The organism is Intestinimonas massiliensis (ex Afouda et al. 2020), from assembly GCF_900626285.1.
In the GTDB taxonomy this organism is placed as follows: domain Bacteria; phylum Bacillota; class Clostridia; order Oscillospirales; family Oscillospiraceae; genus Flavonifractor; species Flavonifractor massiliensis_A.
In genome coordinates this window covers 1-57,671 of the sequence record NZ_LR131148.1, presented here as the reverse complement: position 1 = coordinate 57,671, position 57,671 = coordinate 1, and the positions used below count along the sequence as shown (strand labels likewise).

At 61.6% G+C, this 57,671-nt stretch carries 51 protein-coding genes and 1 pseudogene (1 of these 52 running past the window's edge); 1 reads left to right on the top strand and 51 read right to left on the bottom strand.

The window, feature by feature from the left end; all coding sequences use genetic code 11:
• The 44 genes and pseudogenes from E0E41_RS16130 to E0E41_RS15920 all read right to left on the bottom strand — a co-directional run.
• A protein-coding gene (locus tag E0E41_RS16130; RefSeq protein ID WP_130870929.1) for a glycosyltransferase crosses the window boundary here: on the bottom strand, nt 1–736 show its 5' portion. 359 nt of this gene lie to the left of the window's left edge; the window shows 736 of its 1,095 coding nt (coding positions 1–736); it begins with the start codon at nt 734–736; its stop codon lies off the left edge, out of view.
• A 112-nt stretch (nt 737–848) separates the two neighbouring features.
• The gene (locus tag E0E41_RS16125) at nt 849–1,823 is read right to left on the bottom strand and encodes an NAD-dependent epimerase/dehydratase family protein (protein ID WP_130870928.1); all 975 of its coding nucleotides are present in this window, start codon (nt 1,821–1,823) and stop codon (nt 849–851) included.
• A gap of 1 nt (nt 1,824) precedes the next feature.
• Nucleotides 1,825–3,144: a nucleotide sugar dehydrogenase gene (locus tag E0E41_RS16120; protein WP_130871289.1), complete on the bottom strand. Its 1,320-nt coding sequence runs from the start codon at nt 3,142–3,144 to the stop codon at nt 1,825–1,827.
• On the bottom strand, nt 3,144–4,256 hold the full coding sequence (locus tag E0E41_RS16115) for a glycosyltransferase family 4 protein (protein ID WP_130870927.1): 1,113 nt from the start codon (nt 4,254–4,256) through the stop codon (nt 3,144–3,146). Before E0E41_RS16115 ends, E0E41_RS16120 begins: the two co-directional genes overlap by 1 nt.
• Nucleotides 4,253–5,113 carry an NAD(P)-dependent oxidoreductase gene (locus tag E0E41_RS16110; RefSeq protein ID WP_165450595.1) on the bottom strand — a complete coding sequence of 287 codons (861 nt, stop codon included), beginning with the start codon at nt 5,111–5,113 and terminating at the stop codon, nt 4,253–4,255. Before E0E41_RS16110 ends, E0E41_RS16115 begins: the two co-directional genes overlap by 4 nt.
• 56 nt (nt 5,114–5,169) lie before the next feature.
• Nucleotides 5,170–6,000 (bottom strand): aldolase/citrate lyase family protein, encoded by an 831-nt coding sequence (locus E0E41_RS16105; RefSeq protein ID WP_130870925.1) that lies wholly within the window; start codon nt 5,998–6,000, stop codon nt 5,170–5,172.
• The gene (locus E0E41_RS16100; protein WP_130870924.1) at nt 5,933–6,676 is read right to left on the bottom strand and encodes a sugar transferase; all 744 of its coding nucleotides are present in this window, start codon (nt 6,674–6,676) and stop codon (nt 5,933–5,935) included. Before E0E41_RS16100 ends, E0E41_RS16105 begins: the two co-directional genes overlap by 68 nt.
• On the bottom strand, nt 6,676–8,547 hold the full coding sequence (locus tag E0E41_RS16095) for an S-layer homology domain-containing protein (RefSeq protein ID WP_130870923.1): 1,872 nt from the start codon (nt 8,545–8,547) through the stop codon (nt 6,676–6,678). Before E0E41_RS16095 ends, E0E41_RS16100 begins: the two co-directional genes overlap by 1 nt.
• Nucleotides 8,548–8,565: 18 nt before the next feature.
• Complete coding sequence (locus tag E0E41_RS16090; protein ID WP_130870922.1) at nt 8,566–9,258, bottom strand: hypothetical protein; 693 nt, start codon at nt 9,256–9,258, stop codon at nt 8,566–8,568.
• 55 nt (nt 9,259–9,313) lie between these two features.
• The gene (locus tag E0E41_RS16085) at nt 9,314–11,251 is read right to left on the bottom strand and encodes a polysaccharide biosynthesis protein (protein ID WP_242623852.1); all 1,938 of its coding nucleotides are present in this window, start codon (nt 11,249–11,251) and stop codon (nt 9,314–9,316) included.
• 8 nt (nt 11,252–11,259) lie between these two features.
• Nucleotides 11,260–12,903 carry an ABC transporter ATP-binding protein gene (locus E0E41_RS16080; protein WP_130870920.1) on the bottom strand — a complete coding sequence of 548 codons (1,644 nt, stop codon included), beginning with the start codon at nt 12,901–12,903 and terminating at the stop codon, nt 11,260–11,262.
• 14 nt (nt 12,904–12,917) lie between these two features.
• The gene (locus E0E41_RS16075) at nt 12,918–14,267 is read right to left on the bottom strand and encodes an S-layer homology domain-containing protein (protein WP_130870919.1); all 1,350 of its coding nucleotides are present in this window, start codon (nt 14,265–14,267) and stop codon (nt 12,918–12,920) included.
• Between the two features lie 6 nt (nt 14,268–14,273).
• On the bottom strand, nt 14,274–14,762 hold the full coding sequence (locus tag E0E41_RS16070) for a S24/S26 family peptidase (RefSeq protein WP_130870918.1): 489 nt from the start codon (nt 14,760–14,762) through the stop codon (nt 14,274–14,276).
• Nucleotides 14,755–15,036: a PqqD family protein gene (locus E0E41_RS16065; RefSeq protein WP_130870917.1), complete on the bottom strand. Its 282-nt coding sequence runs from the start codon at nt 15,034–15,036 to the stop codon at nt 14,755–14,757. The genes E0E41_RS16070 and E0E41_RS16065 overlap by 8 nt, the downstream gene beginning before the upstream one ends.
• Nucleotides 15,037–15,054: 18 nt before the next feature.
• On the bottom strand, nt 15,055–15,786 hold the full coding sequence (locus E0E41_RS16060; RefSeq protein ID WP_130870916.1) for a CpsB/CapC family capsule biosynthesis tyrosine phosphatase: 732 nt from the start codon (nt 15,784–15,786) through the stop codon (nt 15,055–15,057).
• Nucleotides 15,783–16,580 carry a CpsD/CapB family tyrosine-protein kinase gene (locus E0E41_RS16055; RefSeq protein ID WP_130870915.1) on the bottom strand — a complete coding sequence of 266 codons (798 nt, stop codon included), beginning with the start codon at nt 16,578–16,580 and terminating at the stop codon, nt 15,783–15,785. Before E0E41_RS16055 ends, E0E41_RS16060 begins: the two co-directional genes overlap by 4 nt.
• A complete protein-coding gene (locus tag E0E41_RS16050; protein WP_130870914.1) occupies nt 16,577–17,368 on the bottom strand; it encodes a YveK family protein in 792 nt (263 codons plus the stop codon). Before E0E41_RS16050 ends, E0E41_RS16055 begins: the two co-directional genes overlap by 4 nt.
• A 36-nt stretch (nt 17,369–17,404) precedes the next feature.
• Nucleotides 17,405–18,559, bottom strand: a complete 1,155-nt coding sequence (locus E0E41_RS16045; protein ID WP_130870913.1) for a nucleotidyltransferase domain-containing protein — start codon at nt 18,557–18,559, stop codon at nt 17,405–17,407.
• 13 nt (nt 18,560–18,572) lie between these two features.
• Complete coding sequence (locus tag E0E41_RS16040) at nt 18,573–19,268, bottom strand: hypothetical protein (protein ID WP_130870912.1); 696 nt, start codon at nt 19,266–19,268, stop codon at nt 18,573–18,575.
• The gene (locus tag E0E41_RS16035; protein WP_130870911.1) at nt 19,268–19,450 is read right to left on the bottom strand and encodes a hypothetical protein; all 183 of its coding nucleotides are present in this window, start codon (nt 19,448–19,450) and stop codon (nt 19,268–19,270) included. The genes E0E41_RS16040 and E0E41_RS16035 overlap by 1 nt, the downstream gene beginning before the upstream one ends.
• Before the next feature lie 14 nt (nt 19,451–19,464).
• Entirely contained in the window at nt 19,465–22,710 is a 3,246-nt protein-coding gene (locus E0E41_RS16030) for a hypothetical protein (RefSeq protein ID WP_130870910.1), read from the bottom strand.
• Between the two features lie 38 nt (nt 22,711–22,748).
• Complete coding sequence (locus E0E41_RS16025; RefSeq protein WP_130870909.1) at nt 22,749–23,435, bottom strand: prolipoprotein diacylglyceryl transferase family protein; 687 nt, start codon at nt 23,433–23,435, stop codon at nt 22,749–22,751.
• An 86-nt stretch (nt 23,436–23,521) separates the two neighbouring features.
• The gene (locus E0E41_RS16020; RefSeq protein ID WP_130870908.1) at nt 23,522–24,565 is read right to left on the bottom strand and encodes a type IV pilin protein; all 1,044 of its coding nucleotides are present in this window, start codon (nt 24,563–24,565) and stop codon (nt 23,522–23,524) included.
• A 31-nt stretch (nt 24,566–24,596) separates the two neighbouring features.
• Nucleotides 24,597–25,631 (bottom strand): CHAP domain-containing protein, encoded by a 1,035-nt coding sequence (locus E0E41_RS16015; RefSeq protein ID WP_130870907.1) that lies wholly within the window; start codon nt 25,629–25,631, stop codon nt 24,597–24,599.
• Nucleotides 25,628–26,275: a hypothetical protein gene (locus E0E41_RS16010; protein ID WP_130870906.1), complete on the bottom strand. Its 648-nt coding sequence runs from the start codon at nt 26,273–26,275 to the stop codon at nt 25,628–25,630. The genes E0E41_RS16015 and E0E41_RS16010 overlap by 4 nt, the downstream gene beginning before the upstream one ends.
• Entirely contained in the window at nt 26,272–26,658 is a 387-nt protein-coding gene (locus tag E0E41_RS16005; protein WP_130870905.1) for a type IV pilus modification PilV family protein, read from the bottom strand. Before E0E41_RS16005 ends, E0E41_RS16010 begins: the two co-directional genes overlap by 4 nt.
• 14 nt (nt 26,659–26,672) lie before the next feature.
• Nucleotides 26,673–27,365: a hypothetical protein gene (locus E0E41_RS16000; protein ID WP_130870904.1), complete on the bottom strand. Its 693-nt coding sequence runs from the start codon at nt 27,363–27,365 to the stop codon at nt 26,673–26,675.
• Nucleotides 27,362–30,163, bottom strand: a complete 2,802-nt coding sequence (locus tag E0E41_RS15995; protein WP_130870903.1) for a hypothetical protein — start codon at nt 30,161–30,163, stop codon at nt 27,362–27,364. The genes E0E41_RS16000 and E0E41_RS15995 overlap by 4 nt, the downstream gene beginning before the upstream one ends.
• 82 nt (nt 30,164–30,245) lie before the next feature.
• Entirely contained in the window at nt 30,246–31,001 is a 756-nt protein-coding gene (locus E0E41_RS15990; protein WP_130870902.1) for a prepilin peptidase, read from the bottom strand.
• 86 nt (nt 31,002–31,087) lie between these two features.
• Nucleotides 31,088–31,513 carry a type IV pilin protein gene (locus tag E0E41_RS15985; RefSeq protein ID WP_130870901.1) on the bottom strand — a complete coding sequence of 142 codons (426 nt, stop codon included), beginning with the start codon at nt 31,511–31,513 and terminating at the stop codon, nt 31,088–31,090.
• A gap of 103 nt (nt 31,514–31,616) precedes the next feature.
• Nucleotides 31,617–32,834, bottom strand: a complete 1,218-nt coding sequence (locus E0E41_RS15980; RefSeq protein ID WP_130870900.1) for a type II secretion system F family protein — start codon at nt 32,832–32,834, stop codon at nt 31,617–31,619.
• A 27-nt stretch (nt 32,835–32,861) separates the two neighbouring features.
• Entirely contained in the window at nt 32,862–33,911 is a 1,050-nt protein-coding gene (locus E0E41_RS15975) for a type IV pilus twitching motility protein PilT (protein ID WP_130870899.1), read from the bottom strand.
• The gene (locus E0E41_RS15970; protein WP_130870898.1) at nt 33,908–35,617 is read right to left on the bottom strand and encodes a GspE/PulE family protein; all 1,710 of its coding nucleotides are present in this window, start codon (nt 35,615–35,617) and stop codon (nt 33,908–33,910) included. Before E0E41_RS15970 ends, E0E41_RS15975 begins: the two co-directional genes overlap by 4 nt.
• A gap of 173 nt (nt 35,618–35,790) precedes the next feature.
• Nucleotides 35,791–38,541, bottom strand: coding sequence for an S-layer homology domain-containing protein (locus tag E0E41_RS15965; RefSeq protein WP_130870897.1), 2,751 nt, complete (start codon nt 38,539–38,541; stop codon nt 35,791–35,793).
• 24 nt (nt 38,542–38,565) lie between these two features.
• Nucleotides 38,566–39,477, bottom strand: coding sequence for a zinc-ribbon domain-containing protein (locus E0E41_RS15960; RefSeq protein WP_242623876.1), 912 nt, complete (start codon nt 39,475–39,477; stop codon nt 38,566–38,568).
• A gap of 36 nt (nt 39,478–39,513) precedes the next feature.
• Nucleotides 39,514–39,705 (bottom strand): annotated as a pseudogene (locus E0E41_RS19185) (zinc-ribbon domain-containing protein); the annotation flags it as partial.
• A 387-nt stretch (nt 39,706–40,092) separates the two neighbouring features.
• The gene (locus E0E41_RS15955; protein ID WP_130870895.1) at nt 40,093–40,935 is read right to left on the bottom strand and encodes a tyrosine-type recombinase/integrase; all 843 of its coding nucleotides are present in this window, start codon (nt 40,933–40,935) and stop codon (nt 40,093–40,095) included.
• Nucleotides 40,936–41,067: 132 nt separating this feature from the next.
• A complete protein-coding gene (locus E0E41_RS15950) occupies nt 41,068–42,234 on the bottom strand; it encodes a pyridoxal phosphate-dependent aminotransferase (RefSeq protein WP_130870894.1) in 1,167 nt (388 codons plus the stop codon).
• Between the two features lie 11 nt (nt 42,235–42,245).
• Nucleotides 42,246–42,689 (bottom strand): ACT domain-containing protein, encoded by a 444-nt coding sequence (locus tag E0E41_RS15945; protein ID WP_130870893.1) that lies wholly within the window; start codon nt 42,687–42,689, stop codon nt 42,246–42,248.
• Between the two features lie 15 nt (nt 42,690–42,704).
• Nucleotides 42,705–44,006 carry a phenylacetate--CoA ligase family protein gene (locus E0E41_RS15940; RefSeq protein ID WP_130870892.1) on the bottom strand — a complete coding sequence of 434 codons (1,302 nt, stop codon included), beginning with the start codon at nt 44,004–44,006 and terminating at the stop codon, nt 42,705–42,707.
• 19 nt (nt 44,007–44,025) lie between these two features.
• Nucleotides 44,026–44,598, bottom strand: coding sequence for an indolepyruvate oxidoreductase subunit beta (locus E0E41_RS15935; RefSeq protein WP_130870891.1), 573 nt, complete (start codon nt 44,596–44,598; stop codon nt 44,026–44,028).
• Between the two features lie 3 nt (nt 44,599–44,601).
• Nucleotides 44,602–46,344 carry an indolepyruvate ferredoxin oxidoreductase subunit alpha gene (gene iorA / locus E0E41_RS15930; protein ID WP_130870890.1) on the bottom strand — a complete coding sequence of 581 codons (1,743 nt, stop codon included), beginning with the start codon at nt 46,342–46,344 and terminating at the stop codon, nt 44,602–44,604.
• 151 nt (nt 46,345–46,495) lie between these two features.
• Nucleotides 46,496–48,076, bottom strand: a complete 1,581-nt coding sequence (locus E0E41_RS15925; protein ID WP_242623851.1) for a sodium:solute symporter family protein — start codon at nt 48,074–48,076, stop codon at nt 46,496–46,498.
• 15 nt (nt 48,077–48,091) lie between these two features.
• Entirely contained in the window at nt 48,092–49,729 is a 1,638-nt protein-coding gene (locus E0E41_RS15920; protein WP_130870889.1) for a class I adenylate-forming enzyme family protein, read from the bottom strand.
• Between the two features lie 296 nt (nt 49,730–50,025).
• On the opposite strand from E0E41_RS15920, the gene E0E41_RS15915 reads away from it, so the two are divergent.
• Nucleotides 50,026–51,318 carry a cation:proton antiporter gene (locus E0E41_RS15915; protein ID WP_130871287.1) on the top strand — a complete coding sequence of 431 codons (1,293 nt, stop codon included), beginning with the start codon at nt 50,026–50,028 and terminating at the stop codon, nt 51,316–51,318.
• A gap of 51 nt (nt 51,319–51,369) precedes the next feature.
• Here E0E41_RS15915 and E0E41_RS15910 read toward each other — a convergent pair whose 3' ends face one another.
• The 7 genes from E0E41_RS15910 to E0E41_RS15880 all read right to left on the bottom strand — a co-directional run bounded on the left by E0E41_RS15910 (nt 51,370) and on the right by E0E41_RS15880 (nt 57,414).
• The gene (locus E0E41_RS15910) at nt 51,370–52,077 is read right to left on the bottom strand and encodes a YoaK family protein (RefSeq protein WP_130870888.1); all 708 of its coding nucleotides are present in this window, start codon (nt 52,075–52,077) and stop codon (nt 51,370–51,372) included.
• 113 nt (nt 52,078–52,190) lie between these two features.
• Nucleotides 52,191–52,733, bottom strand: coding sequence for an NADH peroxidase (locus tag E0E41_RS15905; protein WP_130870887.1), 543 nt, complete (start codon nt 52,731–52,733; stop codon nt 52,191–52,193).
• Nucleotides 52,734–52,864: 131 nt separating this feature from the next.
• Entirely contained in the window at nt 52,865–53,455 is a 591-nt protein-coding gene (locus E0E41_RS15900; protein ID WP_130870886.1) for a toprim domain-containing protein, read from the bottom strand.
• Complete coding sequence (locus E0E41_RS15895) at nt 53,456–53,887, bottom strand: toxin-antitoxin system antitoxin subunit (RefSeq protein WP_130870885.1); 432 nt, start codon at nt 53,885–53,887, stop codon at nt 53,456–53,458.
• A gap of 1 nt (nt 53,888) precedes the next feature.
• Entirely contained in the window at nt 53,889–54,926 is a 1,038-nt protein-coding gene (holA, locus tag E0E41_RS15890) for a DNA polymerase III subunit delta (RefSeq protein WP_130870884.1), read from the bottom strand.
• Between the two features lie 12 nt (nt 54,927–54,938).
• Nucleotides 54,939–57,206, bottom strand: coding sequence for a DNA internalization-related competence protein ComEC/Rec2 (locus E0E41_RS15885; RefSeq protein ID WP_130870883.1), 2,268 nt, complete (start codon nt 57,204–57,206; stop codon nt 54,939–54,941).
• Nucleotides 57,199–57,414, bottom strand: a complete 216-nt coding sequence (locus E0E41_RS15880) for a helix-turn-helix domain-containing protein (RefSeq protein WP_130870882.1) — start codon at nt 57,412–57,414, stop codon at nt 57,199–57,201. Before E0E41_RS15880 ends, E0E41_RS15885 begins: the two co-directional genes overlap by 8 nt.
• Nucleotides 57,415–57,671 lie beyond the last annotated feature (257 nt).

Sequence of the window (57,671 nt, the reverse complement as noted above, 5' to 3'; positions counted from 1 at the left end):
GAACCAATGCCTGTTCTGCATCACTTCGCATGGAGCCATCTCCGACCCATAGCAGTCTGGCCTCTGGGACGTGCTCACACAAAGCCTTGAATATAGAAACAACACCCATCGGGTTTTTTGCCCGGGAAATATTTCCCACTGTTCCAATAACCAACGCTTTGCCTAAAGACAGCTGATTTCTGACCGCTTCCGCCAGCTCTTGACGAAAGTGAAACTGCTCCGTGTCTATTGCATTGTTCAGCACAGTAAAGTTCCGGTGAGGAAACAGCCACTCTCCTGCCGGTTTGGAACAAGCTAGACAATAATCAGCATGCCGCTCAGCTCGTTTGCAGAATTGAGCTTTGAGCCATCCGCTTCTCCGGTCCCGCATAGCCGCTGTGCTGTGGGAATGGCCTACAGTAATCCGGCCCAATCGCCTGGCCTCCTTGAAGTAGACGGCACTGATCGTATAATAATGGCCATGGATAATCCGGTGTTCCGGATGCGCTTTCAGATGCTGGCGCCACCATTGGCAGTAGGATGCGTGATTATAGACACGATATTGGGGAGCTTCATAGATCCGACCACCCAGCGCCCGAATCTCCGGCTCAAAGGCTCCGACCCCCGGTCCATGCTTTACGAAGTCGAACTGTACTTTGTCCTTATTCATCCTGCGGTAGAGATTCATACACATATTTTCTGCCCCACCGCGGTCTAAGCGCGAAAACACGCATAAAATACGGATTGGTTCTTCCATTTCTTGTCCCTGTTTTTTATTTAGCCTAAATCTATTACCAATTTTTACAAACAGCCCAGTCTATACCAGAGTTTACGCTGAAGCAAAGTCCAATTTCCTGACCAGTTTTTTGCTACAAATTCTCCTTATACCACGCAATAGCGGCCTGGATACCCCGCTGGAAGTCCCAGTCCGGGTCATAGCCCAGCAGCGCCCTGGCCTTGCTGATGTCGGCGTTGGAGTGCTTGATATCGCCTGCCCGGTCCGGGCCGAAGTCGGGCTCCACCTCCACCCCCAACGCCTTGGTCAGGCCGTGGTAAATATCGATCAGATACTCCCGGCCGCCGTAGGCGATATTGTAAGCCTGTCCGGCAGCCTCATGGGAGGCAAGGCAGGCTTTCAGATTTCCCTCAATGGCGTTCTCAATATAGGTAAAATCCCGGCTCTGACGCCCATCCCCGTTGATGGTGGGGCGCTCGCCGCTTAAAAGCAGTTTGATGAATTTGGGAATCACTGCCGCATAGGCTCCATCCGGATTCTGCCGCCGGCCAAATACGTTGAAATAGCGCATACCATAGGTATCCAGGCCGTAGTGCATGGTATACTGCTTGGCCCACTCTTCCGCGGTCCGCTTGGTCACCGCATAGGGGGAGAGCAAATTTCCCTCCCGGCCCTCCTTTTTGGGCAGGTTGGGCTCGTCGCCATACACTGAGCTGGAAGAGGCATAGACAAATTTCCGTACACCGTTCTGACGGGCAGCCTCCAACATATTCAGGGTACCCATGATATTGTTGGCGCAATAAAACTGGGGCATCTCAATGCTCCGGGGCACACTGCCCCAGGCCGCCTGATGGAGTACATAGGTCACTCCCTCACAGGCCTTCATGCAGGTAGCCGGATCCTTGATATCCCCTTTGAGAAACTCGTAGTTGGGGTGATTCAGGAACAGATCCACATTGGCCTGCTTTCCGGTGGACAGATCGTCCAGGCAGCGGACCCGGCAACCCATGTTCAGAATGGCCTCGCACAGGTTGGAGCCGATAAAACCAGCCCCGCCGGTCACCAGGAACAGGTCCTCCCGATTAAATTTCAGATCCCGATAGCCCATGTTACAGCCTCCAATAGCGGTAGCCCGCCGCCTCATATTCTTTCCGCTCCAGCAGGCCCTTCAGGTCGGCCAGCACCTTCCGGTCGTTTTTCCCCGGCTTGAACATACCGCCGATTTCTTCCATGGTCAGCCCGGTGAAAGCCTCGTGGGCCACCGCCAGAATCACGGCGTCACAATCCACCAGCTCATCCATGCTGTGGAAAGACACGCCGTACAGCCGCTCCGCCTCATCCGCGTCGGCATAGGGATCGGAAACAAGTGGTTGAATGCCGTATTCGTTGAGTTCCTTCACGATGTCAATGACCTTTGTGTTGCGGGTATCCGGGCAGTTCTCCTTGAAGGTAAAGCCGAGAATCCCCACCTTGGCGCTGCGGACAGGGACATCCGCGGCAATCAGCCGCTTGACCACCTGCTCCGCCACATATTTGCCCATATCGTCATTGATGCGCCGTCCCGCCAGAATGACCTGGCTGTGATACCCCAGTTCTTCCGCCTTATAGGTCAGATAATAGGGGTCCACGCCGATGCAGTGCCCGCCCACCAGGCCGGGGCGGAAGTTCAGAAAATTCCACTTGGTCCCGGCGGCTTTCAACACGGAGAGGGTATCAATACCCATCTTGTTGAAGATAATGGACAGCTCGTTCATAAAGGCAATGTTGATATCCCGCTGGCTGTTCTCGATCACCTTGGCCGCCTCCGCCACCCTGATGGATTCCGCCCGGTACACCCCGGCCTCCACTACCAGACCGTAGACCTTTGCCACAGTGTCCAGGGTCTCCTCGTCCATGCCGGAGACGATCTTGGTAATGGTATTCAGCCGATGTACTTTATCCCCGGGATTGATTCGCTCGGGAGAGTAGCCCACCTTGAAGTCGGTCCCGCATTTCAGGCCGGATTCCCGCTCCAGAATGGGAACGCAGATATCTTCCGTCACACCCGGGTACACCGTGGATTCAAATACCACCACCGAACCGGGGGTCAGATTCCTGCCCAGGATCCGGCTGGCTCCCTCCACCGGGGTCAGATCGGGGGTATGGTCCTCATTCACCGGAGTGGGCACCGCCACGATATGGAACCGGGCCTCCCTCAGTTTGGCCTCATCGGCGGTAAAATCCACGGTACATCCGGCTACGGCGGCATCGCCCACCTCTTTGGTGGGATCCGCGCCCTGCCGGTAACGGGCAATCTTTTTTGCGTTCAGGTCAAAGCCTATCACTCCCACCCGCCGGGAAAAGGCCACTGCGATAGGCAGGCCCACATAGCCCAGACCCACCAGGGAGAGTTTTTCCTTCCCAGCCAGCAGCCGCTCATACAAATCCATCATTTCGCTTCCACTTCCATCAACTCCAGCATTCTCTGGTTGACCCTGCCCACCTCGAATTTCTCCCGGCACATGGTCAGGCTCTCCTGTCCCATCCGGTGGGCCAGGTCCGGGTCTTGCAAAAAGGCCCGCATCTTCTCCGCCAGCGCAGCCGGATCCCTCACAGGCACAAGGAATCCGTTTACCCCGTCCGTCACCGTCTCCCGACAGCCATTGGTGTCGGTGGTAATCACGGGGCGCCCCATGGCCATAGCCTCCAGTACCGTCCGGGGCGTCCCTTCCCGGTAGGAGGGCAGGACATATACAGTGCAACCCCCGTAGTAGGGCCGCACATCTGATGTCTCGTCAAACCGCTCTACGGTACCGTCAGCCAGGTAGGGCTCCACCTGTTCCCTTGAAAGGGCATCCTGCATCTGGACCTCGTATTTCCCCAGCAGCCAGAACCTGGCTTGGGGATATTCCCGTTTCACCATGCGGGCGGCTTCCAGGTACTCCGCTACACCCTTGCTCTTCAGCAGGCGGGACAGCATAAAGAAGGTGACGGTCTCCGGCATCGGGGATGGCCGAAACCGCTCCATATTTACCCCGGAGCCATTTACCACACCGCACTTGTCCTCCCGCACCAGACCCAGCGCACAGAACTCCCGCTGATCATCCGGATTTTGAAAGATCACGTGCCGGCAGCAGGAGAAGCCCGCCCGGTACAGCAGCCGCACGACGGCACCCAGCAGCTTGGCCTTGGCGCTGCGGGCGGTAAATACATAGCCGCCGCCGGTCACCATGCCGTTGATATTTTTTACCCCCGCCAAACGGGCGGCAATGGAACCGTATACCACCGGCTTTATGGTGTAGCCCAGGGTGATGGCCGGCTTTTCCCGTTTTATCAGCCGGTACAGGGCCCGGCAATACCGCAGGTCGGCCAGGGGATTGGTACCCGTCTTGTTCATGGGGATCTCGCAGAAAGATGCTCCCAGATCCCGGATCCGTTCCACATCGGTCTGATCCGGACCGGTTACGATCACCTCGTAGCCCCGGCGAATCATTTCCCGTACCAGATCTCCCCGGAAGTTATAGACCGTTCTGTTTTTGGGGGATATCAGAAGGAACTTCAACTGTGTTCCACTCCCTGTATCAGATTTTTCCGGATTACCCGCCACAGCCGGTCATGATTGCCCTGACCCACAAAGCTGTTGTGGGAAGAGAGCAATATCCCTTCCATTCCCCATAGGGGGCTTTCGGCTGGCAGAGGCTCCTGTTCAAATACGTCCAGCACCGCGCCAAGGAGATGGCCCTCCTGCACTGCCGCAGCCAGGGCAACTTCATCCAGAATGGCGCCTCGGGCCACGTTTACCACCACCGCACCACGGGGCAGCAGCGCCAGGCGGCGGTTGTCCAGCATACCCCTGGTTTCCCCGGTCAGCGGCAACGCCAAAACCAAGATATCCGTCTCCGGCAGCCGCTCATCCAGGCATTCTGCCGGAAAGACCCGGGAAAATTCCGGCAGAGAATGACCACTCCGGTTAATTCCGGCCACATCCGCTTCAAAAGCCTCAAACCGCTTGGCCGCGGCCCGCCCCACATATCCCGTTCCCAGGATCAGTACCCGTTTGCCCGCCAGTTCCGGCAGTTGTCTCAGCTTCTCCCATCGGCTGGCCCACTGGTTCCTGCAGAGATGCGGACCTCTCTTATACAGCTCCAGCACCCGCATCAGAATCCACTCCGCCATAGGCACGCAATAGGTGTCCTCCGCATTATAAAGAGCAATCCCCCGCCGCTCTACCTGCTCTAGATTCACCCGATCCAATCCCGCACTGAGCAGCTGGATGGTGCGGAGATGGGGAAAACGCTCCAGCGGGTGATGGAGAAACAGCGCGTTGCATACCACCGTTTCGGCCTGCTCTCCATTGGGGGGCAGCGGATCAGTTTCGTTTGGAAGAAAAAGCAGGCGATAACCCGCATCTTCCAGCACTTTCCGCTCCTCCGGCCGCCAGTCAAAAGCCCCGGTGAGCAACAGCACGCCCCGGCTCATAGAGAACCGGCAGCGCTTTGTATGGCCTGCCGCAAGCACCGCATATTATGGAGGAAGAAGTCGGCATGCGTCTGACATTCCGCTTCCACCTGACGGATCGCAGCCACTCCCTGTTGGAATACCGCCCTGGCCTCCGCCGAATCAAACGGCTCCCCCGGCCGGTAAAAACTTCTGGACAGGATCACCCGGGAGGAGCCCAGCCGGTAATGCTCCCGGATGATACGCTCCGCCGGCACCGCACCGCCGCCAGGGGCGGCGATGCCGCCAAAGCCATAGGGAAGTCCCACCTCCTGAATACGGCGGCACAGCCGCTCCACGGTACCGTCTGCCAGGGGCTCAAACAAAAATCGTTTTCCCAGAGAGAGGCTCAGATCATTGAGGCCGATATAGACCTCATCCAGGCCGGGCAATCTGACCAGCTCCTCCACCTGTTCCGCCGCCTCCGCCGTCTCCAGCAGCAAAACGGTCCTGGCACGGCCGCCCACCAGCTTTAAAAAAGCGGCGGCCTCCTGCACCGTGTGAAAAAAGGGAAGCATAATCAAATCCGCACCGGCTTTCACCACCCGGTCAATCTCCGCCCCGGATCCTGGACGATCCTTTCCTGCCTCATGGATGGGGTTGACCCGCACCAGCAGTTCCGCCCGGCTTATCGCAGTGCGGATCCGTTCCACATCTTCGATGGTATGGCGGGACTGGACGGTGTCCATACCGCCCTGACGCTCCGCCTTTCCGATCCACTCCAGATCCACAAAGACCCGATCAACACCCGCCTGTTCCGCGATCCCGGCCAGCTCCGGCTGATTGGTGATGTACATTAGTTTGAGCATGGTCCCCTGCCGCCTTTCCTTCTCCCACGGTAGCTCCTTCGTTCAGATTGTCCCGGCTGGCCAGCACCTTCCACACAGTGAGAAACAGGATCTTCACATCCAGCAGGAAGGTCACGTGCTGGGCATACCAGACATTCAACTCAATGCGCCGGTTCCATTCCACGGTTTTCCGGCCGTTGACCTGAGCCCAGCCGGTAATTCCCGGCCGGACGGAAAACATCTTCCGCTGCTCCGGGGTATACGCCTCCCAGGGCCAGGGGTGGTAGGTCAGCGGGGAGCGGAAACCGATAAGAGACATATCCCCCCGCACCACATTCCACAGTTGGGGCAGCTCGTCCAGGCTGGTGGCCCGCAGGATCCGGCCCACTTTCGTAACCCGGGGATCCCCTTTCCCCGAGTACACACCGCTGCCTGTGTGTTCCGCACCCACCCGCATGGACCGGAATTTATACATCCAGTACCGCTGGCCGTATCTGCCCAGCCGCTCCTGGCGGAAAAGGACAGGCCCCTTTGGGTCCTCCGCCTTCACTGCCAGAGCCAGCAGCAGGTAGAGCCAGCAGAATAGGGTCATGCCCACCAGTGACAGGGAAACATCCAGGATCCGCTTGATATATCGTTTATAGAGGCCCGCCGGGAGTTCCCGGCGGGCCCGGTTTTTTGCCCGGATACGGTTCATTACTTAAGGTCCCAGTATTCCAGCGTGCGGGTATCATTAAACGTACACCGGTGATCCGTGGCAGCTTCCGCGATCTCACCATACGCCCAGTGCTGGCCCGTCACATCCGGGAATTCTCTGCCCGCTCCCTCCTGAATCGCCACGATGTCACCCAGACGGCCCAGGACCCGGTTGGTCAGCGCTGCCGCCTCGGCCCGGGTGATCTGCCGCTCGGGGGCAAACAGATCGTTTCCGATCCCATTGATCCAGCCGTAGGCCGCAGCGGTGGAGATCTCAGCATGGGCCCAGTGGTCGGCAGGTACATCCGCAAATTCCGTACCCGTCTCCCACTTGTCCGCAAAGCGGGCGCAGAGCACCGCGAATTCCGCCCGGGTGATCTGCCGCTCGGGGGCAAAACGGCCGTCGCCTACGCCGTTGACGATCCCCAGCCCGGCCAGGGTGCCCACAGCCTGGGCATACCAGGCGTCCGCCGGTACATCCGAAAACTCCACAAGCTCCGTCACAGTCCGGTCCTGAAGCAGGCGGTAGAACATCTGCGCCACCTCTGCTCTGGTGATGGAGTCATCGGGGCGGAAGTTCCCCTTGTCGTCGCCCTTCATGAAAGCCATGTGCTGCTCGGTGATCAGCGTCTGGGACACACCGGTATCCTCCGGGTCGGCAAGCACCTTGCGGAAACCGCTCATCACGCTGACGCCGCCTCTGGGCATTACAAAGCTGTAAGTATCTTCTCCCGTCACAGTCAGGTCCACCAGCTGGCCGTCATCGTCCACCACAAACAGATACCGGATCGTAAAACCGGGCTCCGGCTCCAGCTCCACGGTGACTATATTGCCCACCGGAGCGACAGAGGGCACATGGACCTCGCCATGCGCACTCTCCTCCACCTCTATCGGAGCCGTCGGGCTTCCGCCGCTGGAAGCGGAGGAGAAAGACACGCTCACCGGAGCCGCAGGGACTACCACCCGCTCGCAATGGAAATAGGGCACCTGGCCGCCCGGTCTGGTAATCTCCAGCCGGCCATAGGTATACAGCTCGCCGCTTTCTCCCAGGGCTGCCGTCACATCCGCGGTGCTCACTTCTCCGCGGCAGGACATGGTCATCTCGGTCTGGAGCGCCGCCTTGACAGACACCACATCCTGGGTCCGCCAGCCCTCTACGGCGCTGTCCCGCAGCTTATATGTAACGGCCACGCCTCTCTCGGTCTTTGCCACATTCACCGGCTCGTAGAGCTCCGAACCGGAAAAGGCGATATCCGCCTGAGAAAAGTCGGAGATCCCCTTGAGAAGCTCATCCTCCAGATAGCAGGTAAAGCGCAGGGTCTTCAGCGTCTCGCTGTCGTCCTTGTTCACGGTGACCACCGTAGCCATGTCCTCGGACATGACCAGGGACGCGCTGTATGTCATGATGCATATACCGCCGTGGTACTCCCCGGAGGCGGTCAGCGTCCGGATGGAGCCGTGATTCACGGCGGGCTGGGCCGCCATCATGACAAAGCTGCTGCATCCAGCCTGCTGATAGCGCAGGCTCACCTTTCCCTCACCCGTCAGCGTACCCAGGCAATAGCGCACCGGGCTGCCGGACAGGGGCGCACCCGTCCCGTCCACCGCCTGCACCAGCACCAGCACCGGCGCCTGGGCATCCAGATCCGCCGGCGCCTTCAGTTCCGCCGTAAGGGCGCTGCCCGCCTGGGCGGCGGACACGAATTCGGCAGGTCCCTTTCGGGTCAGGTTGGCGCTCTGTGCCGCCTGGGTCAGCTGCTCCTCCGCCTCGGAGATCACCGGCGCCGCCAGCGCCGGCGCCGTCAGCAGCGTCAGGCAGACCGCCAGCACAGTCAGAAGCGCGGACAGACGGCTCATGCTTTTCTTTTTCATGCCTCTTTCCCCCATTTTTCAGTCCAGATATTTTTCCATATAGTATGCCTTTTCGGCAGCCTTTTCCTCGCAATAGTAGACCCACAGCTCGTCCAGATCCTCCGTCCCCGCTCCGGCGTTTTCAAAGAGCGTCCGGTAATCGCTCAGGATCTGCTTGACCCTGGTATCCGCCTCCGCCTCCAGCGCGTAGCAGGTATAGAGCCCGTCCATGACCACCGTCTGCTTTCTGGCCGGTGTGCGCTCCCCGGCGGGCAGGTTGTTCCACATCAGATAGGTGTCCTGCCGCAGCTGACCCAGCTGAGCCATCAGATCCACCTTGTAGGCGTACAGCTCCGCCACACAGCGGTTCAGGGCGGCGGTCTGATCGAACACAGGCTTTTCCTCCGCCGGCCGGACGGATTCCGGCGCCGCGCTCTCCCCCGGCGAAGGGGGTTGTTCTGTCAGCTGGTCCGTCAGGCCCAGAGCCTGCTTGACCTCCTCCGCCGTCGCCGTACCGTTCAGCAGGCTTTCACTCTGCTCCACGCTGGGCTGAAGCACCGTCACCCCCTTCTCCTCCTGGAGCGTCAGCTGGTGCTCCCTGCGGACCTTCTCCATATCGGAGGAGATGGATTCCGGATCCTTGGTCAGGACGGTGTACAGCGCACCGATGTTCTCCCGCTGCCAGACGCAGAGGGCCGTTCCGCCCAGCAGCAGCGCCGCCAGGATACCCAAGGCTATTTTCTTCCCGCGTCTCAAGGCATATCTCCATTCCCATTCATGGTTGTCCCTAGGCCAGTCTGGTCACTTCACCAGCGGGATACTGCCGGCCCTCCGGCTCCGGAGGCAGCGCCGCCCCGGCCATCCGGTTGACCTGAGCCGCATCGTGGTAGGTGGGCACCAGCCGCTTCATCAGTGATACCAGTTTGGCATCGCTCTGCCCGTCCTCCAGGGCCGCCGCCAGCTGCCGCAGGGCAGTCATGATCTTTTCCTGCCGCAGCTCCCGCTGCTGCTCGATAAAGATCCGCTTGTTCTCCGTCCTGGACAGGTGCTCACTGTTCATCAGCAGCTCCTCATACAGCTTCTCCCCCGGCCGCAGGCCGATCTCCACGATCTGGATGTCCTTGTAGGGCTCCAGACCGGAAAGGCGGATCAGGTTCTCCGCCAGCGTCAGTATCTTGACCGGCTCGCCCATGTCCAATACGAACACCTGGCCCTGTCTGGCCATGGCCGCCGCCTCCAGCACCAGCTGGGAGGCCTCCGGGATGGTCATGAAATACCGGATGATCCGCTTGTCGGTAATGGTCACCGGGCCGCCCTCGGCGATCTGCCTGCGGAACAGGGGCACCACCGACCCGTTGGAGCCCAGCACGTTTCCAAACCGCACGGAGACAAACTCCGTGGCGCTCTCCGACCGGCTCTGGAGGATCATCTCGCAGAACCGCTTGGTGGCTCCCATGACATTGGTGGGGTTTACCGCCTTGTCGGTGGAGATCATGACGAACTTCTCCACCCCCGCCCGCTCCGCCGCGCAGACCACATGGTAGGTACCGAAGATATTGTTTTTGATGGCCTCCCGGGGACAGTCCTCCATAAGCGGCACGTGCTTATGGGCCGCGGCGTGGAATACCAGCTGAGGCCGGTAGCGCAGGAACAGCTCTTCCATCCGCTCCCGGTCCCGGACCGAGGCGATCTCCACCCGGAGATCCAGCCGGTCCCCGTAGGCGCGCCGCAGCTCCTGCTGGATGTCGTAGGCGTTGTTCTCATAGATATCCAGAATAATCAGCTGTCTGGGGAAAAAGGCGGCCACCTGGCGGCAGAGCTCGCTGCCGATGGAGCCGCCGCCCCCCGTCACCAGGACGGTCTTTCCGTGCAGGAAATCGTACATCCGGCTCTTGTCAAACCGCACCATTTCCCGGCCCAGAAGGTCCTCCACCTGCACGTCCTTCACCGCCTGGAGGGAGACCTCCCCGTTGACCAGCTGATACAGTCCGGGCAATACCCGGAGGCGGCAGCCGGTCATTTTGCAGATGTCCAGGATCTCCCGCTTTTCCTTGGCGGTGGCGGTGGGGATGGCGAATATGATCTGGGTGATGTCCAGCTTCCGGACCGCGCCCGGGATCTTTTCCCGTCCGCCTATGATCCGGACGCCGTTTAAGTACCGGCCCCGTTTCTCCACATCATCGTCGATGATGCAGCAGACCGTCCCCTCCACACGGGGACTGGAGCGCAGTTCCCGGAGCAGGACCCGGCCGGCCTCTCCGGCACCGATGAGCATGATGCGCTCCTCCCGAAAGCCCCCCCCGCGGAGGGCGCTCCGCAGCACGTCGTAAAACCGGCAGCTGCACCGCAGGCCCACCAGGGTGATGAGCTGGCAGATCAGGGCGATAAAGTACACGCTGCGGGGCAGCCTGCAGCCCGCCAGCAGCCCCGCGGCGGCAGACACCCCGTAGGCCATCAGCACGGAGGCGATCATGCCCAGCGCGTCGTAGGCGCTGACGGACCGCCACATATAGTGGTACATTTTCCGCAGCAGGAAAATTCCCAGCGTGATCATGATCTGCGCCGGAAGCCAGCGCAGCCACACATCGATAAATTGATCCGACAGCTGGGCAAAGGAGAAGTCAAACCGGGCCAGCAGCGCAATGCCGCCCGAAGCCGTGATGAACAGGATGTCCAGCACGACGATGGTCAGCAGCCGGATCCATTTGTGAATTGTCCGCTCCATAGTTCCCTTCATTCCTCGTCGCTCAAGATCAGATACGCCTGGGTCACCTCCCGGGCCGTCTCCGCCCGGTGGGTGGCCAATATGGCCCCGGGGCAGCGGGCCGCCAGGGTGCGGAGCACCTGTCCCTCCGTGGGCCTGTCCAGAGAGGCGGTGGCCTCATCCAGCAGCAGGACCTGCGGTCCGGACAGCAGCGCCCGGGCCAGGGCGATCCGCTGCCGCTGTCCCACCGACAGCCGCAGTCCGCCCTCCCCCAACACCGTATCCAGGCCCTCCGGCAGCTGGCGGACAAAGCCGCAGCAGCAGTCCTCCAGCGCCGTCCACAGGGCCTCCTCACCCGCCTTCGGATCACCCAGAAGCAGGTTCTCCCGGATGGTGCCCGAAAAGAGCACCGGGAGCTGAGGCACGTATCCGAACAGGCCCCGGGTGGCGGCGGAGCAAGGCACCCGGCCCTTGTCGGTCTCCAGCCAGATCCGCCCCTCCTCCGGCTCATACAGGCCCAGGATCAGGCGGTAAAGGGTGCTTTTGCCCCGGCCGGAGGCACCCCGCAGGCAGGTCCACCGGTCCAGCGGCACCCGGGCGGAAAAATCCTTCAGCACCGCCTGCCGGTCCTCCCCGTAGCGGAAGGTCACATGCTCAAACACCAGAGCCCGCGCTCCGGCCCCGTCGGGGATGGGCTGTCCCGCCGGCTCCTCCGGCAGATCCCACAGCCGCTCCAGCCGCTCCTCCGCCGCCCGGATGGCGGCCAGCCGGCCGGGCAGGCCGCCCAGGCCGGATACCGGGGCCCGGAACAGGGTCAGAAGCTGGATCACCGCCGTCAGATCGCCGAAGCTCATGGACCGGCGATAGACCAGCGTCACGCCCCACAGGATGGCGGCGGCGGAGAGCAGCTGCACCGCCGCCCCGAACAGGGTGCTGCCGGCCAGCTGGAACCGGCGGAATCCCGCCCGCCTGGCCCGCCAGTCCTGGCTCCGCTCCCACAGGCGGTCGGCGCAGGCCGCTCCGGCGGAGATCCCCTGCACCACCTCCCGCTGCTCCAGCTGCTCCTGCAGGCAGGCGCTCATGGCCTCCTCCGCCTCGCTGACCCTGTGGCGCCGCCGCTTCAGGCCGTCCCGGAAGGGCAGCGCGGCACAGATCACCACGCCGCCGAATACCAGCACAGCCGCAGCAGCCCAGCCGGACAGCAGCGCCAGGGCGCATACCGCGCCCGCCAGCCGCACGCCCTGGCTCACCGTGCCGGGGATTACGGTCAGATACTGCTGACACACCATATGGCAGTCCCGCATCAGGCGGTCATACAGCACCCCGCTGTGGATGCCGTTCACCGCCTTGCAGCTCTTTCTCTGAAGCGCGGTGACCATGTGCTGCCGCACCCGGGACACGGCCCGGTCCGAGGCGGCCTCGGCATATCCCCGCCCCAGGTTATACAGCAGGGGGATCGCCGCTGAGAGGAGCAGCAGCACCGCCCACCGGAGGGCGGACCGCCTATCGTGGGGCAGCCCGCCGTCGATCACCCCTCTGGTCACAAAGGCCAGGGCTACCAGCAGCAGGGATTGCAGGCAGAGCAGGACGGTGAGCCTGACGCTCACGCCCCGCTCGGGCCTCAGGAAGTCCCGCAGCGCCTCCCTGAACCCCTGTCCCTTCCGTTCTTCCATATCAGCCTCCGGGCTCAGCCGTCCTGCTTGCCCCAGTCAATCACGATCATGCCGTTGGACACATAGACGGACACCGGCTCCGATGCCTCATAGCCCTCCCGCTCCGCGGTGAGGGTGTACGCGCCGCGGACCAGCCCGGTAAAGGTATAGGTCCCGTCGGTCTGAGCCGTATAGGAGGCGGTTGTCGCCCCCAGCTCGTCCCGCAGCAGGTAGGTCACGCCCTGCCTGGTCCGGATGGTGATGCTGTCGGCCCCCTTGGACTGAATGGCGGGGGGCTCCAGCCGGCTGCTTCCGCCGCCTCCGCCCCCTCCGCCGCTGCCGCCGTCAATGGATATATCCACGTCCACATTCCCCAGGCTGCTGCCGGGCTGGGCCCGGACCACGGTACCGGGCTCACAGACGTGGCCGTTGACCTGGGCCTTTTCCACACCGGGGCCGATCTCCACCTCCGCGCCCGTCTCCAGGCCGTCAATGGCCGCCTCCGGGCCGGAAACCAGGATCCGCTCCAGCGCCGGCGTGCCCACCAGGGTGACCCAGCTGCCGGTGCCCCGCACCTCCAGCAGAGGAGCGGAGGTGGTACCGGAAATCCGGATCTCCGAGCCGTCGCCGGCCAGCACCAGGATCCGGCCGGTGACCGCCACGTTGTGGAGCACCACTTCGCTGCCGACGGCCGACCCGGTGATGATCAGGTCCCCGTTTACCGTCATGTTCTGTAGTGTGACCCCGGAGGCCGCCGCCAGTACGGTGCCCGCCTCATCCCGCTGGACGGCCGCCGCGGCGTGGATGTAGTCCGCCACCATGTTGTCCAGCATGGTCACAGCCTGGGCCCGGGTAAAGAGCGCCTGGGGCGCAAAGTCCCCGGTGTCGGTACCCCGGATCCAGCCTTTGGCCAGCAGGGTGTCCACCTCCTGCTCCGCCCAGCCGGCGATCTGCTCCTGATCCGGAAAAGTGCGGCCGCTCTCCGCCGGGCTCAGGTCAAAGGCCCGGTAGTACATCACCGCCGCCTCCTGCCGGGTGACGGAGGCCTCCGGCCGCACCAGGCCGCCGCTGCCCTGAAGGACCCCAGCCGCCGCGGCCTGGAGCACGTAGCCGGTGCACCAGCTGTCCTCCGGCAGATCGGTAAAGGTGTTGTCCGCTCTGTCCGACCAGGAGAATACCCTGGCCAGCAGGGCCGCCAGTTCACCCCGGGTAATGGTCTGATCCGGCCGGAAACTGCCGTCGTCATATCCGGTCACGATTCCGCTGGCGCTCCACCGCTCAATGCTGGAGGCCGCCCAGTGATCCTCCGCGTCTGAATAGGCCGCCGCCTGCACCGTCAGCAGGCAGCACAGCAGCCCCGCCAGGATGCCCACCCGTCCTCTCATGTCTCCTCACCCTTTCCTTTCCGGTCCTCTTCTCAGCCGTTTCCGCAATCGGCCCAGCTTCCGCCGCAGCCCCAGCAGGGGCCGCCGCACGGGGTAAAGCGCCGTCCACAGACGGCCCCGCCGGGCCAGCCCGCCGCTGTTCAGAGGCCGCCAGTTGCCCTCCCGGCATCTGGCCTCCCCCAGGGCCACCACCTGCTCCGGCCCGATCTCCTCGCTCCGCCACTGGTGGTCCCCGCAGCACTGCAGCCGGCCGCCCGCTTCTTTTATGATCCTGTGGAGGACATACCGTCCGTCCGCTCTCTGATACAGGACGATGTCGCCCGGGCTCCACGTCCCGGACGGGGCGGACAGCCGCACCAGATCCCCCTCCCGCAGCAGGGGGTGCATGCTGCCGCCCGTCACGGGGAGCACCGCCTGGCCCCGGGAGAGCTGAACGTCCAGCACCTCCCGCAGCTGCTCCATGGGCAGCCGGCCGGCGGAGAAGGACTTATCCATCCCGGCTCTCGTCCGCCAGCGCGCCCGCCCGGGCCAGCTTGTCCAAAAATACCTCCGTGTCCCGCGCCGCCCGGTCAGGGCTCACCTGGAACCGTTGGGTCAGCAGCTCTGTCAGGCTCTCCGGGGTCTGGTCCCGGCTCAGGGCCTCCCACAGAAAGGCCCCCGCCTCATTCACCGAGATCATGCCCGGAAAGCGGAGGGCTGCCTCCCCTACCGGCACCAGCAGGGTCAGGTCCGCACAGCACCGGAGCATAAAGTTTTCATTCTGCCGCATGGTCTTGCTCCTTTTCTCTCATGCCAACGGCGCGGCGTTTCGAAGGATTGCACCGGCACGCGCCTCCATGTCCGCCCGGACCCCGGCGTCCAGCTTTCGCTCCAGCACCTGCCCCGCCGGTCCCAGGTCGGGCCGCCGCCGGTCCAGGTCATGGCAGTCGGAGGCCAGGAGACAGGGGCTCCGGCTCCGGAGGGCCCGCAGTACGCCGCCCCGCCTGGTCAGCTCCAGTACGGAGGAGGCGCTGAACTGGATGGGAAGTCCCATGGCATACAGCTCCTGGATATGGGCCCGCTTCTGTCCGGCAAAATAGCGCTCCAGATGGGCTATCACAGGAATGAACCGGGTGCAGGCCAGCAGCTCATAGAGCTGATCCAGCAGCAGGCTGCCCCAGGGGTGAAACGGCAGTTCCAGCAGAAAATACTCCGTATTCCCGATACAGAACTGCTCCAGCTCGTCCCAACGGCTCAGGTTCGGCATCCAGGCCACCTCGGCGGCCAGAGCCGCCCGTGGCAGAGCCTGCCGCTCAGCCGGAGGGAGCGCCTCCAGGGCCCTGCTCAGCCGCTCCGCGGCCTCCCGCCGCCGGGCCAGAAAGCGGGCGGGCGCCTCCCGGTCCCGGTAGTAGTGAGAGGTAAGCGCCACCGCCTCCACGCCCTGAGCTCCCTCCAGCCGGAGCATGGCCGCCGCCGTCTCCCCGTCCCGGGCTCCGTCGTCCATCCCGGGCAGGATGTGGGTGTGAACGTCGTACTTCATGACCTACTTTTCCTGGAATGGCTCTCATAGCCCCGGTACTCTTCGTCGTAACCATACCGTTTGTATCCGCCCAGGCGGTACTTGCCGTATCCGTATCCGCTCTTTTCCGGCTCCGCGCCGTTGAGCACAAAGCCCAGGAGCTTGGCCTTGGAGTATTCCAGCTGCTCCACCGCGTGCCTGACGGCGTTCCGGTCGGTGATGCCGGCGCGCACCACAAAAAGCACGCCGTGGCTCTCCGGCACCAGCACGCAGGCGTCGGTCACCATGTTCACCGGAGAGGTGTCCAGCAGAATATAGTCGTAGGAACCCCGCAGCTCCTCCAGCAGCCGCTTGAACCGGGCCGACGCCAGCAGCTCCGACGGGTTGGGCGGCACATCCCCCGCCAGGAGGAAGTGGAGATTGGGGTTTTCCCCCGTCAGGATGGCCTGGCCGCGCAGTTCCGGGTCAACCAGGATGTTGCTCAGGCCCACGTGGGCCTGGATGTTGAGCAGACGGGCAAGCTTGGGCCGGCGCAGATCGCAGTCCACCAGCAGCACCCGGCGGTTCATCTCCGCGTAGGAGATGGCCAGATTCACGGCTGTGATGCTCTTCCCTTCCGATTTCATGGCGGAGGTAATGATAATCACCTTGCACCCTTCCTCGTCCGCCAGGGAAAAGGTCACATTGGTGCGCAGGGTCTTATAAGCCTCCCGCATGAAGAAATCGCTGCCGGGACCCAGAATGTGCCTGCGTTCGTTCTGGATCTGCATGGCGTCGGTCTGCAGCTTGCTCTTTTTTATTCCAAACCCTCTCACGCCTGCCCATCCTCCTTTCCGGCTCCCGCCTGGGGAGGTGCGCCGTCATCATATACGGCGTAGCCGCCGCCCCGGGTCCTGCCGGTACGCTCAAAACTGGGGATCTGCCCCAGCAGAGGATAGTCGAACAGCTGGGCCAGATCGTCCCCGCTGGTGAGCCGCACGTCGGTCAGGGTGCGCACGGCGATGTACAGAGCCGCCAGGAGACAGCCCAGGATCCCGCCCAGAAAGGTATTGTTCCGGTAGCTGGGGGAATACCGCTGTTCAGGCACCTTGGCGTAGTCGATGATCTTGGTGGAGCTGCCCTCCACGAAGTTGGCGATCTCGTTGGGCGCCACCTCTGCCACCGCGTTGGCGATCCGGGCGGAGAGCTCCGGGTCCGGGGTGAGGATATACACCTCAAACAGTTCGGTCTCCTCCACCTGGGAGGCGGTCATCATGGAGCGGATCTGATCCGCCGTGTACTCCAGTCCCGCGCTCTCCACCACCTTCTCCAGTACGGTGTCGCTGCGGATGATATTCACATAGGTATTGACCAGCTGCTGGGCAGTGGCCAGGTTGGAGGCGCTGATGTAATCCACCTGCTGGTTGCTCTTGATGTTGTTGACGTAGACCATCACGCTGGCCCGATACATGGGTGTGATGCAGCACACGGTGTAGACATAAAAGCACACCGCGCATACCACGCCGCTGATCAAGATCACCGGCCACCGGCGCAGACAGGCAAGCAGCAGCTTCCACAGGTCTACGCCTAACACTTCTCCGGACTTTGTCTCCTGTTCCTTCATCGTTTCCAGGTTCTCCTCTTGTCGTGTGTCCTGATCTTACCGGCGGCCGGTCTTATCCGGAAGGAGCAGGCCAAACCGCTCCAGCCTCCGCCGGAAGGCTCGGCGCTCCGTCTCATCCGTTTCCCGGCTGCTGCGGAACCAGCTCCGGACCTGGGGGCCATGGGTGCGCACCGTATGGGCGCCCCGCAATATCCAGGCCGCCGGCAGCAGCCAGGGCCGCTCTTTCAGCCAGGGGTACCGGCCCCGCATCTCCTCCATGGGGTAAAAGATCCGGCGCAGTACGCTGCCGACGCCTCCCCAGCAAGCGCTTTCCACCAGCACCGCCTGCCTCACTGTACCGTGGGCGCCGCTGTCCAGGAGATATTCCCCCAGATCCGCCGGCGTCTCCGCCTCCCGGCCATCCCCGAACCACCAGTCCGCCAATCCTTCCAGATTGCGGGCAAAGGCCAGCAGGCCGAACTGCTCCAGCCGCCGGTCCACCAGCTCCCAGTCCGGCTTGTCCGCCGGGCCGTGCCGGAAGATCCAGTCGTCCATCGCCGCCCGCACCCCCGCACCCCCGCGGGTCAGGTCGCTGGCCAGATGACAGATATGGTTGAGATAGCTCCCCTCCGCCGTCAGCCGTCCGTCCCGGACATACTGCCAGCCGGGGTTGATCTGAGTGCCCGCCGGCGACATCACATAGACCAGATTGGGGTGGAATTCCACATGCAGCCCGGGCGGCACCACGAAGGTGAAGTGGCCTCCGTCGGTATGGATGTGTTTCCCGCCCAGTTCCTCCATGGCTTGCCGAATGACGGGATAGTCCCCGGTGCGCACCAGGTAGTCCAGGTCAGCCATAGGGCGCATGTCCCGAGCGGGATAGCTGTCCCGGAGGACCGCTCCCCGCAGAGGCACATGGGCCACGCCCCGGCGGGACAGGCTCTCCCCGATCCGCGCCAGCCAGGCGTCGATCTGGACAGCGGCAAAGACCGCCCGGTTGTGGGCCAGCTCCAGCCGCCCCGCCACGGAGCGGGGCAGATTTTTGTTGTTTCGGAGGGCATACCACAGCAGGTTTTCCACCCGCTGCTCCTCCGCCAGTCCCAGCACGCCGTCCCAGGGACAGTTTTCCGGCGGAGCGCAGTCCTCCCCCCGGAGGCCGGCCCGCAGCAGCCGGATCAGCTGCCGGCGAGCCGTCAGATTCATGTCGTCCATGGTTCTCCTTCTGTCACTTTTCCTCCGGGAACAGGGTCCGCCGGGCCAGCTCCGCCCCCTCGTCCGACTGGTCGCAGGTCAGCTTCCACATCGGCACCCGGCGCAGCAGATTGTCCGCCAGGGGCAGCAGCAGCTCCATATGCTCCCGCCACAGCTGAAACAGGGTCTGGCTCATCAGCAGAGGCAATGCCCGGTCGGGCGCAATGGGTTCCATCGTATTTCTCTCGCCCCGGAACAGGAAGCACACCGCCCCCAGGGGCGCCCCGGCATTCCGGCTCAGGTCCCGGCTCCCCGACCAGGGGGTGCCGTAGGCCATCCACCGCCCGTCCAGGCGGCGCAGGGCCGGTTTGTCGTCATTGAGAATCTCCGCCCCGAACAGGCGGCGCCATTTTTCCGTGTGGGTGGACTTTCCCACCCCCGGCGGGGCGGAAAAGCACACTGCCTGTCCCCTGTAACAGACGGCGGAGGCATGGAGCATAAATCCCTCGTGCTCCAGCAGGGCCAGGGCAAACTTGTCCCCTGTGAGCAGATACTCCGCCAGGTCCTCGCTCTGCAGCTCCGGCCTGCGTTGGAGGGCGGCTTTTGCGTCCACGGAGATGGTGATCTGGGCCGGTTGGGCGCAGGCGGAGGCCAGATAGGCCTCCGCCTGCGCTTTCGTCCGACCACCGCATGCCAGCTCCACGTCCAGCCCGGCGATGGAGCAGCGCATTATGTGCCGTCCTCGCCCCATCCGCCGCCGCCGGTGATGACGCTGTCACCGAAGGTCTTGCCGTCATCCCAGCCGCTCATGGCAAAGGAATCCTCCTTGCTGGTTTCGCCCAGCATCAGGTCCTCCGCCGGGGCAAGCAGGATCCACTCCGCAGTGGGGGCAATATAAGTTTCTTGTTTCATGTCTCTCCCCCCACTCAGTTGATAGAATTCCAGGCGGTCTGAAGGCCGTTTTTCTCCAGGAAGGCGTCAATGACCGCTTTCTCGTCCTCAGTAGCATCACTACTGTTGTAATACTGTTTCAGCGCCCACAGGTAGTTCAGATTTCTGGGCACGCTCTCAACTACCGTATTATCCTGGAACTTCAGCAGGGCATAGATGTCGTAATACTTGGTGAATTCCGAAGGCTGATCTGCGCCGATATTGATGAGGGTACCGCGCAGAATGTACGGGTTCTCCTCACTGCGGTCCGGATATTCCCCGATCTCCTGGCTTGCAGATCTATTAGGATACTGCTCGCTCCACCAGCCCGGTCGAACTATATTACTTTCTACCACCTTAAAGCCCATATCCTTCAGCAGCTGCACCACAGTGGAGCTGCCCCGGAAGGTGGCACCAAAGTCCATGTCGCACTGACCGTTGGCCCGGAAGTGGAACTCGTAGCTGGTCACCGACATGTTGTACCGGTGGAAGGACAGCTCATTTTCATTCTGGTAGGACACATAGCGGCGGACTTTGCCGCCGGCAAGCCGGTAAGTCTCATGGGCCACCGCCACCTTGCCGCTCACATAGCCCTTGATCCTGCCATAAGTTTCGCCGTACTCATATCCATCCGTGGTACTGTCCATACCGTAGAGGGTGGCGCCCTCGTTGATGGTCAGCTCACTGGTCAGGGTAACCGTGTGGCCGTTCAGGTCCAGGTACAAGTCTTTGTCGATGGCAAATCCGGGCTCGGTGGAATCCGCCAGCAGTTGGATGTAGGGCAAGCCTTTGTCATCCGCCGCATTTTCAGACTTGGTACCAGCGTCATAGAGCGTCAATGCCTCTGCCAGGGTCTCGTATGCGCCGGCTTTAGCGCCGTTGACGATTTGGGCTGCATGACTATGGGCGCCAGTGTACCACTTATCACACTCTGCGCAGTAAGAATAGGCGGTTCCGCCTGTGGCCCCTGCGGTCTCGGTGTATTCATATGCCGTACCAGCATACCGCTCCCCGTTGTGCAGCTCGGCGGAGGTAACCGGAATATCATGGTATGTCATGCTGGTGCCACTTTGTGTAGCCTGATAGGTAAGCACATTCGTACTCGCATTATTGAATACGATCTTTCCGGTATTCTCACTGCTAATGATGTTCGCGCCGCCTGCCGTGGTATAAAAACCGCCATTTGCTATGACTGTCCCGTTTACATCCACTGTTACATCTATAAGGTCAGCCTCTGTCCTTTTTGTCGTGCTGCCATTCACAGTAGAATAGCCCACCACGACCAGTTTTGTTGTTGCAGTGGCATAATTTTGATCCCATTGATCTTGATCGTATACAAAGATATTTTTATCTTTTTCGATGTTCAAAACTGCCCCCTGGTCAATTTTCAATTCCGCCCCCGGCAAAAGCGCCAGATCCTGCTTTATGGAAGCGGTACCGCTCTTCAGGTGAATGACAATATTACTGTTCACAGGCAATACAAAATCGCCAGACGCCAAGGTCGCCACGCCCAAATCCAACGTAATGGGCGCAATGGAAATATCCCCCGTCACGTCGATCTGCAGTTGATCGGTCTCAGGAATATATTGCTTTGTAATTGTACCGCTGTTATCGAACATGCCACCGTCACCAATAAAGGTAGCACTGGCAGGCCACGAGGATCCCGACATATTAGGAGCCGCAAATACCACTTCAGAAGACCCTGCTTCCATCTGAAGTTTTGCCTCAACATTCTGTACATAATACTGGGATACAGGGAAAACTCTTTGCTCCGCACTAGCCATAGATAGTGTAGCGCTACCTCCACGCCAGTTCCGGATTTGGAAACACTCATAGACAGTCGATCCGGGAGTTGCCACAACTGTACCGTCACCCGCAATATAACCCCACGCGTACAGATTTGAGTTGGATTCCAACGTAATCTTACTGTTCTCCTCCATCATAATTTTGCCATAGGGGCCGGCAGGCGTTCCGTTCCAAGAGTCAGCGTTCTGTCCCACAGAGCTAACCTGGGCGCTGACACTGATCGCACTGTCAGCTTCTACCGTAATGGAGGTGCCGTCGGCCATTGTCAGCGTTCGATACGGACTGGGACTTGGATGAGAACCATATATCGTTTCCGGTGTTTTGGTATAGCAGGTACCGGCCTCATCAAATGGGATCAACAGTGTAACATCCATCGGAACGATATAATTTACACCGCCGTCCTCAGTAGGCTTGACATATTGCCCACCATAGCCTGGGATTACAGCACTATCCAGAAGCGTTCCTGGCAAAGTATAATCTTGTGCCAATTTTACAATTTTATCCGTCCCCATATCCGCGGCAAGCATTGCGTCTTCCCAATACTGATAATACGTGCTTCCCACTTGGAAATGTCCTGAAGTATTTGATGTCAGTTCCTGGCCAGCAGGCAAAATAAGCGGATAAAGAATTGTTGGGCCTTTTAACGTCAACACGTTTCCGTTCAGAATTTCGCCCGTTGAAAGCCGCCAGCCGTACAACTCATAGCCTTCCGGCAGGTCATCTGTCAGCGCCAAAGTTATTTCGGTCATTACACTGTACTCTTTGGTCACTGCCGAGCTGGCATTTTTGTCAACTACTATCTTTTCTCCATCTGTTGTTGTAAACGTATAGCCAGCATACATAGAGGGAACAGCCGTTAGCTCTGCCACATTTACTTCTTCAGTTTTAATCGTCAGTACATTGGTTATTGCAGAAGATGTTTCACTATCTTCTGCTGTTCGGTTTGCTTGGATTTTGACTATAAAGCTTCCGCCAACCCCAATCACATCCCCCTGATGCGCCGATATGATTGCAGAAGGCTCCGAATTTGACAATGCAGTAAGTTTAAGTGCAGAATTCGAAGTGTTTTTAATAGTCACAATTAAGGTCATTGATGCCGCATAATAGTTTTTAGCGTCACAGCCCTCCCCCTCTGTGTAAAACGCGGATGTCCTGGCCGTCATTGTTACATCATTACCGCCTGCAGCAGCCGGAGCAGACGTGACCGTACCTGTGCAAGTGTCAGTCTCACCGGCTGGATCCAACTTGGTAGACAATGCCTGCCCTTCATCTCCAACCAAGGTCCACGTATAGCTATAATCCAATAGATTCTCAGCAATTGTTCCGTTCCCACTCCCCGTCGTGGTGGCCGCAAACGCTACCACCGTCAGTATCATAAGCGGTACTAATAAGGCCAATGTGAGCGACAGATAACGCTTCAACAGACTTTTCAGCAAAACTATTCACCCCTCTGCCAAATTTTTTCTATCTTTTTTTATAATCTGCCGGTTGCTTTTTTTGCTCTGTCCTTTAACTCCCAGTAGAGGCCCAGCCCCAAGACAAAGGAAAATAATGCCAGCCCTCGATCCTCAAATAAATAGTCCCGATACCGGTTGCCCCACATCATGACCTCAGTAAAACGGATAACTGAGTAGAGCATAAAATATGTTGGAAGCATGGTTCCACGGATACGGACTTTTCTGATCCAAAGATAAAAGATAATTCCTATTGCAACGTTCAGGATACATGTAATCTCCCTTACAGGCCAGCGTAACACCTCACTGTGAAACAGTGGCAACCCATAACAGCATCCTTTTGCAATGCAGTAGAGCCGAACCCCCGCCACTACAAAAGGCATGACCACCGCAAACACATCAAATACATCTCGCCAATCCTTTTTTAGCCACTTTGCTGCAACCAGAAACCAAAGTGGCATAAAGAAAATCAAGCCCTGATGCTGAAATGTCCACCGCGGGAAATATGCGATATCATGGATGACTCCAAACACGATGATTGAAATAAATCCTGTTGCGACAAAAGCCACCGATAAAACAGCAACGCGCCGTAGTGTAAGTTGAAGCCGGTCCCGCAAGAGCCAAAGGAGCACACCCACCAATGGAATGCAGCTGACCGCGAGTATTGGGACCGTATAGGTTTTAAAGATCATCAGCAGGGTTTCCATCTATGCTTCCTCCAAAGTAATTACTAGGGTATCATAGCTGCTATGAGCACTCCGCAACAGATATTTCGGAGGGGGCATATCTGTCTTTACTTAGATCCGTTTGCCAGGATGGCTTGAAGCAACGCCAGAGTTGTATCGTTGTTGAACGCATTAGGGTCTGTAATATCAAACTTATCAGCATTATCATTTACTAGCTGTAAAGCACCTAAATAGCCATTCATATCAGAAAGAACATTCTTTTCCGATGTACCGCTCATATACTCGTTCATGCCAGAGTCATCTTTCATCTTTTCAAACAAAGTCAAGACATCGCTGATGCTTTCCGGCTTTTTAGCATACTCCGTTTTAAAGCTCTCACTGGCATACTTCGAGTTGGCATATCCGGTCATAACACCATAGATCAGTGCAGCAGACGGCAGTTCACCGTATTCGGACATCACGTTTGCTATATTTCCTCTCTGTACTTCATTAAGAATCGCATTAGAATCCATTCCAGACGCCTTGGAGGCCACATACAGTACTACTGCATTCGCCACTTCTTCCGGAGTGGAAGCATCGGTTAGACCATATGTGCTTTTAAATGCATCGTAGTCGTCTATAAAACCTGCCAAACTATTGCCACCGGCCAGCCAGCTGCTGAACATACCGGTTAGATCTCCCACCGACTGAAGCAATTCTTCCTCGTTCCCATAGAAATTGGACTGGATGTAGTCCTGCACCATCTGCTTCTGCTCTTCTGTCAATTCAATGATTTGCCCCGGCAGCTTAATGGTGCCATAAACAGAACTGTTTGCATACGCATCCGTGCGGTACTTCACAGTATGTTCCCAATCAGAACCAAAAGCATCGGTCATCCACTGGTCAATAACCTCAGGATTTGCACCGCCTGCGGTGGAACCAGTGGTGGTAACCGTCACAATACCGGTAACGCCAGGATCCTGGTAACTGCCCAGCGCTCCAGCATAAATAATATCCTTATACAGCGTCTCGTCCACAGCCTGGTTTGCCTTCTGGACATACCCCGCGTAGGCCACGCCGCCCACGCCGGCCAGAATGCCCAGGATGGCAATGACCACGATCAGCTCCACCAGAGTGAAGCCGCCGTTTTCCCTCAGCTTACTTCTCTTCATGTTCGTTTCCTCCTCATTGTTCTGTCTATCTTCACGGCTCTGTCGGTTGTTCCGTTGATTTCCAGTCCAAAATGCCGTAGCCCACGATCAGGCTGCTTCCCAACGGGTAGACATGCAGGCGGACCCTGCCGCCGCTGTTGCCCTCAATGGTGTAGAACACCCCGTTGGCCTCGTCCACGTAAAAGACCGCGCCTACATGGGCCGGGTCGTCTCCGCCGCTCCAGTCAAAGAACACCAGGTCGCCGGGGATCGGCGTATATCCATCCGTCCGGCCCATCCAGCGGCCTCTTGCTTCAAACCAGGCCTTGCCTTCATCCACATCCGCAAATCTGGGGACCTCGTTCAGATAGGACTTACCATCCTTCTCCGCCTCCTGCTGGATCTTGTCCAGCCCCCAGGACAGAAAGCAGGCGCACCAGGGGGTATCCTGGTTCCAGCCGGGATGTCCGTCACAGCCGCCGATATACCACTCGGAAAAATAGAGGTATGGATCTTCCGGGCCTCGCTCCAGGATCTGGCCCTGGCTGCCGTACTGGGTAGCCAGGGTGAGCAGCAGGGCCGCCCGGCCCGGCTCGTCGCCGGTGGTCAGCTTCACCTGGTCCAGCAGGGCGTCCTGGTTGACCGCGCTCTGGGTCACCGCCGTGCGGCACAGGCTGCTGGCCGCATAGCTCTCGCCCCCCGTCTCCAGGGCGACGGTGAGCAGCTTCTCCTCGGACAGCTCCGCCGTGGCGGAGGAGACGTCCTCCATCAGCACCGCGCCGCCGGCGGTAGTCAGGGTGCCTGACCCGGCGTTATAGGACAACAATGCCGTGTTGTCCTCATCCAGCAGCATCCAATCCTGGTCGCCCACCGTCTTCACGCTGTTGACCTTGCCGTCGTCGGTGAGCCGCTCCACCAGGGTGAGTACCATGTGGGCCGTCTGCTGGACGCTCAGGCCGTCCTGTGTGTTCCGCTCGATCCGCAGGCCGGTGAGCAGCACCGTCATGGCCGCCCCGATCACCAGGGTGGTACACAGCATCACCACCACCAGCTCCAGCAGGGTGAAGCCCTCCTGATGCCTTCTCATAGGCCTCCCCCTCCCTCCGGCTCCGCCGCCTGCACCTGGTAGTCGTCATAGGACAGCTGGGCGGAGGTCACCGTGTAGTCGTATACCGTAGATGTAACAATGGTCGGCAGCCCGGTGTCCGGGTCCTCAGGGCCTTCTTCCTCCACGGTCCGTGAGGTAATCTTCACAATCAGGGTCATCCGCAGCGCGGCGCTGACTTGCTGATCATCCTCCCCGGTCTGAATCTTCGTCACAAAGCTTCCGGTATATTCCCCCGGAGCTTCCTCAACCTCCTCCCAGCGATCATCGGGAGACAGCACATCATCTTTCTTCTGGACCACCGTAAGGCCGGTCACAGCACTATCCGGTTCCTCCATGGACTGGATCAAGGCACTGTACTGATTTTCCAGGCTGGTCCATACAGCACCCATGCTGTCCAAGCCGTCACCGCTCCAGCTCACGGCGGCGGAGTTATCCAGCAGCCGGGCCGCCGCCTGCTCCACCACGCCCTCGGCGGCGTAGCGCTGCCGGTCGTTTTCCAGCGCGTTCCACTGGGTCCTGACCCCGCTGAGGGCAAAGCCGCAGATGGCCGTGCAGGCCAGGCTCAGCAGGACCACCACCACCAGCACATAGATGAGGACATAGCCCTCCGTTCCCTTTTTCACGGGGCGTCCCCCCCTTCCGGGTCGGACGCCGCCGGGCGGATCCAGGTGGTCACGGACACGTCAGGTTCGGCGGTGCTGGTCACGGTAACCTCGTAGGCCGGATAGGCTGAATAGTCCGGATCACCCTCCGCAGGCTGTTCCGCGGTCACTGTGACCCCGGAGAGGGCGCTGAAATCAGCGTCCTCCGCGATCCCGCTTGCCATCAGGGTCTCCACGGCACTGGTGACCTGGAGCCTGGCCTGGAGCAGGGCGTCGCTGCGCTGGCTCAGCCGGGCGGCCAGCACCAGCGCCCCGCACAGAGGCGCGGTCACCAGCCCCAGGATGGTGATGGCGGCCAGCACCTCAATGAGGGAGAAGCCCGCCGTTCCCGTTGTCCGCTTCATGGTGCACCTTCTTATTAGTCAAAGATGTTGCTCTTGCCGGTGTCCGGCATATCCACCACCGGGATGTGGTACTCCAGCAGGTCGGAGTCCAGCAGGTAGTTCAGCAGGGTGAAGGTGCCGGTCACCGCGTCGTCGCTCCAGTACAGGCTGGCGTACTGGATGGAGGTGAGAGGCACCTCCTCCGTGCCCAGATAGCGGATCATCTCCTTCACCCGGTCATAGGGGCCGGAGAAGTAGACCGTGATGGTCTGCCCGCTCAGGATGGCCCCGTCGCTCAGGGTCAGCAGCGGGGTGTCGGTACCAAAGGAATAGGTGATGTCCACGCCGAACTTGTCCAGAAAGATCTGGTGCAGGTCCTGGCTGTAGCCCAGCTCGCCGCTGTCGTCCGTGCCGAAGGCGTCTTCCAGGCCCAGCAGGTAGATGAGCTGGTCCTCCTCCTTCATCTGGGAGGGAAAGTGCTGGTACAGCTCCAGACGGCTGTCCTCGATCTCCTGCGTGGCCGTCTGGATGTCCTCCTCCAGGTCGGCGGGGTACTTCAGAGCCTCTGTCAGGCTGGCCTGGAGCACCGAGATGTTGCCATCCAGCGTCAGCTTCTGCATCTCGTACTCCGCCCTGCCGGGCAGATACACCAGCAGCACCACCAGGAGGGCAATCACCGCCAGTATCAGCGCCAGCACAATTTTCCAGTATTTTGCAAGCGTACTCACGGCGCCACCTCCAGCTTCTCCACTTTGGCCTCATTGGACAGGCCCTTGCGCTCCAGCTCGGCGTCGATCAGCGCCTGCTTGTACTCCAGCGTTACGGTGAAATAGATCCGCTTGTCGTCCGGATCGGTGGTCTGACCGGCGCCCGTCCCGGCGCCGGTGCCCGTCCCGGTGCCGCCGGGCAGGGTGGGCAGCCACTGGTTCAGCAGGTCCTCCAGTCCGCCAGTCCCCGTACCTGTCTGGCCGGGGACGAGCTGGTTCAGATACTGCTCCAGATACTCCTGGATGGCCTGGTCCGATGCCCCGATCTTGTCGTTGATCATCTGCTCCAAATACTGCTGCAGCAGCTCCTGGCTCAGCAGGCCGCCGCCGGAGCCGCCAGGCATCATATCGTTCCGGATGGAGTCAAAGACCTCCTCCACCTTGTCCTTGTTGGGCGTGTCCGGCACATTGCCGTGGATCAGGTCGTCCAGCAGCTTGTCCTCGTCCAGGGAGCCCGCATCGGGATCGGGCTCCTGCATCTTCATCTCTACCGCCAGGTAGTAGGCATACCGCTTTTCCAGCGCCGGATCGGTGCGCATCAGCCGCTCGGTGGCCGCCAGGGTCTCCTCGTCCTTGGTGAGAATCTTCAGCAGCTCCGGCATTACGGTATCCAGGTCCGCGTCGCCCTGGGCGAGGACCACGTCCATCAGAGAGCTGTCCCACAGATCGTCGGCGATATATCCATAGAGGATCTCCGTTCCCACCGGCCGGTCCACGTCCTCCTTGAATACCAGCCAGAAGCGGTACAGGGCGATGGGGTCGTTGTTCAGCATATTCTCCAGGGCCGCCTTGCGCTGGGCAAAAGTGGCCTTGGCCAGCAGCTGGTCCAGGGTGTAGCTGGTGGAGGGGGGATTGCCGTAAGCCTCCTCCAGTGCCTCCAGCTGCTCGGGAGTCAGGTTCTCCAGGGTGGCCAGCAGCTCCTCCCGGGTGATCAGGCCGTTATCCAGGGCGTATTGCAGCAGGTCGGCGTAGTCCGTGGAGCCGGATTCCTGGGATGCCTGCTCAAACAGGTCCTGGAGCTCCCCCAGGTCCAGGGCGCTGCCCTCGGTGGGGGGAGCCTCCGTTCCTGCGGCCTGGAGCCCCTCCGTCTGGGCGGGGTCGGTCTGAGCGGAATCGGTCTGCTCCGTCCCGTCCTCACCCTGCTGCTCCTGAGCCAAAGTCTGCTGGTACTCCTCCAGGGAGGGGAGCATGGAGGCCGCCGTCACCGCGTTGGCCGGCCCGATGCTGATGCCGGACACCTGGCCCAGGTCGGCGTACTGCAGCTTCCGCAGGGCGGTGAGCAGATAGGCCGCCTCCTCCTTGTCCGCGCAGGCGAACTGGAGGGCCACGCCCTCGTTGGCGATGCCGATGTCGGTGACGCTGGTATTGGTGGGCAGGATGTTCTCCAGCTCCTCCAGCATCAGCACCAGATTGTTGTTGTATGTACGCAGGGCCTGGAACAGGGTGTCCCAGTCCTGGCTGTAATCGTCGTAAAGCTGGCTATAGGTCTGGTAGTCGGCCGCGCTGGTCCCCGCCTGGCTGAGCTGGGTCTGGAGCGAGCTGCGGGTGGATTCCAGCCCGGCCAGCTCAGAGCTCCACAGAGCCCGGGAGCCGAAGGTGAGCAGCAGGGAGGCGGTGAGGATCACGCCACCGCCCAGCACCAGGGCATACTGCCAGATCTGATCCAGCTGCCCACCGGCGCCCTTGACCCGGTTCAGCTCCGGCATACCGAAGTCCAGCCGTCCCCGGGCCGCGCCCAGACACAGGCACCACTCCGGGCCCCGGGTACACTGCCAGATCTGCATGGGCAGGGAAAGGGCCAGGCCGAGATTTCCGGCATAGAGGTCGTCGGCGGCCAGGGTGCCGCACAGGAAGGCCTCCGTCACGGTGCCCCGTCCGCCCTCCCGGGCGTCGAAATACTCCAGCACCATTTGGGCCTCGTTCATCTCGTCGGCGCCGCTCCCCCGGAGCAGAAGCCGCTGCAGCTTCACCTGTCCGTCCTGCACAAAGGTCATCAGCAGGTGCTCCGGCTCGGCCATCAGATAGAGCGCGGCCTCCCCCCCGGACTGCTCCGGTTCCTCCGGCGCCAGCACGGCCGCCGCCGTGCCGCCCCGGCCGCTCTCGCCGCCCGGGGCCGCCAGCTGCTGGAGCTGCTCCTTGTTTTTCTGAAGCCGGCGCCCCCCGGCGGCGTGCTTCGCGGATGTCTCGGCCCTGCGGCGGGGCACGGCATAGCCCACACCGATGGCCGCCGCCAGGCTGGCGCCGCAGTAGTCCACCGCCGCCACAGAGAGGCCGCAGCCGTTGACCAGGGCATAATATTGGGCCAGCAGAGCCACCGGCACCGCCCACAGCTGGACGGACAGCTGCTCGTTGCCCTCCTCATCGGTGACGGGGCCCACCGGCGTCCACACCATGTGGTACTCCTCCACCGCCACGGGGAAATACAGGTCCATGTTGGCGGCAAGCAGCTTGCCCAGCTGCCGGGGCGGGGTCACCGGAACGGTAGCCACCTCGGAGATGATCTGGGTGGAGCACAGTGTGACCACCGCCCGCCGGGTCCGCTTGAACTCCGGGGCTTCCAGCAGGGTTTTCAGCGCCGCCTGCACCGCCTCCGGGTCCCTGATAAAGCCGTCCTCCACCGCCCCTTCCGGCAGCGGCGCCGATGCGCAGGCCTGGAGCGGATGCTGGGCATCCGCTCCAGGAGCCGCCAGAGCCACCCGGAGGGTCTTACTGTTCAGCTGGATTACCAGGGCCCGCCCCGGTCGCTTTCCATTGCTCATGTCGCTCTCCTTCCTCTTGCTGTGGAGATGGCACAGCCATCCGCCGGTGCGAATGGTTCTGCCAGCCCCACGGCCAGTCTCTCTATAGTCCGAACAGGCCCAGATAGGCCGAAATGATCCCCTCGCCCGCCAGCGCGGAGACCCAGATGCCAAATGCCAGATAGGGGCCGAAGGCCAGCTTCCGCCCCGCTCCTCTTTTCATACGCACGGTGTGGATCACCGTGCCCGTCAGGCTGCCGATCAGCATGGCCAGCAAAATCCTGGGCCAGCCCAGCAGCAAACCGGCCGCCGCCATCAGCTTCACGTCTCCCAGGCCCAGGCCCTTGCCGCCGGTCAGGAACCACAGCAGCAGGAACAGCAGGCTCACCGAACAGCCCCCGATGACATAGAGGGGCCAGTTCGCCGGATCGCCCGCCAGCTGGACCGCGCCCAGCAGGGCGATGACCAGATTCAGGCCGTTGGGGATCTCAAAGGTGCGCCAGTCGATGACCGCCAGCACCAGCAGCAGGGAACACAGGGCGCAGTACAGGCCCAGGCGCAGCCAGTCCCCCCAGAACAGCAGGCCGGTGAGCAGCCACATGCCGCCGTTGATGGCCTCGATCACGGGGTATTGGGCGGACAGCTTCACGCCGCAGCCCCGGCATTTGCCGCCCTGGAGCAGCCAGCTCGCCAGCGGGATCAGCTCGTACCAGCGCAGCCTGCGGCCGCAGGTCATGCAGTGGGAGGGGGTGCGCACAAATTCCTCCCCCTTGGGGATCCGGTAGATCAATACGTTGCAGAAGCTGCCCACGCACAGGCCCGCCAGGGTCAGGAAGATGAGGGTCATGGCCTGAAGCATGGAAAAGCTCCTTTCGGAAAAATTTTAGGGGTCCCCGCCCGGGTGATAGGACCCAGGCGGGGAAGCATACAGATCTAAGAATGTACTTAGGATGCTTTCCACTCAAGGGTTGTACTTTCCCAAGTAGCCGTCTTTCCGTCAAAACTAGAGTTGTCAGTAGTTTTATCCCAATTGTTGATTTTACCGCTGGTAATGTTGTTTGCATAAGTTGACAGATCGCCTTCATCCAAGTTATAGCCAGTAGGGCCGCCAGTGGTGGTAACAGTAATGACACCATCGCTACTGACCACAATCTTAGTGACGTTCGCACCATCCTCAGTTGCTACACTCTGCGCTACTGTCACCAGCGTGGACAGTTCAGAGAGCACTTTGGCGTCATTTGCTTTCTTGATGTATCCGGTATAGGTCGGCACCGCCACGGCGGCCAGGATGCCCAGGATGGCGATGACAACGATCAGCTCAACCAGAGTGAAGCCGGCCTTTTCCGCCATTTTCTGTCTGAACTTCTTCATGGGGATCAGATCCTTTCTCTCATCTGTCAATGTTTCATCTATATTGCCGCCGCCGCCGGAAGTTCGCCTATCCGTGTTCCGGCAGGGGCGATAATATACCAAATTACAGGTATTGGTCGTAGGCGTGGGTCATGCTGAGCATGGGCAGGAAGATGGACAGCACGATGATGATGACGAACACCGCCATGAACAGGATGATGGCGGGCTCCATCAGGGCCAGCAGCTTCTGGGTGGCGTCCTGGACCTCCTCGTCATAGTAGTCGGCCACCTTTTCCATCATGTCCTGCAGGTCGCCGCTCTCCTCGCCGATGCCCGTCATGTTGCACACCATGGGGGGAAAGAGGCCGGTGTCGGTCAGGCCCACGTTGAGGGGGATGCCCTGGGTCACCATGGTGCGGACCGACCGCACGCCCTCCTCGTAGTAGATGTTCTTCATATTCCGGGCGGCCAGCTCCAGCGCGTCGGTCAGGGTCAGGCCGGAGGCCAGCAGCAGGGACATGGTGCGGCAGAAGGTGGCGCAGGCCGACCGGACGGTGAGCCGTCCCACCACCGGCAGCTTCCGGGCCAGCAGTCCGAAAAAGTGCCTGCCTTTTGAGGTCCTGTTGAACAAGATCCCGCCGATCACCAGCGCCGCCAGCACCGCCAGCAGCAGCCACCACCAGTCCACGAACCAGTCGCTCACCGCCATCACGCCCCTGGTCAGGGCGGGCAGCTCCACGTCCATTTCGGTAAAGGTCTGGAGGAACTGGGGAATGATCTTGGTCATCATCACGATGAGCACGATGATCATGACCACCACCAAGATACAGGGGTAGATCATCACCTTGCCCACCGCGGCCCGGGTCCGCTTGGATTTGACGAAGTAGGCCTCCATCTGCCGGAAGGATTCCTCCAGGTTGCCCGATTCCTCACCGGCGGCCACCATGTTCACCAGCATGTTGGGAAAGATCCGCCGGTGCTTCCGCATGGCGCCCGCCAGGGTGGCGCCCTTCTCAATGTCCGCCTGCATCTCCCGGATGGCGGCGGCCAGTTTCTTGTTTTCCGTCTGCTGGCCCAGCATGGACAGCACAGTGGAGATCGGCACGCCCGCCCGCAGGATGGAGAGGAACTGCCGGCAGAACACCGCCATATCCTTGGGCTTGGGGTTGCCCAGGAAGGGCAGCTCGATGTCCCGGTTCAGGGCGTTGAGCTCCCTGATTTCCAGGATGGTATAACCGGCTCCCCGGAGGGAGGCCTTTGCCATGTCCAGCGACGAGGCCTCCACGGAATCCTTGACCCGCCGGCCCGTCTGGCTGATGGCGATATAGCTGAATGAGGGCATTGTTGCGCTGCCTCCCTATGGAAAGAATCAACGGATACGCTGCAGGATCCGGGGATCATTGGCGGCCGCGGAGGCCGCCTCCAGGGACACCTCTCCGGAGCGGACCAGCTCCGCCAGGGCGTCGTCCAGCAGGATCATGCCCATTCCCTTGCCCGTCTGCATGGTGCTGGCGATCTGGAAGGACTTGTTCTGCCGGATCAGGCTGCGCACCGCAGGGGTGCCCACCATGACCTCAAAGGCCGCCCGGCGGCCGTCGCCGATCCGGGGCAGCAGCGTCTGGCCGATGGCGCATTCCAGCACGTCGGCCAGCTGGATGCGTACCTGCTCCTGCTGGCTGGCGGGAAAGACGTCCACGATACGGTCCACCGTGTTGGCCGCCCCCTTGGTGTGGAGGGTGCCGAACACCAGGTGGCCGGTCTCGGCGGCGGTGATGGCGGTGGAGATGGTCTCCAGATCCCGCATCTCGCCCACCAGGATCACGTCTGGGTCCTGCCGCAGGGCGGCCCGGAGGCCGGCGGCGAAGCTGCCGGTATCCACCCCCACCTCCCGCTGGTTGATCACGCAGCGGTCCCGCTGGTGGATATACTCAATGGGGTTTTCCAGGGTAATGATGTGCCGCCGGGCCGTGTGGTTGATGTGGTCCAGCAGGGCCGCCAGAGTGGAGCTTTTGCCCGAGCCGGTGGGGCCGGTAATGAGCACCAGCCCCCGGGGCTTTTCCGCCTGCTCCACGATGATCCGGGGCAGATCCAGCTCCTCCGCCGTGGGGACCCGCAGCGGCAGCAGACGCAGGGCGATGGCGGTATGTCTGCACTGGCGATAGATATTGCACCGCAGGCGGATGTGCTGGTGGAAGGTAACGGCAAAGTCGATCTCCCCCACCTTTTGCAGGCTCTCGATCTGCTGGGGGGTGGCCAGCTCCTCCGCCGCCTGGACCACGTCCTGCTCTGTCAGCGGCTCTCCCGCCTCATTCAGCAGTTCACCGTCCACCCGAAGTACCGGGGAAAGGCCCACCGTCAGGTGGATATCGGAGGCGTTGGTGGCTGCCGCCCGCCCCATGAGCGATTCCAGGTCAATCATGCAAGCTCCTCCTGCGCGTTCTGGTCCTCCACGCTGATGCGCTGCATTTCGCTCAGGGAGGTGACCCCCTCCAGCACCAGCCGGCGGGCATTGTCCCGCATGGTCACCATTCCCTCCCGGATGGCCTCCTGCCGCAGCTCGTCGGTGGAGCGCCGCCGGGCGATCATGGTGCGCAGGGCGGTGGTGATCTCCATGACCTCATAAACGCCGATGCGGTCAAAATAGCCCGTCCCGCCGCAGCGCCGGCAGCCTACCGGCTCGCTGAGGGAGGTGGACGCCCACTGCTCCCGGGGCAGGCCCAGATATTCCGCCTCGTGCTCCAGAATGGGCCGTGTCCGCTTGCAGTTGGGGCACAAACGCCGCACCAGCCGCTGGGCGATGATGCCCACCGTGGCGTCGGCGATCAGATAGCTCTCCACACCCATGTCCAGCAGGCGGGTGATGCTGCTGGCGGTGTCGTTGGTGTGCAGGGTGCTCACCACCAGGTGGCCGGTGATGGAGGCCTGTACGGCGATGGAGGCGGTCTCGCCGTCCCGGATCTCGCCGATCATGATGATGTCCGGGTCCTGGCGGAGGATGGAGCGCAGGGCGTTGGCAAAGGTCAGGTCGGCCTTGGGATTGACCTGTACCTGGTTGATGCCCTCGATGTTGGCCTCCACAGGGTCCTCTACCGTGACGATATTCACCTTGTCGCTGTTGAGCTCATTGAGGGCGGTGTACAGCGTGGTGGACTTGCCGGAGCCGGTGGGGCCGGTGACCAGCACGATGCCGTTGGGCTTTTTCAGGATGTGGTCGAATTTGACCAGGTCCTCCGGGGTGAGGCCCAGCACCCGCTTGCTGCGGCTGAGGGCCTTCTTCTGGGCCAGCCGGAGCACGCACTTTTCGCCGTACACCGTGGGCAGGGTGGACACGCGCACATCGTACTCCCGCCGGTCCACGGTAGTGGAAAAGCGGCCGTCCTGGGGCTTGCGCTTTTCCGAAATATCCAGGCCGCTGATGATCTTCACACGGGCCACAATGGCAGGCAGCAGCCGCAGGTCGTAAGCGGCGGTGGAATACAGGACGCCGTCCACCCGGAACCGCACCCGGACCCGGTCCGGCCCGGCCTCGATGTGGACGTCGGAGGCCCGCTGACGCACCGCCTGCTCCACCAGAGAGGTGACCAGCACCACCACCGGGGAGGAATTCACATCCTCCTGAAGCAGCTGTTCCTCCACCGAGGCGTCCGTCTCCGTGCTCTGGGTGTACTGTTCGGCGGCCTCCTGGATCTCCTCCGTACCATAGTAACGGTCGATGGACAGCAGAATGTCCGCCGTGGTGGCCAGATAGGGCCGCACCCGGCACTTGCTGCTGATGGACACCACGTCCCGGCCCTTCATGTTCATCGGGTCGTTGATGGCGACCCGCAGCACACCGCTGTCCTCCGGGTCGAAGGCAAATGGAATCACCACATACTCCCGCAGCAGATCCGGCCGCACCAGCTGCCGTACCTCCAGCGGGATCTGGTTCTCATACAGCCGCACGGTGGGGATGTGGGAGATGGCGGACAACGCCTCTATGATCTGTTCCTCCGGCAGGATACCGTGCTCCAGCAGCAGCTCACGCACCGACTTGCGGGTGGCCCGCTGCTCCTCCCACAGTTTGTTGGCCTGCCCCTGATCCAGATATTCGTGTTTTACCAGATAGTTGAGCAGTTTCTCGTTCAACGGCTTGTCCTCCTTTGGGCGGTTGGGAATCCCCGGTCAGAACAAACGGGCCAAAGTCGGAGCGCTCCGGCTTTGGCCCATATGCTCCGATCCGGCTGACCCGGGGGGCGGGAACCCGCCCCCCGGCATCCGGAAGGTCATCTCGGGATCATTTGCTCGGAAAGTTGCTATGATTATGCCACTTCAACCACCAGGTGGAAGGTGAAGGTACGGGCATTGTACTGCACCGTGATCTCCATGCCCTCGCCGGCAAAGCTGTTGAGGGTGAGGGTCCGCAGCCCGTCCTGACCGATCAGGTCGGCCAGAGCCTGGCAGGCCTCCACGGTGGTGGATGCGTTCTGGATATCGGCCAGAGCCGCCTTGTTCAGGGTCACGCCGTTGATGGTGACGGAGGCACCGGCGGGCAGGCGGCCGATCAGGTTGGTCACCCGGTTCACCAGGCTGTCGCCCCGGCCGGCAATGGCGTTCTGGAAGCCGGGCTTATCCAGCAGGGTGGCCAGGTTGCCCAGCTGCAGATCCTTCATGGTGTCCACCTTCTGCAGCTTCAGGGCCTTCTCCAGATAGGTGTAATAGTTGGTGTCCTCCAGGGCGTTCCGCACCAGCTTATCCACCTCGGTCCGCATGGCGGGAGCGGCAGCGCCGGTGTAGTTCATGGCAGTGCCGCCAACGTCGGCGCGCCACTGATCGCTGACCACGGCCAGAACATAGTTCAGAACCGCCTCATTGTCGATATTGGCAAACTCAATGCTGATGGTGTTGTCCTGCAGGGTCTCCAGCAGATGCTCCGGAGTGACGCTCTTGCCCAGGGCATCCATCATCCAGTCGGACAGCTTCGCGTCCAGCTGGCCCAGCACGTACTCGCCGGCCTTCTGGGCCACGTCGTCCACCAGCTTATACACCGCGTCGTTCACATAGGCGGCGTTGGGGTCCTGCTCCCAGTAGATCTTGAACAGGGGGCTGTTGGCCAGGTCGTCCAGATCCATGTTGGCCTTCTGCCAGGTGCTCATGGCAGGCTTGATGTACAGCTTGTCGGCCTGATCCTGGTCGGCGGCCATACCGATGGTCACCATGGTGGAGGTCAGGTCCTGGAAGGTCTGGTTGTCGGTAAACTTCTCCACGGTGGAGTCGATCCGGCCCTCCAGCTCGTCCTTCACGGCGGTACTGCTCAGAGCGGCCTTCACCACCGCGTCCAGCTGCTCCTCGTACTCAGCCTGGACAGCCTCGGTCACGTTCAGCTTCACATAGCTCTGGCTGTTGAATTTGTACTCGATCAGCTCGCCGCCGTTCAGAACCACCTTCAGGGTCACGGGGTAAGTGTGGGGATACGGATTGGTATCGGCACCATGGGCGGCGTTGTCGGAGAACTTGAAGGTAACAGTACCCGCCATCTCCACCTTGTTGGTGTAGGAGGTGTAGCTCTTCAGGTCGGCATACAGGTCCTTGGCCAGGGCCACGCCGATCTTCTTCACGGCGTCCCGGCGGCCGCCCACCAGGGTGGTCTGGGTGTCGACCTTGACAGTCACGGTCTCGCTGCCGGCGGAAACGGTCACGTCGCCGGTGTAGTACACACCGTTCTCATCCTTGAAGTTGGCCCACAGGGGCTTGGCCATGCTGACGACCTTGTCGTAAACCTGGTCCTTGATCTCCTGCAGGGTCTTGTCGGTAATGGTGATGCCCAGATAGGATTCCATCTCGTCCACAATGTCGTCGATGGCGCTCTCGACCTCGTCCTGGGCGGGCTTGTCATCGGTCAGGATCTGGCAGGCAAACGTAGCGGCCTTCTCGATCACCGCCACCACCAGGTCCTGGGAAATCTCAGCGCTGCCGCTGACGGTCTGGGTGCGGACGTCGCCGTTTCTGACGCTGTTGAACACCAGCCGGTCCATCTCCACGGAGCTGTTGGCATAGCTGGCGTCGGTCTTGCCGGTGTCCACATACTGGGCGTTGATCTGATCCATGACCGCCTTGACAGACTGGCCGATGTAGTCCTTGGCGTCAATCCACTGGGCATACAGGGTCATGTCGCCGGTGGCGGTGTACTCGGTGGAAGGAGCGTAGGCATCGCCGGTGCCGTCCGCCTTGGCGTTCCAGTTCACGAAAACCTTACCCTCGGAGGTGGGAGCCGCCATGGTGGTAAAGGTCTTCTCAGTGCTGGTGTTGCTGGCAGTGGTCACCGTGCCGAGGGTCTCGGTGCCGTCCATGAAGGTGATGGTGTAGCTGGTGGCAGTCACACCGCCGCCGCCACCGCCGCCGCCGGAGGGAACCTGGCCCTCGGTGGTCAGCAGGGACAGACGGTAGATCATGGCCGCCACTTCCGCACGGCTGGCGTCGGCCTTGGGTTTGAAGCTGCCGTCGCCGGTGCCGTACACCAGGCCGTAAGCCACACAGCTCTCCACCGCGTTCTTGGCGTATGCGCTGATCTCATTTGCGTCGGGGAAATCAATGGCATTCGCAGTTTTCTTAAAGGTCTTCTTCTGGCTGGTCTCCAGATAGCTGATGAACCGGGCCATGGCGGCGCACATATCCTCGCGGGTGATCTTCTGCTCGGGGTTAAACTTGTTGCCGCCGATGCCGTTTACGATGCCCTTCTCCACGGCCCAGTCCACCGCGGCGGTGTACCAGGTGTTGGCAGGCACATCAGTAAAGGGCGATACCGTGGCGTCACCGGTCTCACCGGCCACCCGGGACACCGCGGTGACAAACATGGCGCGGGTCATGGTCACCTCGGGGGAGAAGGTAGCAGCGCTGGTCCCCTGGAAGTATTCCTTGTCCGCCACGTACTTGACGTAGTCGTAATACCAGCTGTCCTCTTTGACATCGGTGAATGTCTTGACGTCAACAGCCATCACTGTTGCAGGCATCAAAGACAACGCCACAGCAAAAGCAAGCAGCGCACCAAAAATCCGTTGTCGCATTCGTTTCATTTTGCCGTCCTCCTGTTAGTTTCCTCATTTTATATGTTGGCTTCCCCAGAGGCTGTGCGCCGCCTCCGGTTCCGCCGTCATATACCGTTGATAGGGTCTCTGCCTGACCTTTCCGGCACAGACCGGACAGCCGCATCGCTTCGGCCCTGTCCGGATATGGATCACGGTCTTCCACACATGCCCTTGCGGGCATTGCCACCAGACCTTCTGATGGGAGCCCACCGTCACCATGGCCGGCGTCAATGTACCATTCAGCGTGGGATGCCACTGGGCCGCGATAGCGGGTTCCCGCGTGGCCAGATCGTTGAAACCAGGCAGTACCTTTTTCCCTGCACAGTAGGGGCAGTCGGAACCCCGCATCGTCCGGGATGATACCGCCGCCCGGTAAACATGTCCCCTGTCACATCGCCACCAGACCCGCCGGTTGCTGTATGGGGAGACCTGATCCGGCCGCAGACTGCCGTTGCGCTCCGTTTCCCATTGCGCGGCAATCTGTGGAAAGCGGCTGAGCAGATCGTTCTCGCCCGGGATCACCACCTTGCCTCCGCAGACCGGACACCCGCTGTTTCCGTTGACCCGGGCGGACACCTGGGCCTGCCATTCATGGCCCTTTTCACACCGCCACCACACTTTTCGGTGGGTACCCGCCAGCACGTCCTCCGGCCGCAGGGTCCCGTTTTTCGTGGGATGCCATTGGCGGCTCAGTTCGGGATACCTAGTTGCCAGGTCATTCTCGCCCTGCTCAAGGGCGCGATTGGCGCAGACAGGACAGCCGCAGCCGCTGACACGCGACTTGATTACCGCCTGCCATTCATGGCCCTTCTCGCACCGCCACCACACCTTTTTGTGGCTGCCGGGAAGGACCTGCTCCGGCGTCAGCGGAAGATTCCTGACCGGATCCCATTCCTTTGCCAAGTCTGGGAATAATGTGCCCAAATCTGTTTTTCCCGGTATGGCTCGCTTGCCCGCGCAATAGGGACATTCCGTATGATTGTTGGTGCGGGATGTGACGGACACCTTCCAAGTGTGTCCCTCGAGACAGCGCCACCAGACCTCTCGCTTGCTCCCGTAACTCACCCCGCCGGGTGTCAAATCCCCGTTCTTTTCCGGATCCCACTGTTCCAGCAGCTCCCGCTGCCCGGTACGTTCGCAATAGTCCTGCAATGTCTCACGTATATTCCCCCACCTCCCGGTTCTCTTCCTCCTTAATCGCGCGGGTCGCTGGTTCTCTCTTTTTTGACAGAATACATATTCTGTTACATCGTCCTCCTACTGTATTGCATGGTTTTATTAGAAAAAACTTCAAATTATTTGAATGCATGCGGTAAAAAAGAAAAACGCCATGGAAACTCATGGCGTTACAGTTAAATATTGGGTTTTATAAACCTGTGTATACGCACGGAGCAAATCCGCGCGCTATTTTGCTGCGCTGAAACCGGAAGAGGGTTGATTTATTGGTTTGCGAATGGTAAAATACACTATGTCAAAGTATGGGAGATATGTGCCGTCATCCATAGAGTAGACAGAATATGTATTCTGTCCAGTTCCCATTCAGGACAACAGCCTCAGCCCTTCCATGGTCCTGGTGTACTCCATTCCGGTGGAAATCAGATAAATCCGCGTTGTTTCAATGCTGGAATGTCCCAGCACGTCCGCCAGGCCTGCCACGTCCCGGCACGCCTGATAAAAGCTTCTTGCAAAAAGATGCCGCAGGTTATGGGGAAACACTTTCTCCGGCTCCACCCCTGCTTTTGTACAGACTCTTTTCATTTCCGCCCAGATCTGTTTTCTGGACATCCCCCTTCCGCTTCTGGTGAGAAAGATCTCGCCGGAAGCGATTTTCATTTTCTTCGCGTATTTCAACAGCTTTCTGCACAGCTTGGATGGGATCAGAATGGTGCGGATCTTTCCCTTCAGCGCCACCTCCGCCCTCCCGCAGCGGACCGCCTCCACCGTCAGATAGCACACCTCACTGACCCGGATCCCTGTGGCGCAGATGCTCTCCATCAGCAGGCCCAGCCGCTCCTTGCCCTGGCTCTGCGCCGCAGACAGCAGCCGCAGGTACTCCTCCCGGCTCAAGTCCCGCCCGGCTTCCCGAAACAGCTTGCGCTGGATCTTCAGATGCCTGACACAGCACTCTTCCGCGCCGAGAAGTTGCAGAAAGCGGTCCAGCGCTGTCAGCTTTCCGTTGACCGTGGACGGTGCGCAGTGCTCCAGCAGCTTCTTTTTCCAATGTGCAACAGCAGTTTTGGTCAGATCAGCATTATCTAAAAACAGAGCGAATTGACGTACATTCAGCATGTACTTTTCAATAGTGGCTGCACTGCGCTCTTCTTCCAGAAGCCGGGTCTGAAACGCATTCAGCTGCGCTTCTGTGATCGTATATTCTCTCATGTTGTTCTCCTTTCCATTATCCCTTTACTTTCAAATGCTTTTGCTTTTCATTATAACATAATATCACGCTGAAAAAAGGACAGAGGCCCGGTAAATACCGGACTTCTGTCCCTTTTTGCATATTAAGGCGGTTTACGCCATCTTGTTCCCGATGTCCGCCAGACGGTCCAGAGCGGCCAGCAGGGTCTCGTCCTTCTTGGCAAAGTGCATGCGCACGATATTGCGCACGTCCTCCTTGAAGAAGGAGGTGCCGGGCACCACGGCCACACCCACCTTCCTGGCCATCTCCTCGCAGAACTCCACGTCGGTCTGGCCCTTCTTCAGATAGGGGCCGATATCCGCCAGGACAAAGTAGGTGCCCTGGGGGTCGGTGAAGGGGATGCCGATGTTCCGCAGGCCGTCGGTAAACAGCTGCTTCATGTGGGCGTAGTGGGCGCCGAACTCCTCATAGTAGCTGTCCGGCATCTCCAGGCCGGCGATGGCGGCCTCCATCAGGGGGGAGGGGGCGCCCACGGCATTGAAATCGTGGTACTGCTTGATCTTGTCCATGATGGGCTGGGGAGCGATGGCGTAGCCCAGCCGCCAGCCGGTGATGGAGTAGGTCTTGGACAGGGAGGAGCAGGAGATGGTCCGCTCCCACATGCCGGGCATGTTGCACATGTACAGGTGCTTGTGGGGGGCGTAGACGATGTGCTCATACACCTCGTCCATGATGGCGTACACGTCGTACTTGACGCACAGCTCCGCGATCAGCTTCAGCTCTTCCTCGGTGAACACCTTGCCGCTGGGGTTGGATGGGTTGCAGATGAGAATGGCCTTGGGGTGCTGCCTGAAGGCGTCCTCCAGCACGTTGGGATCAAAGTTGAACTGGGGCGGGATCAGGGGCACAAAGATGGGCTCGCAGTCGGCGAAGAGGATCTGGGCCCGGTAGTTCTCAAAGTAGGGGGAGAAGAGCACCACCTTGTCCCCGGGGTTGGTGAGGGCGAAGATAGAGTCCACCATGGCCTCGGTGGAGCCGATGGTCACCACCATCTCGGTCTCCGGGTCGATGTCCCGGCCCATGAAGCGCTTGCACTTCTTCGATAAGGCCCGGCGGAAGTTGGGGGCTCCCATGGTGATGGGGTACTGGTGGGGCCCCTCATAGGCCACCTGGGCCAGCCGGTCCAGCAGGGCCTTGGGGGGATCGAAGTCGGGGAATCCCTGGGCCAGATTGATGGCATCGTTGGCGATGGCGATGCGGGTCATCCGGCGGATGACGGAGTCGGTGAAATATTGGGTCTTGCTGCTCATGGGCTGCATAGCGTATTACCTCATTTCTGTTCGTCTAGGATGCCCAGCTCGCCGTGGAGAGCGGGAGGCATGCCGTTGTCCTTCAGCAGGTTGGCCAGCTTGTCCAGGTCGGCCACCCGGAAGATCATGCAGGCCCGGCCCTGGACCTGCCCGAACACGGAGTAGACATACTCCACGTCGATATTCTCCTTGGCCAGCAGGGTGAGGATCTTCCCCAACGCACCCGGCTCGTCGGGCACGGTCACCGCCAGCACGGGGGTCATGGACAGGATGAAGCCGTGCTCCAGCAGCAGGGACGCCGCCTTCTGGGGCCGGTCCACGATCATGCGCAGCACGCCGTAGTCGCTGGTCTCGGCAATGTGGAGGGCCCGCATATTGATCTGGTTGTCGGCCAGAATGGTGGTGATCTCTGCCAGCTGCCCCGCCCGATTCTCCAGGAAAACGGAAATCTGTTGGATGGTCATATGCTCGCTCCTCCCTTAAATCTTCCGCTTGTCGATGACACGGACCGCCTTGCCCTCGGAGCGCTGGATGGACTTGGGGGCCACCAGCCGCACCTTGGCGTAGATGCCCAGCATGGCCTTCAGGGCGGCCACCACCTGCTTTTCCTTCTCCGCCACCTGGCTCAGCTGGTCGGAGAACATCTCCGGCGTCATCTCCACCAGCACCTCCATGGTGTCGGTGTTGTTGACCCGGTCCACGATGATCTGGTAGTTGGGCGCAAAGCTCTGGCCCAGCAGCACGGTCTCGATCTGGGACGGGAACACGTTGACGCCCTTGATGATGAGCATGTCGTCGCTGCGGCCCATGGGCTTGCTCATCTTGATGTGGGTGCGGCCGCAGGGGCAGTCCTCATGGTGGAGGACGCAGATGTCCCGGGTGCGGTAGCGCAGCAGGGGGAATGCCTCCTTGGTGATGGAGGTGAACACCAGCTCGCCCTTGGACCCCTCGGGGAGCACCTCGCCGGTGGCGGGGTCGATGATCTCGGCGATGAAGTGGTCCTCGTTGATGTGCATGCCGGTCTGGGCGGAGCACTCGAAGGACACGCCGGGACCGGACAGCTCGGTAAGGCCGTAGATGTCGTAGGCCTTGATGCCCATGGTCTCCTCAATGTTCCGCCGCATCTCCTGGCTCCAGGCCTCGGCGCCGAAGATGCCCGCCTTCAGGGGGATCTGGTCGGGGGTGAGGCCCATCTCCTTCATGGTCTCCGCCAGATAGGCGGCGTAGGAGGGGGTGCAGCACAGGATGGTGGCGGACAGGTCCCGGATGAACATGATCTGCCGCTCGGTGTTGCCGGAGGAGGTGGGGATGGTGAGGCAGCCCACCTTGTGGGAGCCGCCGTTGAGGCCGGGTCCGCCGGTAAACAGGCCGTAGCCGTAGCTCACCTGGCACACGTCCTCATTGGTGCCGCCGGCGGCCACGATAGCCCGGGCGCAGCAGTCCTCCCACAGGTCGATGTCGTGCTGGGTATAGAAGGCCACCACCCGCTTGCCGGTTGTGCCCGAGGTGGACTGGATGCGGACGCAGTCCTTCAGGGGCCGGGCCAGCAGACCGTAGGGGTAGGCCTGCCGCAGGTCCTCCTTGCTGACAAAGGGCAGCTTGCTGAGGTCGTCCACCCCTTTGATATCCTCGGGGGTGAGCCCCTTCTCCTCCATCTTCTTCCGGTAGTAGGGCACGTTGTCCCACACATTGTGGACCTGCTTCACCAGCCGCTCGTCCTGCCAGGCACGGATCTGCTCCCGGCTGGCGCACTCGATTTCCTTCTGATAGTAACGCTCCATGCTGTTCTCTCCTTGTGCCTCAGGAATTTCTGCCCAGGTGGAAGGCTTTCCGGTTCAGCTCCAGGAACTTCTCCGGCACGCTGTTGGTGATGGCGGCCTGCCAGGTCTCCTCCGGCAGGTCGAAGTACCGGGACAGGCGGCCCATGAGCACCAGGTTCACCGCCTTGCTGCTCCCGGCCTCCTCCGCCAGGGCCAGGGCGTCCATGGCGTCCACCTTCGCTCCGGCGGCGGTCATCTTGTTCACCAGGTCCTGGGGATACTCCGCCGCGCCGGTGATCACCGGCATGGGGTTGATCTGCTGGGTGTTGGTGATGATCCGCCCGTCGGGCCGGAGGAACTCCAGCCACCGGGCGGCCTCCAGCAGCTCGAAGGAGACAATGAAGTCGGCCTCCCCCTTGTCAATGATGGGAGAATACACCTTGTCGCCGTAGCGGACGTAGGTGACCACGCTGCCCCCCCGCTGGCTCATGCCGTGGACCTCGGACACCTTCACGTCATAGCCCTGGTCCAGCAGCAGACGGCCCAGCAGCTTGCTGGCCAGCAGGGTGCCCTGGCCGCCCACACCTACGATCATGATATTTTTCGTCTGCATACCTTACACCTCCTGGGGCGCCTGGAGCGCGTCGAATTTGCACAGCTGCTCGCACACGCCGCAGCCCACGCACAGGGTGGCGTCCACCCCGGCCTTGCCGTCCCGGACGGAGATGGCGGGGCAGCCGATCTTCATGCAGGCCTTGCAGCCCACGCACTTGGATGTGTCCACCGTCAGGGGGGGCTTGTGCTTGACGTACTTCAGCAGGGCGCAGGGCCGGCGGGAGATGACCACCGACGCCTCGGGAGCCGCCAGCTCCTCCTGAATCACGCGCTCGCACTGGGCCAGGTCGTAGGGGTCCACCACCCGCACCCGCCGGATGCCCACCGCCTTGCACAGGGTCTCCAGGTCGATCTTGGTGCAGGGGTCCCCCTTCAGGTTGAAGCCGGTGGTGGGGTTCTGCTGGTGGCCGGTCATGCCGGTGATGGAGTTGTCCAGGATGATGACGGTGGCGTTGGATTCGTTGTAGGCGATGTTGACAAGCCCCGTGATGCCCGAGTGCATGAAGGTGGAGTCGCCGATGACCGCCACGGTTTTCCCGTCCATCTCTCCCCCGCTGGCCTTCAGAAAGCCGTGGAGGCCGGACACCGAGGCGCCCATGCAGATGGTGGAGTCGATGGCGCTGAGGGGGGCCACCGCCCCCAGGGTGTAGCAGCCGATGTCGCCCAGCACGGTGAGCTTCAGCTTATTTAAGGTATAGAACAGGCCCCGGTGGGGACAGCCGGCGCACATCACCGGAGGCCGGGCGGGGATGTTCTCCACCAGAGCCTTGCCGGCGTCGGGCACTACGCCCAGCTTCTCGGCCACCAGGTTCTGGCTCAGCTCCCCGATGGGGGAAAAGTAGTCCTTCCCCGCCAGGGCCAGACCCAGAGAACGGCAGTGGTCCTCGATGAAGCCGTCCAGCTCCTCCACCACCGTCAGCAGGTCCACCGAGGCGGCGAAGTCCCGGATCTTCTGGTCGGGCATGGGCCAGATCATGCCCAGCTTGAGCACCGGGAACCGGTCGCCGCACACCTCTTTCACATACTGATAGCTGGTGGAGGAGGTGATGATGCCGATCTTGTGGTCGCTCCCCTCCTCGACCCGGTTCAGGGGGGAGGTCTCGGCGTATTGCGCCAGGGCCGCCAGCCGCTCCTCCACCACCGGGTGGCGCAGCTTGGCGTAGCCGGGCATCATGATGTACTTGGCGGCCTTCTTCTCGTAGGGCACCGGGGCGGGCTCCACCCGCTGACCGGTCTCCACCACGCTCTGGGAGTGGGACACCCGGGTACACATCTTCAGCAGCACCGGGGTGTCGAACCGCTCGGACAGCTCGTAGGCCAGCTTGGCAAATTCCAGGCCCTCGGCGGAGTCGGCGGGCTCCAGCATGGGCAGCTTGGCGGCCTGGGCGTAGTGGCGGGAATCCTGCTCGTTCTGGGAGGAGTGCATCCCCGCGTCATCGGCCACGCCGATGACCATGCCGGCGTTGACGCCGGTGTAGGCGATGGTGAACAATGGGTCGGCGGCCACGTTGAGGCCCACGTGCTTCATGCCGCAGAAGGAGCGCTTCCCCGCCAGGCTGGCACCGAAGGCGGTCTCCATGGCCACCTTCTCGTTGGGGGCCCATTCGGCATAGATCTCGGGGTACTTGGCCGCGGCTTCGGTGATCTCGGTGCTGGGGGTGCCGGGATAGCTGGAGACAACGGCGCAGCCCGCCTCATAGAGGCCCCGGGCCACGGCTTCGTTGCCGAGCATCAGGGTTTTCATGGTGCATCTCTCCTTTTCAGAGGCCTGGAAAATAAAAAACGTCCTCTGCATCCCTGCAGAGGACGAAAAAATCCGGCGAAACGGCCTCTACCTGGTTCCGCTCTCGCAAAACTTTAGAACAAGTTTACTTTATCACTTTCCGCTGATAAAGTCAACGAGTTTTTCCGTCTTTCTCCAGGGCATTTCTGGGACCGATGGAGTCGGTAACCGCCACGGTGACGGTGCGCTTATAGCAGGCAAAGATCTCCTCCACCCGCTGTGCCGTTGGCGCCGGGGTAAGGACGCTCACCACCGGCACGATGATCAGCCCCGCCAGCATACAGAAGGCGCCGGCGTTGATGGGGGACCGGAGCAGGGCGGGAAAGGCGCTCCCCACAAAGATGTTGGCCAGCATCACCACGGTGGAGAACAGGAAACAGCACACGCAGGCGGCCTTGGTGGTGCGTTTCCAGTACAGGCCGTAGAGGAACGGGGCCAGGAAGCTGCCCGCCAGGGCGCCCCAGGACACCCCCATCAGCTGGGCGATGAAGGTCAGGTTGGAGCGGTACTGGACGATGGCCAGCACCACACTGATGGCGATGAACACCACCACCAGGGCCCTCATCCACCGCACCTGCCGTTTCTCCTCCATATCCTTGATGATGGTACCCTTGATGAAGTCCAGGGTGAGGGTGGAGCTGGAGGCCAGCACCAGGGAGCTGAGGGTGGACATGGAGGCGGAGAGCACCAGGATCACCACCACCGCGATGAGGATGGTGGGCAGGCCGGAGAGCATGGTGGGGATGATAGAGTCGTAGCCATCGGCGGCCACCGTCTCAGGGGTGGAGAACAGCCGGCCGAAGCCACCCAGGAAGTAGCATCCCCCCGCCACGATGAGGGCGAAGGCGGTGGAGATGACGGTGCCCTGGGTGATGGCGTCCTCGCTCCTGATGGCGTAGAACTTCTGCACCATCTGGGGCAGGCCCCAGGTGCCCAGGCTGGTGAGTACCACCACACCCAAAAGGCTGGGCAGATCGGGGCCGAAGAAGGAGGCAAACACGCCGGGGGTGTCGCTCACCGCCGGGTCGCTTACCCGGGCCAGGCCATCCAGGGCGTCCTGGAGCCCACCCTGGCTGTTCAGCACCGCCCAGATGACGGCAAGGATGCCGAAAATCATAATGATGCCCTGGATAAAGTCATTGATGGCGGTGGCCATGTAGCCTCCGGCGATGACGTATACCCCGGTGAGCACCGCCATCACCACCACGCAAACAGCGTAGTCGATGTGAAAGGCCATGGCGAACAGCCGGGACAGGCCGTTATACAGGCTGGCGGTATAGGGGATGAGGAAGATGAAAATAATCACCGAGGCGGCCAGCTTCAGCTTATTGCTGCCGAACCGGCGGCCGAAGAACTCGGGCATGGTGGCGCTGTCCAGGTGCTGGGTCATGATGCGGGTGCGCCGCCCCAGCACCACCCAGGCCAGCAGGGACCCCAGGAAGGCGTTGCCCAGCCCCGCCCAGGTGGATGCGATGCCGAACCGCCAGCCGAACTGGCCGGCGTAGCCCACAAAGACCACAGCGGAGAAGTAGCTGGTACCGTAGGCGAAGGCGGTGAGCCAGGGGCCTACCGACCGGCCGCCCAGCACGAAGCCGGCCACGTCGGTGGCGTGGCGGCGGCAGTAGAGGCCGATGCCCACCATCACGGCGAAGAACACCAGCAGCAGGGAGAGCTTGATCCACAGGTCTGTCATGCAGGCGCCCTCCTCTTACTGGGTGATCTGGGCTTCCACCAGGCGGCCCCGGCAGTACCTCTCCCGCAGCACCGGCTTCTCGATCTTGCCAGTGGGATTGCGGGGCACCTTGTCAAAGATGATCCGGCGGGGCCGCTTGTACCGGGGCAGCTCCTGGCAGAAAGCCCGGATCTCCTCCTCGGTACAGGTGACGCCCTCCTTGACCTCCACGATGGCGGCGGCGATCTCGCCCAGCCGGTGGTCGGGCAGGCCGATGACCGCCACGTCCTTGATCTTGTCGAACCGGCGGAGGAAGTCCTCGATCTGCACCGGGTACAGGTTCTCGCCGCCGGAGATGACCACGTCCTTCTTCCGGTCCACCAGGTAGATGAAGCCCTCGGCATCCACCTCCGCCATGTCGCCGGTGTACAGCCAGTCCCCCTTCAGCACCTCGGCGGTGGCCTCCGGGTTCTTGTAATAGCACTGCATCACGCCGGGGCCGCTGACCGCCAGCTCGCCCACCTGGCCCTGGGGCACCTCGTCCCCGTTTTCATCCACCACCTTGGCCTGCCACAGGTAGCCGGGCTTGCCGATGGCCCCCACCTTGCGGATGTTTTCCACACCCAGGTGGACGCAGCCCGGGCCGATGGATTCGCTGAGGCCGTAGTTGGTGTCGTACAGGTGGTGGGGGAACACCTTTTTCCACCGGTGGATCAGGCTGGGGGGCACCGGCTGGGCGCCGATGTGCATCAGCCGCCACTGGTCCAGCAGGTAGTCGTCCAGGTTGACCGCCCCGCTGTCGATGGCGTCCAGGATGTCCTGGGCCCAGGGCACCAGCAGCCAGACGATGGTGCACTTCTCCTCGGTCACCGTCCGCAGGATCCACTGGGGGGACACCCCCCGCAGCAGCACCGCCTTGCCGCCGGTGGCCAGGGAGCCGAACCAGTGCATCTTGGCGCCGGTGTGGTACAGGGGCGGGATGCACAAAAACACGTCCTCATGGGTCTGGCCGTGGTGGTGCTGCTCGGTGAGGCAGGCGGACATGAGGGCCTTGTGGTTATGCAGGATGGCCTTGGGGAAGCCGGTGGTGCCCGAGGAGAAGTAGATGGCCGCCAGGTCGCTGAGCTCCAGATGGACCGGCGGATTCTCAAAGGAGCAGTACATCACCAGCTCCCGGTAGCTCTCGGCAAAGGCGGGGATCCTGTTGCCCACATAGAACCACAGGCGCACCCGGTCCAGGGCGGGCAGGATGGGCTCCAGCCGGTCCACGAATTCCGGGCCGAACACCAGCACCTCCACATCCGCCAGATCCAGACAGTACTGGATCTCGTCGGAGGAATACCGGAAATTCAGAGGCACCGCCAGACAGCCCGCCTTCAGGATGCCGAAATAGATGGGCAGCCACTCCAGGCAGTTCATCAGCAGGATGCCCACCTTGGTCCCCCGCTTGACCCCCCGGCTCAGCAGCAGGTTGGCAAAGCGGTTGGCCTTCTTGTCAAACTGCCCCCAGGTCATCTCCCGTCGGTAGGGCTCGTCGGGGCGGCTGCGCTCGATCAGGCTGAACTCCCGCCAGGTGGTGGCCCGGTCCCGCTCTTCCGACGGGTTGATCTCCACCAGAGCCGTCTCGTCCCGGTACAGCCGGGCGTTGCGCTCCAGAAATTCCGTGATTACCATATCGCTTTCTCTCCCCGTTTTCCCCCGGCCCCACGCCGGGGAAAGGTGTGGATTTTCACTGTCGCTTATTTTACCGCTTTAAATGGCAAAAGTCAAGCCCACCCGACAGGAACTGGATATTCTTCCACCCCACGCCCAATTTTCTGGCTTTTCCGCTCTGCCTGCCGGGAAAAACTGTATCGTTGCCGGAATTTCTTCCTTAAAACGCCGAATTTCTATCCAGGTTGACTGTTGACTTTATGTCTGATTGCCCCTACGATCTATGATGCACTTGTAATACCGTGAGAGGAGTGTTTATCATGAGCTATCATTTCCTGTTTGAGATCGCTCTGATCCTGCTGAGCACCAAGGTGCTGGGCATCATCACCAAGCGGTTTGCCCTGCCCCAGGTGGTGGGCGCCCTGCTGGCCGGTCTGATCATGGGGCCCGCTATGCTGAATATTCTGCAGGAGACCTCCCTGATGGATCAGCTGGCCGAGCTGGGCGTCATCGTGCTGATGTTCAATGCCGGTCTGGAAACCGATCTGGGAGAACTGAAAAAAGCCGGAAAGTCCGCCTTCATCATCGCCCTCATCGGCGTGCTGGTACCCCTGGCCGGCGGCTTCGTCCTGGCCAGCTTCTTCAACCAGGGTCCGGACACCATGCTGCAGAACTGCTTCATCGGCGTGGTGCTCACCGCCACCTCCGTCAGCATCACGGTGGAGACCCTGAAGGAGATCGGCAAGCTGTCCACCCGCTCGGGCAACGCCATCCTGGGCGCCGCTATCATTGACGACGTGCTGGGCATCATCGCCCTCACCATCATCACCAGCCTGGCGGGCACCGGTGCCAACCTGGTGATGGTGCTGGTGAAGATCGCCGCCTTCTTCGCCGTCAGCGTGGTGGTGTGGATGATCTTCCACCGGGTGGTGGAGTGGTGGTTCAAACGGTACGACCGGGACAAGCGCCGCTTCGTGGTCATCTCCTTTGCCTGCTGCCTGCTGTACGCCTATGTGGCAGAAGCCTTCTTCGGCGTGGCCGACATCACAGGCGCCTACATCGCCGGTCTGATCTTCGCCAAGACCCCCCGGGTCACCTACCTGCAGGACCGGTTCGAGACCCTGTCCTATACCCTTCTCTCCCCCATCTTCTTTGCCAGCCTGGGGCTGAAGGTGGTCCTGCCCCAGATGAGCATGGCCATCGTGCTCTTCTCCATTCTGCTCATTCTGTGGGCAGTGGTGTCCAAGGTCATCGGCTGCGGACTGGGCGCAAAGATCTGTCACTACTCCGGGCAGGATTCCCTGCGCATCGGCGTAGGCATGATCTCCCGTGGTGAGGTGGCCCTGATCGTGGCCAACGACGGTATCGCCGCCGGTCTGATGCGGCAGGACTTCTTCGGACCGGTGGTGCTGATGGTCATTGCCACCACCATCCTGACCCCCATTCTTCTGAAGCTGGTCTACCGCGGCAAGGAGAAGGACTACAGCGACCTGCAGGAGAGCGAGCTGGTCAACCGCTACGAGGACGCCGAGGCCTTCGACCTGGCCTCCCAGGCCCTGCTGGAAGATCACGAGCGTCTGCGGGACGGCGAAGCCCGGCACAAATCCTGACAGAAGCCAAAAAGAGAGGGACGGCAACAGGCCGTCCCTCTCTTTTTCTGTTCAGTCCGCCGCCTTTTCCTGGGCCAGGTCCGCCCGGATCAGGTCGGCCAGCAGGATGGCCAGGGGAATCAGGACGGCCCAGATGGCCCGCCCCCGGAACAGCCGGCACAGAATGGTGGAAATGATGCCGCCCACCACAAAGACCCCGATCATCTCCAGGTGGCAGTACATCCGCTTTCTGTCCTTCACGTCGCCGCTGCGGAGAGCCTTGCAGCAGGCGATGCCCGTCTGCCGCAGGTGGTTGGTGCAGAAGGTGGTGGCCATGGGGATCCCCTGGGCCGCCCGGAAGGTGTTGTACTGCATGGAGCACATGAAGTTGATGATGACCTGGGAGATCTGGTAGGGGGCGGTCTCCGGGATCAGGCCCAGGACCGCCACAAAGCACATCTCAATGCCGATCAGCATGGTCTCCCAGTGGAGGGAAAACTTCCACCGGGGGGAGGAAAAGGCCAGCTCCGTCAGGAAGGCGCCCAGGAAATAGGCGGTCATGGGGATCAGGTAGTACAGGGCCTTGCCCCAGTGGGCGTCTCCCACCGCCATGGCAAACAGCACGAAGTTGGCGGTCTGGGCGTTGCAGAACACCCCGCCCCGGATGCTGTAGGTGAACGCGCCGTAAAAACCGCTCACCGCCATCAGGATGGAGTAGACCCACCACCGCTCGCTCTCCCGATACTGGCCGTTGTCGTCGTATAGCTGAAGTCGAATCATACTCTCTTCCCCCGTTCCATACCATTCTAACGCGGTATTTCCCCCTTTGTCAAAAAAGAAAATGGCAAAAAAAGATCCCGGTCCGTTGGACCGGGATCTTTTGCTCAGTCAGATTAGCCGAAGTAGCGCTTCAGCAGGCCCTCGAAAGCCTTGCCGTGACGGGCCTCGTCGCGGGCCATCTCGTGGACGGTGTCGTGGATGGCGTCCAGGTTCAGCTCCTTGGCCTTCTTGGCCAGGTCGAACTTGCCCTGGGTAGCGCCGTTCTCGGCGTCCACACGCATCTCCAGGTTCTTCTTGGTGGAGTCGGTCAGGACCTCGCCCAGCAGCTCGGCGAACTTGGCGGCGTGCTCGGCCTCCTCCAGAGCGGCCTTCTCCCAGTACAGGCCGATCTCGGGATAGCCCTCACGGTGAGCCACACGGCTCATGGCCAGGTACATACCGACCTCGGAGCACTCGCCCTGGAAGTTCTCACGCAGGCCCTGGATGATCTCCTCGGGAGCGCCCTTGGCTACGCCGACAACGTGCTCGGCAGCCCAGGTACGGTCGCCGCCCTGGAGCACGAACTTCTCCTTGGGAGCCTTGCAGATGGGGCAGAAGTCGGGAGCGGAATCTCCCTCGTGAACGTAACCGCAGACAGAGCAAACCCACTTTTTCATATTAGTTGCCTCCTAATTTCATTTTTTATGTCATTCTTATTTAGCGGAAGTGCTAATCAGTAATGATTATCATTTCTGTTAATAAGATAGCATAACTTAACTTTCCCGTCAAGTGTTTTTTCAAAAAATTTTTAGCTGTCCAGGACAGCGGCCAGCTCCTCATAGGAGTACAGGGCGTTGAGCACCTCCAGCATGGCGTTGGGGGACAGGTGCTCGGGCAGGGAGAGGCGCTTGAGCAGCGCCTTCCGCTTCTCCCCCGCGCCGGGGCCGCCGGACAGGCCCAGGGCGAACAGGTCCGCCTTGGTGATGGGACGGCGGGGCGGCTGATCCTCCCCGCTGCCGTCCAGGAAGGTGGCTCCCGCCCGGCGGAGGGCCTCCTCCAGCACAGCGGGGCGCATGCCCTCCACCCCCAGCTTGCCCTCCTTGCCGGGGGTGCGCTTGCGCCGCTCCTTGCCCAGGATATCGGGCACATAGGCGTGCTTCACCCGGTCGGGGGGGATACTCCCCTTGAGAAAATTGCGGATGACGAAGCCCGCCCCGTCGGGGTCGGTGAGGATGATCAGCCCCCGCTCCTCCGCCAGCCGGCGGAAGAGGGCCAGCTTCTCCCCGTCCTTGAAGATGCCGAAGCCGGAGGTCTCCAGGATCACGGTGTCCACCAGCTGGGAGAGGGTGTTTTTATCATAGCGGCCTTCCACCACGATGGCCTCCCGGATGCGCAGCACTCAGTTCCACCCCAGGCAGGCGTAGCCCGCGTACCAGCCGTCGCCCAAATGCTCGGTGTACAGCACCCCGGGCCGGGCGCTCCCCCGCCAGGGCACGCAGCGCACCTCGGTCAGGGTGTCCAGGGGCTTGCTGGCCAGCCAGGCGGCGGCACGGCCCCCCCGCAGCAGCAGGATGGCGGCGCCTCCCTCCACCCGGATGGAGTCCAGCTCCACCCCGTCCAGGGGCACGGGGCCCAGGGCGTCGGCGGCCAGCTCCCCGTTCTTGGCGGCGGCACGGACGGCCTCCAGCTCGTCCTTGCGGACGCTGCACAGGCGGTGGACCTCCCGGCGGATCTGCTCCACCTGTCCCTTCCGGCTGTTCCCGGTCAGGTACCAGCCGGCAATTCCGGCGGCGGCCAGGGCCGCCGCTTTTACCATCGTGGATTTTTTCATATTAGGCTCCTTTCTTCACAGCCAGCTCCATGAGCAGGGCGATGAGCAGCTCCTCCCCGTCGGCGCCGGTGGATTTCATAGCGAGATCGGTCTCCCCGCAGCGGATCACCGCCCGGCGGCACCAGGGCAGGGAGAAGCGTTTGGCGGACTGCATCAGCCGCTCCGCCGGGTAGGAGGAGCGCATGGCCCACAGGTCCATCAGATATCTGGTCCCCTTCCGCTGTTCCAGGGCCAGCCGGGCGGTGTAGAGCTGCCGCAGCTGCTTGCCCAGCACGGAGAGGAGCTTGATGGGGGCCTCCTGCATGTGGAGCAGGTCCCCCAGCACCGCCGCCGCCTTGTCAAAGTCCCCGGCGGCGATGGCGTCGGTCATCTGGAACACCACCGCGTCCAGCTGGGGGGTAGCCACCGCGTCGATGTCCGCCCGGGTCACCCGCCGGTGGGAGGCGTAGGCCCCGATCTTCCCGATCTCGGAGATGAGGGTGGTCATCAGGTCCCCGCACAGGAAGATGAGGTAGCGGGCGTCCTCACTGCCGATGTCGTGGTCCAGGGCCTTGAACCGGCGGGCGATCCAGTCCACCAGATCCCCCTGGTCCTGGCGGTTGAAGGCCACCACCAGCCCCTTCTCCTTCAAAAGCCCCGCCAGCTTGGTGCGGGCGTCGGCCTTGTACTCGATGAGGTCATAGACGAACACCAGGCACACGTAGTCGGGCAGATCCTTCAGCACAGCCATCAGGCTGTCCTTGTCTCCTTTATATATATCATAGTCGTTGACCACGATCATGGTCCGCTGGCTCATCATGGGCAGGCAGTCCACCAGCTGGCCCAGGGTTTTTACGTCAAACTCCTTCCCGTTGATGGTATGCAGGTTGAACTCCTCCATACCGGCGGGCAGGAGCTTCTGCTTCATCTGCCCCAGGTAGTAGTCCCGGAGGTAGGTCTCCTCCCCGTGAAAGACGTAGAGGCTGCCGATCTCTCCCGATTTAATCTGCTTCTTTAATAATTGGTAAGCCCCGTCGTCCGGCTTCTTTTTGGGCGGCATGGCGATCCTCCTTTAATGCGCGGTAATGGTAACGGTCCCGGACCAGTCGGTGCGGTAGATGTCGCACCCGGCGGCGGACAGCCGCTCCAGGGTCTCGTCCGCGGGATGGCCGTATGAATTATAGCCCACGGAGATCACCGCCGTCTCCGGCCGTGCGGCCAGCAGCAGCTCCTCCGAGGTGGCATATTTGGACCCGTGGTGGCCCGCCACCAGCAGTTCGATGTCCGGCAGGTCCCCGTATTTGACAAGGCGGCCCTCAATGATCTGGTCCATGTCCCCGGTGATGAGGGCGTCGAAGTCCCCGGCGGTGGCCAGCACGCTGAGGCCCTCCTCGTTGGCGTCGCCGCCGCCCAGGGGCGGGTAGATGGTGAGGGAGCCGCTCCCCAGGGTCAGGTCCGCCCGCTCGGTCAGCAGCAGGGTGTCCACGCCCTTCTCCTCCGCCAGGGCCAGAATGGACTGGCGCAGGGGGTCCTCCGGTTCCACGTCGGGGAGCACCAGCAGGCCCACCTTCATCCGCTCCAGCAGACGGGCCACGCCGTTGGCATGGTCGTCATGATAGTGGGTGAGCACCACCACGTCCACCCGGCTCAGGCCCAGGCCCTGGAAGTAGTCCGCCGCTATATCCCCGGCGTTATCCATGCCGCTGCCCCCGCAGTCCACCAGGGCGGAGGCGCCCTGGGCATAGACGGCGGCGGACAGCCCCTGACCCACGTCCAGCACCGACACCGTCATCTGTCCGGCGGTATAGGTCCCGGCGTGGAGGAGCAGGGCCCAGCACAGCCCGGCGGCGCTCAGGCCGAAGGGGAGTACCAGCCGCTGCCGCCCACCCCGCAGGATGAGCCACACCAGCAGCAGAGCGTACACCAGGCCCAGCCAGGCCTTGATGTAGAAGGACCCGGCGGACACCGCCGCGAAGGGGAAGGCGGCCAACAGGGGCACCATCCACAGCAGATAGTATCCCGCCAGGGAGACGATCAGGGCCAGCAGGGCCGCCAGGCCGGGCAGGAGCAAGCCCACCACCGCCACCACCAATCCGCCCAGGAACAGGTCGGACACCGCCCACAGGGTGAGCAGGTTGGCCAGGGGCGAGATGAGGGCGACCGTATCAAAGTACCAGGCCGACAGGGGCGTGGTAAAGGCGATGGCACCCAAAGAGACGGCCAGGCTGGCTGCGACGAACCGGAAGACCATACAGCCCAGCCGGGGCCAGAAGCCCTTGGGCTTATAGGGCAGCCAGTCCTGCCACCGGTGGCACAGAGGCCCGGTGAACAGGTAGATGCCCGCCGCCGCCGCGAAGGAGAGCTGGAGGGAAATGCTGGCCGCGGCGTAGGGGTTCTGGACCAGCAGGAGCATCAGGATGGTACAAAGGGAGGTGGCCCGGTCGTCCTCCCGGTCCAGGAGCGGGGCCAGCAGCAGCATGGACTGCATAAAGGCCGCCCGGAGCACCGACGGCGTATTTCCCGCAGCGGCGGCGAAGAAGAACATCAGGGCGATGCCCACCCCGGCAGACCGCCGCCGGTGACGCCCCAGCAGGGTGGTGATGAGCCCGGCCAGGAAGGACACATGGAGGCCGGACACCGCCACCACATGGGCGGTCCCCGTCCGCCGCAGGGCGGAGTAGAAGCCGCCGTCCAGGCCTGAGGTGTCGCCGGTGATGAGGGCGCAGACCAGAGGTCCCACGGAATCAGGGAAGGCCCGCAGGGCGCTTTGGCGGATGGCATAGGACACGTACACCGGCCAGTACCGCACCGGCACCCGGTCCGGGCGGGTCACAGAGGCCTTGTCCCGGGCGTAGGCCCGGAGGGTGACCCCCTTGGAATAATAGTAGTCGCTGTTCTCCCCGGACAGGGTGTCCGCCAGCTCAAAGGAGGCGGTCACCGTCAGTTCATCTCCCGGCCGCAGGTCCTCCGGCACCACTTCCAGCCACAGCAGGGCCTTCAGCCAGCCCCCTTCCTCCCGGCGGAACCTGACCTCCACCCAGTGGGAGTTTTCCTCCGGCCAGTCATTTACCTGGGCGGTGATGGTTTCCTCGGTGCCGGCCAGCAGACGGGCCGGGGTGTGGAACAGGGCGGTATACACCCCCGTCCACAAAAGCCCTGTACCCAGGCCGAAGCCCAGCAGGAGCAGCCCCAGACGGCGGTTGCCCCGGAACAAAAGTCCGGTCAGACCGGCGGCGGCGCACAAAGCCCCCGCCGGAAGGAGCAGCTCCTCCGGCAGCAGGTAGACCGCCAGGAACACCGCCCCCGCATAAGCGCCGGCAAACCAGGCCAGCTTACGCACGGGGCGCCGGGTCGTCGGTCAGGCCCAGGATATAATCGGTACTGGTGTGGTAAAGCTCCGCCAATTTCAGCACCGCCCACACCGGGATCTCACGGATGCCTTTCTCATAGCGGCGGTAGACCTCCAAATTCATGTTCAGATAATCGGCAACCGCCCGTTGGGTCATGTCGTTGTCTGTACGCAGGTCGGAAATACGGCGAAAATACATAGTATCACCCGAGCAAAATGCTACCATTCGGTAGCATGCCCGGCTCATTTTAACGCCATACGGCTTTATTTTAGCAAAGCCGGAAGGGGTTTTCAACCCTGGGGAGGCACGGGCCTCCGGCGGCACCGCTTTCTTTCCAAAGAAAGCGGCGGGAAAGAAAGGGTCGGGGGGGGGGATTCCGATTTCCCCCGCCCCAACACCCCCCCCCCCTTCAAAGGCCAACAAAGGGGGGATTCGGATTTCCCCCCTTTTGTATA

What these genes read in the sequence shown, in the direction of transcription:
- E0E41_RS16125 (WP_130870928.1), bottom strand. Translation starts at nt 1,823, where the DNA reads ATGGGCTATCGGGATCTGAAATTTAATCGGGAGGACCTGTTCCTGGTG.
- E0E41_RS16120 (WP_130871289.1), bottom strand. Translation starts at nt 3,144, where the DNA reads ATGGATTTGTATGAGCGGCTGCTGGCTGGGAAGGAAAAACTCTCCCTG.
- E0E41_RS16105 (WP_130870925.1), bottom strand. Translation starts at nt 6,000, where the DNA reads ATGCTCAAACTAATGTACATCACCAATCAGCCGGAGCTGGCCGGGATC.
- E0E41_RS16100 (WP_130870924.1), bottom strand. Translation starts at nt 6,676, where the DNA reads ATGAACCGTATCCGGGCAAAAAACCGGGCCCGCCGGGAACTCCCGGCG.
- E0E41_RS16095 (WP_130870923.1), bottom strand. Translation starts at nt 8,547, where the DNA reads ATGAAAAAGAAAAGCATGAGCCGTCTGTCCGCGCTTCTGACTGTGCTG.
- E0E41_RS16085 (WP_242623852.1), bottom strand. Translation starts at nt 11,251, where the DNA reads ATGGAGCGGACAATTCACAAATGGATCCGGCTGCTGACCATCGTCGTG.
- E0E41_RS16080 (WP_130870920.1), bottom strand. Translation starts at nt 12,903, where the DNA reads ATGGAAGAACGGAAGGGACAGGGGTTCAGGGAGGCGCTGCGGGACTTC.
- E0E41_RS16075 (WP_130870919.1), bottom strand. Translation starts at nt 14,267, where the DNA reads ATGAGAGGACGGGTGGGCATCCTGGCGGGGCTGCTGTGCTGCCTGCTG.
- E0E41_RS16070 (WP_130870918.1), bottom strand. Translation starts at nt 14,762, where the DNA reads ATGGATAAGTCCTTCTCCGCCGGCCGGCTGCCCATGGAGCAGCTGCGG.
- E0E41_RS16065 (WP_130870917.1), bottom strand. Translation starts at nt 15,036, where the DNA reads ATGCGGCAGAATGAAAACTTTATGCTCCGGTGCTGTGCGGACCTGACC.
- E0E41_RS16060 (WP_130870916.1), bottom strand. Translation starts at nt 15,786, where the DNA reads ATGAAGTACGACGTTCACACCCACATCCTGCCCGGGATGGACGACGGA.
- E0E41_RS16050 (WP_130870914.1), bottom strand. Translation starts at nt 17,368, where the DNA reads ATGAAGGAACAGGAGACAAAGTCCGGAGAAGTGTTAGGCGTAGACCTG.
- E0E41_RS16045 (WP_130870913.1), bottom strand. Translation starts at nt 18,559, where the DNA reads ATGGACGACATGAATCTGACGGCTCGCCGGCAGCTGATCCGGCTGCTG.
- E0E41_RS16040 (WP_130870912.1), bottom strand. Translation starts at nt 19,268, where the DNA reads ATGCGCTGCTCCATCGCCGGGCTGGACGTGGAGCTGGCATGCGGTGGT.
- E0E41_RS16035 (WP_130870911.1), bottom strand. Translation starts at nt 19,450, where the DNA reads ATGAAACAAGAAACTTATATTGCCCCCACTGCGGAGTGGATCCTGCTT.
- E0E41_RS16025 (WP_130870909.1), bottom strand. Translation starts at nt 23,435, where the DNA reads ATGGAAACCCTGCTGATGATCTTTAAAACCTATACGGTCCCAATACTC.
- E0E41_RS16020 (WP_130870908.1), bottom strand. Translation starts at nt 24,565, where the DNA reads ATGAAGAGAAGTAAGCTGAGGGAAAACGGCGGCTTCACTCTGGTGGAG.
- E0E41_RS16015 (WP_130870907.1), bottom strand. Translation starts at nt 25,631, where the DNA reads ATGAGAAGGCATCAGGAGGGCTTCACCCTGCTGGAGCTGGTGGTGGTG.
- E0E41_RS16005 (WP_130870905.1), bottom strand. Translation starts at nt 26,658, where the DNA reads ATGAAGCGGACAACGGGAACGGCGGGCTTCTCCCTCATTGAGGTGCTG.
- E0E41_RS15995 (WP_130870903.1), bottom strand. Translation starts at nt 30,163, where the DNA reads ATGAGCAATGGAAAGCGACCGGGGCGGGCCCTGGTAATCCAGCTGAAC.
- E0E41_RS15990 (WP_130870902.1), bottom strand. Translation starts at nt 31,001, where the DNA reads ATGCTTCAGGCCATGACCCTCATCTTCCTGACCCTGGCGGGCCTGTGC.
- E0E41_RS15985 (WP_130870901.1), bottom strand. Translation starts at nt 31,513, where the DNA reads ATGAAGAAGTTCAGACAGAAAATGGCGGAAAAGGCCGGCTTCACTCTG.
- E0E41_RS15980 (WP_130870900.1), bottom strand. Translation starts at nt 32,834, where the DNA reads ATGCCCTCATTCAGCTATATCGCCATCAGCCAGACGGGCCGGCGGGTC.
- E0E41_RS15975 (WP_130870899.1), bottom strand. Translation starts at nt 33,911, where the DNA reads ATGATTGACCTGGAATCGCTCATGGGGCGGGCGGCAGCCACCAACGCC.
- E0E41_RS15965 (WP_130870897.1), bottom strand. Translation starts at nt 38,541, where the DNA reads ATGAAACGAATGCGACAACGGATTTTTGGTGCGCTGCTTGCTTTTGCT.
- E0E41_RS15955 (WP_130870895.1), bottom strand. Translation starts at nt 40,935, where the DNA reads ATGAGAGAATATACGATCACAGAAGCGCAGCTGAATGCGTTTCAGACC.
- E0E41_RS15950 (WP_130870894.1), bottom strand. Translation starts at nt 42,234, where the DNA reads ATGCAGCCCATGAGCAGCAAGACCCAATATTTCACCGACTCCGTCATC.
- E0E41_RS15945 (WP_130870893.1), bottom strand. Translation starts at nt 42,689, where the DNA reads ATGACCATCCAACAGATTTCCGTTTTCCTGGAGAATCGGGCGGGGCAG.
- E0E41_RS15940 (WP_130870892.1), bottom strand. Translation starts at nt 44,006, where the DNA reads ATGGAGCGTTACTATCAGAAGGAAATCGAGTGCGCCAGCCGGGAGCAG.
- E0E41_RS15935 (WP_130870891.1), bottom strand. Translation starts at nt 44,598, where the DNA reads ATGCAGACGAAAAATATCATGATCGTAGGTGTGGGCGGCCAGGGCACC.
- iorA (WP_130870890.1), bottom strand. Translation starts at nt 46,344, where the DNA reads ATGAAAACCCTGATGCTCGGCAACGAAGCCGTGGCCCGGGGCCTCTAT.
- E0E41_RS15925 (WP_242623851.1), bottom strand. Translation starts at nt 48,076, where the DNA reads ATGACAGACCTGTGGATCAAGCTCTCCCTGCTGCTGGTGTTCTTCGCC.
- E0E41_RS15920 (WP_130870889.1), bottom strand. Translation starts at nt 49,729, where the DNA reads ATGGTAATCACGGAATTTCTGGAGCGCAACGCCCGGCTGTACCGGGAC.
- E0E41_RS15910 (WP_130870888.1), bottom strand. Translation starts at nt 52,077, where the DNA reads ATGATTCGACTTCAGCTATACGACGACAACGGCCAGTATCGGGAGAGC.
- E0E41_RS15905 (WP_130870887.1), bottom strand. Translation starts at nt 52,733, where the DNA reads ATGAAAAAGTGGGTTTGCTCTGTCTGCGGTTACGTTCACGAGGGAGAT.
- E0E41_RS15895 (WP_130870885.1), bottom strand. Translation starts at nt 53,887, where the DNA reads ATGAAAAAATCCACGATGGTAAAAGCGGCGGCCCTGGCCGCCGCCGGA.
- holA (WP_130870884.1), bottom strand. Translation starts at nt 54,926, where the DNA reads ATGCCGCCCAAAAAGAAGCCGGACGACGGGGCTTACCAATTATTAAAG.
- E0E41_RS15880 (WP_130870882.1), bottom strand. Translation starts at nt 57,414, where the DNA reads ATGTATTTTCGCCGTATTTCCGACCTGCGTACAGACAACGACATGACC.